The organism is Paenibacillus sp. MT86, from assembly GCF_058792535.1.
The window spans coordinates 6,347,501-6,405,171 of the sequence record NZ_CM179499.1 but is presented as its reverse complement, the minus strand read 5'-3'; the positions used below and the strand labels follow the sequence as shown (position 1 = coordinate 6,405,171).

Annotated in this window: 40 protein-coding genes (2 of these 40 running past the window's edge); 36 read left to right on the top strand and 4 right to left on the bottom strand. The window is 48.0% G+C overall.

Annotated features, from left to right (window positions below; all coding sequences use genetic code 11):
• From uvrA to AC3RCL_RS29255, 6 genes are all read left to right on the top strand, one after another.
• On the top strand, positions 1-1,771 hold the 3' portion of the coding sequence (gene uvrA / locus AC3RCL_RS29280) for an excinuclease ABC subunit UvrA (protein WP_492533451.1). It extends 1,097 nt beyond the left edge of the window; 1,771 of the gene's 2,868 nt are visible here — the last part of the coding sequence; the start codon falls outside the window, past its left edge; it ends in the stop codon at positions 1,769-1,771.
• A 332-nt stretch (positions 1,772-2,103) separates the two neighbouring features.
• Positions 2,104-3,699, top strand: coding sequence for an S-layer homology domain-containing protein (locus AC3RCL_RS29275; protein WP_492533449.1), 1,596 nt, complete (start codon positions 2,104-2,106; stop codon positions 3,697-3,699).
• 217 nt (positions 3,700-3,916) lie between these two features.
• Positions 3,917-4,126, top strand: a complete 210-nt coding sequence (locus AC3RCL_RS29270; RefSeq protein WP_009594213.1) for a hypothetical protein — start codon at positions 3,917-3,919, stop codon at positions 4,124-4,126.
• Positions 4,127-4,371: 245 nt separating this feature from the next.
• Positions 4,372-5,448, top strand: coding sequence for a S1C family serine protease (locus AC3RCL_RS29265; RefSeq protein ID WP_492533446.1), 1,077 nt, complete (start codon positions 4,372-4,374; stop codon positions 5,446-5,448).
• A complete protein-coding gene (locus AC3RCL_RS29260; RefSeq protein WP_492533444.1) occupies positions 5,448-7,382 on the top strand; it encodes a stalk domain-containing protein in 1,935 nt (644 codons plus the stop codon). Before AC3RCL_RS29265 ends, AC3RCL_RS29260 begins: the two co-directional genes overlap by 1 nt.
• Positions 7,383-7,627: 245 nt before the next feature.
• Positions 7,628-9,583, top strand: coding sequence for a GTP-binding protein (locus AC3RCL_RS29255; protein ID WP_492536493.1), 1,956 nt, complete (start codon positions 7,628-7,630; stop codon positions 9,581-9,583).
• Between the two features lie 224 nt (positions 9,584-9,807).
• Here AC3RCL_RS29255 and AC3RCL_RS29250 read toward each other — a convergent pair whose 3' ends face one another.
• Positions 9,808-11,016 (bottom strand): MFS transporter, encoded by a 1,209-nt coding sequence (locus AC3RCL_RS29250; RefSeq protein WP_090909955.1) that lies wholly within the window; start codon positions 11,014-11,016, stop codon positions 9,808-9,810.
• Positions 11,017-11,525: 509 nt separating this feature from the next.
• Here AC3RCL_RS29250 and AC3RCL_RS29245 point away from each other — a divergent pair.
• Positions 11,526-12,623 carry a DNA alkylation repair protein gene (locus AC3RCL_RS29245; RefSeq protein WP_492533441.1) on the top strand — a complete coding sequence of 366 codons (1,098 nt, stop codon included), beginning with the start codon at positions 11,526-11,528 and terminating at the stop codon, positions 12,621-12,623.
• 641 nt (positions 12,624-13,264) lie between these two features.
• Entirely contained in the window at positions 13,265-15,778 is a 2,514-nt protein-coding gene (locus AC3RCL_RS29240) for a U32 family peptidase (protein WP_090909957.1), read from the top strand.
• A 56-nt stretch (positions 15,779-15,834) separates the two neighbouring features.
• On the opposite strand, the gene AC3RCL_RS29235 is transcribed toward AC3RCL_RS29240, so the two are convergent.
• On the bottom strand, positions 15,835-16,881 hold the full coding sequence (locus AC3RCL_RS29235; protein WP_492533439.1) for an acyltransferase family protein: 1,047 nt from the start codon (positions 16,879-16,881) through the stop codon (positions 15,835-15,837).
• 513 nt (positions 16,882-17,394) lie between these two features.
• Here AC3RCL_RS29235 and galU point away from each other — a divergent pair.
• The gene (gene galU / locus AC3RCL_RS29230) at positions 17,395-18,267 is read left to right on the top strand and encodes a UTP--glucose-1-phosphate uridylyltransferase GalU (protein ID WP_492533437.1); all 873 of its coding nucleotides are present in this window, start codon (positions 17,395-17,397) and stop codon (positions 18,265-18,267) included.
• 78 nt (positions 18,268-18,345) lie between these two features.
• On the opposite strand, the gene AC3RCL_RS29225 is transcribed toward galU, so the two are convergent.
• Positions 18,346-20,805 carry an O-antigen ligase family protein gene (locus AC3RCL_RS29225; protein WP_492533435.1) on the bottom strand — a complete coding sequence of 820 codons (2,460 nt, stop codon included), beginning with the start codon at positions 20,803-20,805 and terminating at the stop codon, positions 18,346-18,348.
• A gap of 125 nt (positions 20,806-20,930) precedes the next feature.
• Between AC3RCL_RS29225 and rfbA the strand changes: the two genes are divergently transcribed.
• The 27 genes from rfbA (at position 20,931) to AC3RCL_RS29090 (ending at position 57,245) form a co-directional block, all read left to right on the top strand.
• Entirely contained in the window at positions 20,931-21,803 is an 873-nt protein-coding gene (gene rfbA, locus AC3RCL_RS29220) for a glucose-1-phosphate thymidylyltransferase RfbA (RefSeq protein WP_492533433.1), read from the top strand.
• A gap of 22 nt (positions 21,804-21,825) precedes the next feature.
• A complete protein-coding gene (rfbC, locus tag AC3RCL_RS29215; RefSeq protein ID WP_492533431.1) occupies positions 21,826-22,377 on the top strand; it encodes a dTDP-4-dehydrorhamnose 3,5-epimerase in 552 nt (183 codons plus the stop codon).
• A 31-nt stretch (positions 22,378-22,408) separates the two neighbouring features.
• Positions 22,409-23,446, top strand: a complete 1,038-nt coding sequence (gene rfbB / locus AC3RCL_RS29210) for a dTDP-glucose 4,6-dehydratase (RefSeq protein WP_492533429.1) — start codon at positions 22,409-22,411, stop codon at positions 23,444-23,446.
• A gap of 30 nt (positions 23,447-23,476) precedes the next feature.
• A complete protein-coding gene (gene rfbD, locus AC3RCL_RS29205) occupies positions 23,477-24,331 on the top strand; it encodes a dTDP-4-dehydrorhamnose reductase (protein WP_492533427.1) in 855 nt (284 codons plus the stop codon).
• A gap of 32 nt (positions 24,332-24,363) precedes the next feature.
• The gene (locus tag AC3RCL_RS29200; RefSeq protein ID WP_492533425.1) at positions 24,364-25,137 is read left to right on the top strand and encodes an ABC transporter permease; all 774 of its coding nucleotides are present in this window, start codon (positions 24,364-24,366) and stop codon (positions 25,135-25,137) included.
• Positions 25,138-25,165: 28 nt separating this feature from the next.
• Complete coding sequence (locus AC3RCL_RS29195; RefSeq protein WP_492533423.1) at positions 25,166-25,897, top strand: ABC transporter ATP-binding protein; 732 nt, start codon at positions 25,166-25,168, stop codon at positions 25,895-25,897.
• A gap of 43 nt (positions 25,898-25,940) precedes the next feature.
• Positions 25,941-26,801, top strand: a complete 861-nt coding sequence (locus AC3RCL_RS29190) for an NAD-dependent epimerase/dehydratase family protein (protein WP_492533421.1) — start codon at positions 25,941-25,943, stop codon at positions 26,799-26,801.
• A 24-nt stretch (positions 26,802-26,825) separates the two neighbouring features.
• Complete coding sequence (locus tag AC3RCL_RS29185) at positions 26,826-28,736, top strand: rhamnan synthesis F family protein (RefSeq protein WP_492533419.1); 1,911 nt, start codon at positions 26,826-26,828, stop codon at positions 28,734-28,736.
• Positions 28,737-28,781: 45 nt separating this feature from the next.
• Positions 28,782-30,200 carry an MBOAT family O-acyltransferase gene (locus AC3RCL_RS29180; RefSeq protein WP_492533418.1) on the top strand — a complete coding sequence of 473 codons (1,419 nt, stop codon included), beginning with the start codon at positions 28,782-28,784 and terminating at the stop codon, positions 30,198-30,200.
• 10 nt (positions 30,201-30,210) lie between these two features.
• The gene (locus tag AC3RCL_RS29175; RefSeq protein WP_492533416.1) at positions 30,211-31,746 is read left to right on the top strand and encodes an alginate O-acetyltransferase AlgX-related protein; all 1,536 of its coding nucleotides are present in this window, start codon (positions 30,211-30,213) and stop codon (positions 31,744-31,746) included.
• Positions 31,747-31,857: 111 nt separating this feature from the next.
• Complete coding sequence (rfbB, locus tag AC3RCL_RS29170) at positions 31,858-32,880, top strand: dTDP-glucose 4,6-dehydratase (RefSeq protein WP_492533414.1); 1,023 nt, start codon at positions 31,858-31,860, stop codon at positions 32,878-32,880.
• A complete protein-coding gene (gene rfbD, locus AC3RCL_RS29165) occupies positions 32,877-33,761 on the top strand; it encodes a dTDP-4-dehydrorhamnose reductase (RefSeq protein WP_492533412.1) in 885 nt (294 codons plus the stop codon). The genes rfbB (AC3RCL_RS29170) and rfbD (AC3RCL_RS29165) overlap by 4 nt, the downstream gene beginning before the upstream one ends.
• A gap of 129 nt (positions 33,762-33,890) precedes the next feature.
• On the top strand, positions 33,891-34,820 hold the full coding sequence (locus tag AC3RCL_RS29160; protein WP_492533410.1) for a glycosyltransferase family 2 protein: 930 nt from the start codon (positions 33,891-33,893) through the stop codon (positions 34,818-34,820).
• Between the two features lie 109 nt (positions 34,821-34,929).
• Entirely contained in the window at positions 34,930-35,841 is a 912-nt protein-coding gene (locus AC3RCL_RS29155; RefSeq protein WP_492533408.1) for a glycosyltransferase family 2 protein, read from the top strand.
• A complete protein-coding gene (locus tag AC3RCL_RS29150) occupies positions 35,838-37,238 on the top strand; it encodes an undecaprenyl-phosphate glucose phosphotransferase (protein WP_492533406.1) in 1,401 nt (466 codons plus the stop codon). The genes AC3RCL_RS29155 and AC3RCL_RS29150 overlap by 4 nt, the downstream gene beginning before the upstream one ends.
• 692 nt (positions 37,239-37,930) lie before the next feature.
• Positions 37,931-39,247, top strand: a complete 1,317-nt coding sequence (gene ltrA, locus AC3RCL_RS29145; RefSeq protein ID WP_492533404.1) for a group II intron reverse transcriptase/maturase — start codon at positions 37,931-37,933, stop codon at positions 39,245-39,247.
• A gap of 212 nt (positions 39,248-39,459) precedes the next feature.
• A complete protein-coding gene (locus AC3RCL_RS29140; protein WP_492533402.1) occupies positions 39,460-39,984 on the top strand; it encodes a hypothetical protein in 525 nt (174 codons plus the stop codon).
• A 19-nt stretch (positions 39,985-40,003) separates the two neighbouring features.
• A complete protein-coding gene (locus tag AC3RCL_RS29135; protein ID WP_492533400.1) occupies positions 40,004-42,004 on the top strand; it encodes a dynamin family protein in 2,001 nt (666 codons plus the stop codon).
• A complete protein-coding gene (locus AC3RCL_RS29130; RefSeq protein ID WP_492533398.1) occupies positions 41,979-43,784 on the top strand; it encodes a dynamin family protein in 1,806 nt (601 codons plus the stop codon). The genes AC3RCL_RS29135 and AC3RCL_RS29130 overlap by 26 nt, the downstream gene beginning before the upstream one ends.
• Complete coding sequence (locus AC3RCL_RS29125; protein WP_492533396.1) at positions 43,771-44,733, top strand: HNH endonuclease; 963 nt, start codon at positions 43,771-43,773, stop codon at positions 44,731-44,733. The genes AC3RCL_RS29130 and AC3RCL_RS29125 overlap by 14 nt, the downstream gene beginning before the upstream one ends.
• Positions 44,730-45,158 carry an SMI1/KNR4 family protein gene (locus tag AC3RCL_RS29120; RefSeq protein WP_492533394.1) on the top strand — a complete coding sequence of 143 codons (429 nt, stop codon included), beginning with the start codon at positions 44,730-44,732 and terminating at the stop codon, positions 45,156-45,158. The genes AC3RCL_RS29125 and AC3RCL_RS29120 overlap by 4 nt, the downstream gene beginning before the upstream one ends.
• A gap of 136 nt (positions 45,159-45,294) precedes the next feature.
• Positions 45,295-46,167, top strand: a complete 873-nt coding sequence (locus tag AC3RCL_RS29115) for a phosphatidylinositol-specific phospholipase C/glycerophosphodiester phosphodiesterase family protein (protein ID WP_492533392.1) — start codon at positions 45,295-45,297, stop codon at positions 46,165-46,167.
• Between the two features lie 428 nt (positions 46,168-46,595).
• Positions 46,596-47,285 carry a heptaprenylglyceryl phosphate synthase gene (gene pcrB / locus AC3RCL_RS29110; RefSeq protein WP_492533390.1) on the top strand — a complete coding sequence of 230 codons (690 nt, stop codon included), beginning with the start codon at positions 46,596-46,598 and terminating at the stop codon, positions 47,283-47,285.
• 314 nt (positions 47,286-47,599) lie between these two features.
• A complete protein-coding gene (gene pcrA / locus AC3RCL_RS29105) occupies positions 47,600-49,930 on the top strand; it encodes a DNA helicase PcrA (protein ID WP_492533388.1) in 2,331 nt (776 codons plus the stop codon).
• 79 nt (positions 49,931-50,009) lie between these two features.
• Positions 50,010-52,022 carry an NAD-dependent DNA ligase LigA gene (ligA, locus tag AC3RCL_RS29100; protein WP_192570465.1) on the top strand — a complete coding sequence of 671 codons (2,013 nt, stop codon included), beginning with the start codon at positions 50,010-50,012 and terminating at the stop codon, positions 52,020-52,022.
• 364 nt (positions 52,023-52,386) lie between these two features.
• On the top strand, positions 52,387-56,865 hold the full coding sequence (locus AC3RCL_RS29095) for a S8 family serine peptidase (RefSeq protein WP_492533386.1): 4,479 nt from the start codon (positions 52,387-52,389) through the stop codon (positions 56,863-56,865).
• Positions 56,866-57,053: 188 nt separating this feature from the next.
• Positions 57,054-57,245, top strand: coding sequence for a hypothetical protein (locus AC3RCL_RS29090; RefSeq protein WP_492533384.1), 192 nt, complete (start codon positions 57,054-57,056; stop codon positions 57,243-57,245).
• A gap of 59 nt (positions 57,246-57,304) precedes the next feature.
• Here AC3RCL_RS29090 and AC3RCL_RS29085 read toward each other — a convergent pair whose 3' ends face one another.
• A protein-coding gene (locus AC3RCL_RS29085) for an MFS transporter (RefSeq protein ID WP_492533382.1) crosses the window boundary here: on the bottom strand, positions 57,305-57,671 show its 3' portion. 890 nt of this gene lie beyond the right edge of the window; only the last 367 of its 1,257 coding nucleotides appear in the window; the start codon falls outside the window, past its right edge — the gene reads right to left on this strand; the stop codon is at positions 57,305-57,307.

Sequence of the window (57,671 nt, the reverse complement as noted above, 5' to 3'; positions counted from 1 at the left end):
GCGGAAGGAAGCGCACGTCACCTTCGAGGGCATCATTCCGAATCTGGAACGCCGCTACCGCGATACAAACTCCGAGGGTATCCGCGAATACATCGAAGGCTATATGAGCAGCAAGCCGTGCGATGTATGCAAAGGCCATCGTCTCCGTAAGGAAAGCTTGGCCGTTACGATCAATGATCGCAACATGGCCTATGTTACCAGCTTGTCGATCGGAGAGTCCCTGAAATTCTTCGATCATCTGGAGCTTAGCGAGAAAGAAAAACAGATTGCCAATCTCATCTTGAAAGAGATTCACAGTCGCTTGGGCTTCCTGGTTAATGTCGGGCTGGATTACCTGACCCTCAGCCGTTCGGCGGGAACGCTGTCCGGCGGAGAAGCGCAGCGGATCCGGTTAGCCACTCAGATCGGATCGAGCCTCATGGGCGTGCTGTACATTCTGGACGAGCCGAGCATCGGGCTGCATCAGCGGGATAACGACCGACTGATCTCCACGCTGGAGCATATGCGGAATTTGGGCAATACGCTGATTGTGGTCGAGCATGACGAAGACACGATGATGGCCGCGGACTATATCATCGACATCGGCCCGGGCGCAGGTATTCATGGCGGCCAAGTCATTGCGGAAGGAACGCCGAAGGAGATTATGAACGACCCCAACTCGCTGACGGGCCAATACCTGAGCGGGCGTAAGTTCATTCCGGTCAGCAGCAAGCGCCGCAAGACCGATGGACGCTGGCTGGAGATTAAGGGCGCGAAAGAGAACAATCTGAAAAATATTAACGTGAAGATTCCGATTGGCGTGTTTACGGCGGTAACGGGCGTATCCGGATCCGGCAAGTCGACGCTGGTCAACGAGATCCTGTACAAGACGCTCGCTCGGGATTTGAACAGGGCGAAGGTACGTCCGGGGCAATACCGTGAAATGAAAGGTCTGGAGCACATCGAGAAGGTCATCGACATCGACCAATCTCCGATCGGCCGTACGCCGCGTTCCAACCCGGCAACCTATACAGGCGTCTTCGACGATATCCGGGATATCTATTCCCAGACGAATGAAGCGAAGATTCGCGGATACAAGAAGGGCCGCTTCAGCTTTAACGTGAAGGGCGGACGCTGCGAGGCCTGCCGCGGAGACGGCATTATCAAGATTGAGATGCACTTCCTGCCGGATATCTACGTGCCTTGCGAAGTTTGCAAGGGCAAGCGTTACAACCGCGAAACGCTGGAAGTCAAATATAAAGGCAAGAACATCGCCGAAGTCCTGGAGATGACGGTGGAGAATGCAACGGATTTCTTCCAGAACATTCCGAAAATTCACCGTAAGATGCAAACGCTGATGGATGTGGGCCTGGGCTACATTACGCTGGGTCAGCCTGCCACCACGCTGTCCGGCGGCGAGGCGCAGCGCGTGAAGCTGGCTTCCGAGCTGTACCGCCGCAGCACAGGCAAAACGATGTATATCCTGGATGAGCCGACCACCGGCCTGCACGTGGACGATATCGATCGTCTGCTCGTCGTGCTTCACCGCCTGGTTGAATCCGGGGAGTCCGTCCTCGTCATCGAGCATAATCTCGATGTCATTAAGACCGCGGACTATCTGATCGACCTGGGTCCGGAGGGCGGCAGCGGCGGCGGTACCATTATCGCTACGGGAACGCCTGAGGATCTGGTCAAGGTGCCTGAGTCTTACACAGGCAAGTATCTGAAGCCGATTCTGGAACGCGATACGAAGCGAACCGAGGAATTGAACAAGGTGGAAGCAGCCCGCTAATAAATGTTAGTGGACGTAAAGTTGTTCTTTGTCGGCATGGGAATTGCCTAGCAATGGGAATGGCACATTGCCATTCTCAATGCCGGCATCGATAAGAAAATGAGAAGAGTCCCTGGTGGAATTGCCAGGGGCTCTTTTTTTGTGATGGTCGACAGCCATCGAAGCATGCCCCGGACCACGAACCGTGCGAGCAGGGAGCGGCGAGCAAGTCATTTAGAGAAAACTTCAAGGAATGCACTTATGTCCGGCGTTATTTTCATGCTATCCTCCAATATCTTCGTATTCCAAGATATGGTATGATCTTGGTGATTTCGTTAAAACGGAGGGATTGTATGAAGAGGATCACCTGTTCCATTCTGATCGTTTTGGCAGCAAGTGCTTTATACATAAACTCAACCGACGGCGTACAGGCAGAGGTAGGGGGACCCGTTACGGATCGCGTGCAGACAGAGATGGAGGTATCCGTTTCGGGTGTGAAACACTTCAATGCACAGGAAGCCCTTACCCGATTAAATAAAGGGTTCCTTCCCCTAGACGGGCAGGAGAAGTCTAGCTCGACGGAGGCTATAAGCCGGCAGGATTTTGTCATATTCATCGTCCATATGTTAAACCTGAATGCGGATAGTCCTCCGGAAGTCATTACCTTTAAGGATGTGCCTAAGGATCATTATGCCTTCACCGCGATCGAAGCTGCGGTTCAGGAAGGGCTGGTCAAAGGGGTCGGCAACGGGAGATTCGGGCTTGGATTGCCGCTGACGCGTCAGGATATGGCTATGCTGTATCAAAGAGCTCTGCGAGGGATATCCGATAAGATCGGATCCGGGGCGGAACCTTCACCTTCACAGCAGAACTTACAGGAAGGATCCTCCAGCAATGATGCCAAGGAAGCCATGGCACTGGCCTTGGAATTAGGACTGTTTCGGGAATCCGGCATTGACGGTTTGAACCCCAAGGGTACCGTTACTCGGGAAGAAGCTGTCAGGGCTACAGCCAAATGGCTGGAATCCGTGGAGTCAATCGATTTGAACGCTGCCGTGAGCGAAACGGAAACACCGCCGCCGAATAGCCCTCTTCCGGTCATTCATGGCGTCGTTGCTACTTCATCGGGAACAACCTCGGCAACTCCTGTTCATTCCAGACCAACGCAAGCTCCGACAGAGACGGGACCTTCAGCTACCGTATCGGAGGCTTTGCCGACAACGGCACCATCAGCTCCGAATGATCTGAGGTTCCACCATGTGAAGGGGCAGGCTCAATTAACCTGGACGCATCAGCAGGGCGTGACCTACAATATCTATTCCAGCGGACAATCGGGAGCGGGGTATGCCTTATTGGCTGAGGGATCGAATGTGGACGCAGGTTCTTATGCCATTACGGATGTACGTTTTCAAGAGCCCTCTTACTACGTGATCGAGGCTGTGAACAGCTTCGGCAAGAGCGGTTACTCTAACGAAGTTTCGAGCCGCCCGAATAAAGTGTCGGGCCTTCAGGCCATCCTAAATGAGGAAGATGAATCCATTGCTTTAACCTGGTCAGATGCACAGGAAGGCGTAACCTATCATGTATACTACACAGGACCTGACGGAACGGGGGCACGTTTGAACGATGAACCGTTAGAGAGCCCGGCCTATCTCATTCCGAATCTCCATATGCTGGCAGGTCTGCCCGGCCGGTATACAATTCATGTGGTCGCCGTGAACGAATGGCATATCCGCAGCGAACCGTCCAACGAGGTAACTTTGGATGTCAGAAAGGACCCCGTGGATCGGATCACGATCATGGATCCTTCCGTGGCTTTGCCAAGCGAGGATTTGGCGGAGGAGACGGTAACCGAGCAGGAGTCGGCTCCAGAGGAACAAAAGGATCAGGAGGATCAGGAGGAGTATGAGGATCCCATTCTCGATCCCACCCGGGTACCTCTTGGATAACGGAACAACCTGTGCAAGGTTCCATTTCGTTAGCTTGATCTAGTCCCTGCCATGATGAAAGTCATGCTAATGTCTGACAATTTGGTTAAAAATGAGAAATTTCTATGACTTTTTTTCATTTTTCGGGGCGGAGGGCTTGCATCTGGACGGGCACATGGATAACATAGAAGAAGATATGTAAATTTGCCCGAGAAGAAACCCACGAGGAGGTACGTTCATGATCCTTGCAGCAGCATCGGATGCGACCGCGACATTTAAGACATTTGATATTTTCATGATTTTGTTTACGATTCTGATCTTTGTTGGCGTGGTTCGCCTGTTGATGGCCCGTCAAAAAAATAAATTCGCAATCGCTTTCGGTCTCGTCAGCTTATTTGTGTTCTTGTATTCTGACTATGCCATGATTACAGGATGGTTTAACAATTAGGTTGGCGTGATGCACGCTATTAAAGCGGCTTCATGACGAATGGAATGAAATACATACAAACAAGACGCCCTTCTGCTACCCTGCAGTGTGAAGGCGTCTTTTTGTTTCTTCGAGGGCAAGTTACACGATCCGCAGGAAAAACGTAAAAGAAATAGGTCTATCAGCAATGGTTACAAATGGAAAAACATGATAAATTGAGGAGTACAAGTTGGGTAGAGGATGGAACCGGGGGAGGAACATACCAATTGAAAAACGTACAATGGCAAAAAAGATCCGCGGCCATGCTGCTGGGGACCGTCATTTTGGCAGGAAGCAGCGGCATGCTCACACAGGCAGAGGTTGCGGATGCAGCAAGCGCGAAGCCTAAGAATACATATGAGCAAAACGAGGTGCCTCAAGTCATCAGCCGGATGTCGCCGTCGGTGGTCGGCATTATCGGGAAGGCCGCTCAAGGAAGCGGCGAAGTGGACGACAGATACAATCTGGCGCATGGCACAGGAGTCATCTGGAAGTCGGACGGCTGGATCGTGACGAACGCCCATGTGGTGGACGGGCTTACCGGAATCACGGTCGTGACCGCAGACGGCAAATCCTATAAAGCCAAGGGCGTATACAGCGATCCCAAGAGCGATATTGCGTTGGTCAAAATCAATGCCAAGTCCCTGAAGCCGGCCAAATTTGCGGCAACAGCGCAGCATGCGCTAGTCGGGGAAACGGTTGTTGCCATTGGCACGCCGATCTCGTTCTCGCTGCGAAACTCGGCCTCGGTGGGCGTGGTTAGCGGGCTAAACCGGAGCGTAGACGGCTCTTATCGCCTGATTCAAACCGATACCGCCATTAACCCGGGCAACAGCGGGGGCCCGCTCGTCAACTTGAAGGGCGAGGTCATAGGAATCAACAGCAAGAAGTTCGCCGCCGTCGGCATTGAAAATATGGGCTTCTCCATACCTGCGGAAACGGTCCGCTACGTTGTTGGCCATTTATTGGAATTCGGCGAGGTGATTAGAGCCGGACTCGGATTGGAGCTGGAAGAGAGCTGGTCCGCCATCGTGGGTCTCCCTTCGGACGATCCGTTGACCGTTACGAAGGTGTTGTCCGAGCAGGCCAAGCAGGCCGGCATTCAAGAGGATGACGTATTATATGCGATTAACGGCAAGCGTATTTATTCCGTTGTTGATATCAACGAACGGTTAAAGCCCTATATGCCCGGTCAGCAGGTTCAGCTGCTGATGCAGCGGGATGGGGATATCGTGAACGTAAAACTGACGCTCAGCCAGGACGGTAACGGAGCTGCTTCGTCAAGCGTTGGGGAGGCCGAGTAATGGACAAGAGAGAAAGAACGGAAACTAGCCGTCGCCGCCTGCGGCAGGTGACAGCCGGAACCTTATCGGCGCTGATGTTATTTACGACGTTGTCTCTTCCCGCATGGGGAGATGAAGCGGTTGTGCCGGAGAAGCGTATACTGACCGTGCAAAACGGCAGCAGCACAGCCTCGGTCAATGGCACTTCCTACACGATTGCCAAGCCGCAGCTGAAGCATGGCGTATTGATGGTACCGCTGGGCGTATTCAAGAAAGCGTTTGGCAGCGAGATCAGGCTTGAGGGCGAGAACCGGATACGGCTGCTGCAAGGGCCGCATACGGTCGTGCTCGTCATGGACAATAAGACGGCATGGATCGACGGGAAAAAGGTGCAGCTGCCGGTGGAACCGACCATGGTGTCCGGTACGCTGATGGTGCCGCTGCGCCCGGTTGCGGCGGGAATCGGCGCCAAGGTAAGCTCCTCCCAGGGCAAGCTGGCCATCAGCCTCATGGTCACGGATAAGGAAGAGAAGCAGGACGAGGGCGAAATCAACAACACGACCGGGAAGACCCGAATCGGGAACAGCTATTATGAATGGAGTTTGAATTATCCCTCCTGGATGATGGTTGGAAGAGGCACGGACGATGAGAGCGGTTCGGCTTTCAATGATGCTACGGGCCGCTATTACCTGGAGGTGCACGCATCCTCCCACAAGGTGAAGCTGAGTCCCGATGATCTGCTGGAACGGCTCCTGAAGGAAGTGGGCGACTCCGGAGACGTTGTGCTGCACCAAGAGACGGTCACAAGCGCAGCGGTTCCGTATGCCAGAGTGGTCTCCCGCGATGTCGACGGCGTCTTGTGGGAAGGTCGGCAGTACTATGCCAACGACCGCGTTTATGAACTGTATTTTGCCGATGCCGAAGCGGTTCACTATAAAGATATGGACCAACACGCAGGCTTGCTGGGCTCTTTCCGAACGGCATATCGGGCAGAAGACAAATCGGTAAAAGACGTATCCTCCATCGTGGATGGGTTCCGCGAAGCAGGAAACGAAGAATACGGCATATGGTTCGGCATTCCGGCAGGCTGGGAAATCAACAACAAGGATATGTTATACGGCAGCGAAGGAGAGGGCTATCTGTCCGTCTCGGTGACATCCGCTCCGACGGGGGCCGATGGTACCCTCGCCGCTTGGGGGCAGCGCCTTAAAGACTGGCTGGCCGAATCCTTTGTCGAGGAATCGTACGAATACGTCGGACTTACGCCTGTGGAGATTTCCAGCGTCAAAGGGCAGGTTCAAGAGGTTCGGTACAACTTCGGGAATAAATGGATAACGGAATATGAGGTGATGGTCCAGAAGAACGGCTACCGTTATTATCTGGAGTATGCGATACCGGATGGGCAGGAACGGACGGCTTCCAACTGGAAAAAGGTTCTCGAATCAATCGAGATCGATTACGATGTGGTACCGGCAAATTTCGGCCGCATCGGCGAAGAGGGCTACCTGACCGATAAAACCAAGATGAGAAGCAAAAGTTCCGAGACGTACCGTTATCATATCGATATTCCGAGGTACTGGGAGCCGCTGAACGATCAGTTCGAGCAGGGAATCGTGGAGTATGGCTTTGCCGGGGGCGGCTTTGAAATTACCGCCCAAAAGGATACAACAGCTGAAGTCATCGTCAGCAATCTGAAACGGTATTATAACGAAGCCAGCGCGGCTTCGTCGGTGAAATTGCTGGGCGTCGATAAGATCACGTTTGCCGGCGTGCCTGCCGTGTCGTTCAAGGTGCATCAGGTGAAGAACGGCGTTGGTTATACGACCGAGGAAATCGTCTTTGAAAGCGGGGATATCGCGTACACGATCATGACAACGCTGAATGATGCCAATGCAACGGAAGTGCAGCAAGCGGCGCTGGCGCGTACGCTCGCCTCGTTTGAGCTCGTGAAATAACCCGCAGAATGGAATTATGAACTCACATCATATGGAATAAAGCGAATGTTTGATAACACCGATAGCTGTCCTGCTGCACTCATGGTGCGGATGGGCAGCTATTTTGGTTTAGGCAGCGGAATGACGGGCCCTCATCCGAATAATGTAGAACATATGTGCCGATCAGGGAGCCTGATATGTTAAAATTAAAAAGTGAGAGCAAATGGATCATTCATGAAACCGGCTTGCAGAAGAGGGATAAGCGGATGAAAAAAACGATAGGCATGTTCGCCCACGTGGATGCGGGCAAGACCACGCTGGCGGAGCAGTTGTTATATACGACCCATACGATTCAGGAGCGCGGCCGGGTGGATCACCAGAGCGCATATCTTGATCGTCATGACATTGAAAAAGAACGGGGCATTACCGTATTTGCCGATCAGGCCACCATGCATTTTAACGGTTCCACGTATTATTTAATCGATACGCCGGGTCACGTCGACTTCTCGCCGGAAATGGAGCGGGCCATACAAGTCATGGATGCCGCCGTTGTCGTCATCAGCGCCGTGGAAGGTGTCGAGGGGCATACGGAGACGGTATGGCAGTTACTGCGGAAGCATGGCGTGCCGACGTTCCTGTTTATCAATAAAATCGACCGGGTAGGCGCAGACGTGCCGCGCGTGCTGGCGGAGATTCGCAGCGAGCTTGCCGAAGACGTTTGTTTGGTCACCGAGGAGGATGTGCTGCAGGAAGGCCTGATGCTGTCTTCGCTCATTGAGTTTATTGCGGAGCGGGACGAGAAGCTGCTGGAGCTCTATATGGAAGAGGGATATGAGGATTCGCGTTGGCTGGATGCAATGATAGCAATGGTACGGAAGGGGGAGCTGTTTCCGTGCTTCAGCGGATCCGCCCTGCAGAACGTGGGCGTAACCCATTTCATGCATCAGTTGGATCTGCTGACGGTAACGGATTACGATCCCGAGGCGGCATTTGCCGGGAGGGCTTATAAGATTCGCCATGATGAACAGGGCGCCCGGCTGACCTATATCAAAGCCACTGGCGGCACGCTGCAGGTGCGGGATGAAATCACGTATGTCTCCGGAACGGAGACGATCACGGAGAAGGTGACGCATATCCGCTTGATCAATGGGGGGCGGGCAACCCCTGTCGACCGTGTGCATGCGGGCGACCTGTTTGCGGTTACCGGCATTTCCGCTGCTGCGGCAGGAGTCGGGATGGGGGCTCTTAGCGGCCGGACGGTGTACGAGCTGGTGCCGACGCTGAAGTCCAAGGTGCAATTCGAGTCCTCGATTCATCCCAAGGATATGCTGCGCTGCTTCCGGCTGCTGGATGCGGAGGATCCTTCCCTGTCCGTGCAGTGGGACGAGCCGGCACAGGCGATTCATATTCATGTGATGGGCGTCATTCAGCTTGAAGTGCTGGAACGAATCGTGTTTGAGCGGTTCGGTTACCGCATTGCGTTTGGCGAGCCGGAGATTTTATATAAAGAGACCATAACGGAGGCTGTTGTGGGAAGCGGCCATTTTGAACCGCTGAAGCATTACGCGGAGGTGCACCTCCGGCTGGAGCCGGGAGAGCGGAACAGCGGCATCGTGTTTGCCAATGCGTGCCATCCGGATATGCTGCCGGTTAATTATCAGCATCTGGTTGCCCAGCATGTTGGCGAGAGGGATCATCACGGGCTGCTTACAGGTTCGCCGGTCACTGATATGAAAATTACCCTGCTGAAGGGACGGGCGCACAACAAGCATACGCATGGCGGCGATTTCAGGGAAGCCACGTATCGCGCTTTGCGACAGGGGCTGGAGAAAACAACCAGTCTGCTGTTGGAGCCATACTATCATTTCAAGGTAAAGGTGGATGCCGAGTTTATCGGACGGTTAATGTCGGATTTGACCCAGGCCAAAGCAAGCTTCGATCCTCCGGAAACGGTGGGAGACAAGGTGACGGTCACGGGATCGGCACCCGTATCCACCATGATGAAATATGGAATGGAATTAGCGGCGTACACTAAAGGAAGAGGAACGATATCGCTGGTATACGGCGGATATGACCGGTGCCATAACGAGGCAGAGGTCATTGAACGCAAAGGATACGATAAGAACGCAGACCCGGAATACAGCTCCTCTTCGATATTCTGCGCCAAGGGCAGCGGTTATGCGGTGCCTTGGGATGAAGCGGATCGTCACATGCATGTGTGAAGCGGTGGAAGAGACTAAGTGGTTAGGCAAGAGGTTCGCGGTTGTAAGGGAGACGATGGATTCAATAAGGTGTGATTGAAGATAGCTGTGGGATTCGTGTATGTACATGCTGGTTCATGAAGAAGAGCTTCTCGGAAAGAACGTGGGAGAGGGTTTATTGATATCCGTAATGAATAAAGCACGCGTCATATCAAAACTTAACGCGTGCGCATACGGGAGACATTTTATGAAGAAAGAGAGCCTTTTTCTACAGGCTGCCCGCGAGACGGCCGCATCGTCCAATACGTAATGGCGGTCGTAATCAGCATTAAGACGCCTGTCATTAAGAATACCGAGTGAATGTTAAAGATGCCGCTGATCATGCCGCCCGCGAGCGGCCCGGCCATCCCGCCGATTTGGTTGGCGGTTTGGTTGAGGCTGAACGCGCGCCCGCGGAATTCGCTTGGAGTATGTTTGACCACAAGGCCGTTAAGCGCCGGGAACACGGCACAGAAGAACGCGCCGTAAGCAAAGCGGATGGCCGAGAATGCCCAAATGTTGCTGAACAGGATCTGGGCGAGCGATCCGATTCCGCTGGCGAGGAGGCCGATCAGCAGCACCTTTTGGAACCCGATTTTATCGGCCAGGCGTCCCCAGCGGGCCGCAAACAGGATGCTGGCGATCCCGACGATGGAGAACACAAAGCCGGCAATCATCGAGGTATGCGATGAAGAGCCGCCGATCTGAGCGATATACAGCGGCAGTACGGGCTCGATCGTCATGACGGAGAACTGCGTCAGTACCGTAAGCATGAGCACGGTCATCAGCGCCTTGTTGTGTCCGGCGACCTTAAACGTGTTCATGACGGAGACGCGCTCTTTGCTGGGTACGAATTTCTCTTCTTTGACCCAAAATATGACGAGCAGCGTGGCTGCGAAGCACAGCATCCCTGCCAATCCGAATGCCATCCGGTTGCTGAACAGGGAGGCCAGGGTGCCTCCGATCATCGGGCCCATGATGCCGCCGGTTGCGGTGGCCGTGGACATCATGGAGAGGGCGTAGCCGACTTTTTTCTCGGGGGTATTGGTGCCTACGATCGCGATCGCGCCCGGAATAAAGCCGGAGAGCAGGCCTTGCAGCAGGCGGAGAATCAGCACTTGATACTCGTTCGTGACGAATGCCATCAGTACATAGATGACAAAGAGCACTAAGCCCGCGCGGATAATCATCGGTTTGCGTCCATATTTATCGCCGACGGCTCCCCAGAAGGGAGAGGACAAGGCGCCCGCAAAAAAAGCGGAACTGAACAGCAGTCCCGACCACAATTCCGTATGCTTGGTAACGCCGAGCTCAATCAGAAAAAGCGGGAGAAATGGTATGACCATCGAGAAGCTTGATGAAACGATAAATGAGCCGAACCATAGTATCCATAAATTCTTTTTCCAACTTTCCATGTCTTCTTCATCTCCTGATGTGCGATTTGTTGTACTCCTTCGAGCTTCGCCTCCTGTCTTTTTAAATAAGTAATGGTGTATGTATTACATGTATCAGAAATAAGAAAGTGTAAGCTTCATGGGCTTAACAGCCTTATTTTTACATGTGGATCTTTCATTGGAGTAAGTACGTCGATAAACGTACGACTTTGCGGTCTCGATTGGTGTTCTGTCCATCCATGCATCGGTAGAGGTCCCAACAGGGCAATCCGGATGCGGATAAAGCAAAACGCCCCCCCAATTTGGTAAACTGGAATCAACCAGACTACCGCACTAAAGCGAAAGGCGTGCAACTTCATCCTACACCACATGTTTTGGATTGGGAAGAGGCGGGGAATGGGGTTAGAGCGGTAGGCGGCTCATTTGGGGATGAGGCGGAACCGCCGGTTTATCGCATGAATAAAGGGCTTTCAGGATTCCATGAGACGTGGATGCAAGATCGTAAAAATTATTTTTTGGGGAGATCTGATATGAGAGAAACACTGAAGGATCTATATTCGAATACGTTGTTCCAGCAAGTGACCGACCGGCTGAAGGAGGCTTATCCGGCATTCGATGCGGACCGGTTCATGAGGCTGATTCATAATGAAGCCTGGGAGCAGGAGGAGTTCAAGCAGCGCATCCGGCATATTACGCTGGCCTTAACGGACACGCTGCCTGCTTCTTACCCGGAAGCCGTCGGGATCCTGAAGCAGGTGGCTCCGCATTTCAGAGGCGTGGAATACGTGTTTTTTCCCGATTATGTCGAGGTGAACGGCATGGATGATCTGGAGACGTCGATGGAAGCTTTGGCGGTATTCACGCATTCTTCCACGGCGGAGTTTGCCGTCCGGCCTTTTATCATCCGGGACCAGGATCGGATGCTGGCCCAGATGATGACATGGGCGCAGTCCGATGACGAGCATCTGCGCCGATTGGCGAGCGAAGGCTGCAGACCGCGCCTGCCCTGGGCACCGCAGCTTCCGGCCCTGATCAAGGATCCGCGCCCGGCGCTGCCGATTCTGGAGCAGCTGAAAGAGGACTCCTCCTTGTATGTTAGAAAAAGCGTCGCCAATCACCTGAACGATATCTCCAAGGATCACCCGGAGCTTGTGCTGGAGATCGCCGCCAAATGGTATGGCAAGCATCCGCTAACGGATTGGATCGTACGTCATGCGCTGCGTTCGCTGCTGCGTAAAGGAGATATCCGGGCACTGGCTATTTTCGGATACGAGGAGCTTGAGAAGCTGGAAGGACTGGAGGTGCGGGAGCTGCGCATCAAACGTTCCGTGATTACGATGGGGGACGATTTGGAATTCGCTTTTCAGTTGGTCAACGAAACCGGCTATCCGATGGCGCTTCGCATCGATTACGAGATCGATTATATGAAGGCAAGCGGCAAGCTTGCGCCGAAACGCTATAAATGCTCGGACAAGATTTATGCGCCGGGATGCTGGAAGGTCGAGAAGAAGCAATCGTTTAAGCCGATTTCTACCCGCCGCTTCTATTCCGGCGATCACCGCCTTCACATCGTCGTGAACGGCAAGCGTTTGGCCAGCATGGATTTTGTGCTGGAGGGCGCGGAGTAAGAGTAGGGGCGTGGTGCAGGGGATGTACTGGCAAACCTAGGGGCAGGTCGTGCACAGATAAAACTGTAATGGAGGAATCCTGGAACCAGTTGAAGGATTGGGGCGATTCCTTTTTAAAGTTTTGTACATCGTGTGCACTGCTCCCTGTGTGCACGGTGCGTGGTCGTTGGGACATTCTTGGATGGCTACCGACCGCTGAGATGTTAAGGAGATTCTGACTACAGGATTTTGAAATCCCAATGCGGCATCCCTGGCATAAAGGTAAGGGAAAGTAATCTCCTTAGGCAGAGAAAAGAGAATTAAGAGCACTAGCCCCGCACGGTGATCATGCGCCAGTAACAGCCACAGAGGATCATGTGAGGCAAGCTTTCCGATGGGAGGGCTTGTTTTTGTTTTGCACAAAACCGAGTGCCATGCGGATTATGGCAACACTATCAAATGTGTGGAAATCAAGTTAGCAGGTAGAAGAGAAGCCGGACTTTTGGTACACTAGATAAGTTGAAAAGCTTTAAAATGGTTTACAAACAATTGATATAGATGTCGGATGCCCTGTTCTATGAACATAGAGTATGGCTAGCAGGTTTCAATGGAAGAATAGTAGTACACAGCACGCCGGCTTGGACCGGTCTGGGAGGATATAGATGGACACGAAAGCACTACGAAGAGAAGACGTGGAGCTGCTGGCGCCGGCAGGGGATTGGGATTGCATGCGAGCCGCGGTGGCGAACGGGGCGGACGCGATCTTTTTTGGGGTCGAAAAATTTAATGCGCGCGCACGGGCGAACAATTTCCGGATGGACGAGCTGTCCGAAATTATGGCCTTTCTGCACAGTTATGGGGTTAAGGGGTTCCTGACCTTCAATATTCTGGTGTTTGAGAACGAGTTGGAGGATGCCAAGGAGCTGATCGATGCGTGCGTGGATGCCGGCGTGGACGCGGTGATCGTGCAGGATCTGGGTTTGGTGAAAATGATTCGCGAGATTTCTCCGGATTTCCCGATCCACGGCTCAACGCAGATGACGATTACGTCGCCGGAGGCCGTCGAGTTTACGAAGCCGTTTAACATGGAACGCGTCGTGCTGGGACGCGAGAATAATTTGAAGCAAATCCAAAAGATCGGGGAGCAGGCGAAGCTGCCGATGGAAGTATTCGTGCATGGTGCGCTATGCGTATCCTACTCGGGCCAATGCCTGACTTCCGAAATGTGGGGCGGCCGGTCCGCCAACCGCGGAGAGTGCGCGCAGGCCTGCCGTCTGCCGTACGATCTGATCGTGGATGGCGAGCAGAAGCCGATGGGCGACGTTGCCTACCTGCTCTCGCCAAAAGATCTGGCCGCGATCGATCTCATGCCGGAGCTGATTGAAGCGGGCGTGACCTCGTTCAAGATCGAGGGCCGTTTGAAGAGCCCGGAATACGTGGCTAACGTCGTGAGCAAGTACCGGAAGGCGATCGATCGGTATTTTGACGGCGAGGATGCGAGACCGAGCAAGGAAGAGGTGCGTGAGCTGCAGCAGAGCTTCTCCCGCGGCTTCACCCATGGTTTCCTGGATGGAACGAACAACAAAAAGCTGGTCGAGGGCACGTTCCCGAAAAGCCGCGGCGTGTACCTCGGCCGGGTGGAGCAGATTCTGCGCGACGGGGTCGTCTGCAAGCTGGATGCGCCGCTGAAGCGCGGGGACGGCATCGTGTTTGATGCCGGGGACCCAACGAAAAAAGAAGAAGGCGGACGCGTCTACGACGTGCGCCGCAAAGGCGTCAAGCTGGAGGGCGAGGCGCAGGAAGGCTGGATCGTCGATATCGTTCCCGGACGGAGCGACGTGGACCTGCGCAAGCTGCATGTCGGCGATCGGATCTGGAAGACGAACGATCCGGCGCTGGATAAGCGCCTTCGTCAGACGTACGAGACGGAGAAGCCGTACCGGGTATTCCCGGTACATGTGCGCGTCAGCGGCCGTCCCGGACAGCCGCTGTCGACCTGGTGGACCGATGTGCAGAAGGGCACGACGGTCCAGGTGGATTCGGAGCTGGAACTGGAGATCGCCCAGAAGCGGCCGCTCAGCCAGGAAATCCTGGAGGAGCAGCTTGGCCGTCTGGGCGGAACGGTGTTCCAGCTTGAGGCACTCGACGTCGACCTGTACGGCGACGTCATCGTGCCGATTCGCGAGCTCAACAGCATCCGCCGCCGTGCGGTGGAGCTGCTCGCCGGCGAGCGGCCGAAGCCGCCCGTGTACGTGAAACGGGCGGTGTCGGTGTATGGCGATGCGGCTGCGCCCGCAGCGCCCGTGGCCCGCGGTGAGGCGAAGCTCACCGCGCTGTGCCGCAGCCTCCCGCAGGTTGAGGCTGCGCTTGAGGCCGGCGTCGAGATGATCTACGCCGACTTCGAGTTCATCAAGCAGTTCCCGGCAGCGGTGGAAGCCGTGCGTGCAGCCGGCAAGCAGATTGCGCTGGCAACGCCGCGCATTCACATGCCGGGCGAGAACGGCTACCACAACAACATCCTGCGCCTCCAGCCGGACGCCGTGCTGGTGCGCAACACCGGTGCGCTGTATTTCTACCTGCGCCACCGGATGGAGAACCCGGGGGCGAAGCATCCCCGGCTGATCGGCGACTTCTCCCTGAACATTGCCAACCACAAGGCGGTTGACCTGTTCGTCGAAGCCGGATGCGACGCCGTTACGCCTTCCTATGACCTGAACATCCAGCAGATGGTGGATCTTCTCGGGAAGGCCGACACGTCCAAGATGGAGATCGTCATCCATCAGCATCTGCCGATGTTCCATACGGAGCACTGCGTGTACTGTACCTTCCTCAGCGAAGGGACGGACTTCACGAACTGTGGACGTCCTTGTGAAGAGAGCCGCGTATCCCTGCAGGACCGGATCGGCATGTCCCATCCGGTACGGGTCGACGAAGGCTGCCGTAACACCGTGTACAATGCTATCGAGCAATCCGGCGCAGAGTACCTGGCGAACTTCATGGAGCTGGGTGTATCCAGCTACCGCGTAGAGTTCCTCGAGGAAACGCCGGAGCAAGTCCACGAGGTCATCGATCTCTACAACCGCGCCTTGCGCGGTGAGATCAGCGGCACCCAGGTGTGGAAGAAGCTGAAGGCGACCAACCAGCTTGGCGTTACGCGGGGGCAGTTGGTGAAGTAAGGAAGCAGCACGCGGATTGCGTTAATACCGAGATAATATGAAGGAGTGATGCCAAGTTAGGCATCACTCCTTTTTGCGTCGGAACGCTTCGTTTCTGCGCGTTCATGACGGTGCTTGGATCGATAATGGAAGAGAAACCCGACGTTCGGCTCGACGATCCACCCGAAGCCGCGTTTGATCCAGGACGAGGATAGCAGCCAGGTTATGAGGGCGCCGAGCAGAATCAGCAGCAGCTTGCCTCCCGTGGACCGGAACGCTTCGAACCAGCCCAGATGCTGCATCGTTTTGACGATGAACCCGTGAAGCAAAAAGACGTACATGGTATTAACCCCACGGTCCGTGAAGGGCGTATCCGACCTCGGAATGAGGGAGAGGACGCATAGTCCCATGATGACGGTGAAGGCGTAGGTGATCATACGGTAGAGGCCTGCATACCACGAGTCCAAGCCAAACTCCAGATAAGGCATCGCCCCGTAGAACCAATTAGTTGGCAGAATCGGCGATATGACGTACAGCAGGACAAATCCGGCGGAGAGCAGGATGATCGATAGCAGTTGAAATGGCCAGGCCTTGATGACCTCCAGCCATTCCCTTTTGAAAACATATCCGATGAGAAAAAAGGGCAGGAAGTACAGCGTGCGCGAAATGCTTGCGTAATAGTCGACATCGATCGAGTACCCGAGCATGATGGACATCGCAAAACAGACGACGAGCGGGTATTTGAGCATCAGCAGGTACGGCAGAAGCATTTTCCACAGGATCATGCTGAACAGGAACCACAGGATCCAATTGGGGTAAAAGTACGTGAAATCGAGCCGATCCAAGCCTTGCATGTAATAGTCGAACAGGGTATAGAGCGTCTCGAATATGAAATACGGCACGACCAGTCCCGACAGCAGGCCGACGTATTGTTTGGGGGATTGAATGCACTTGGCGAAATAACCGGCCGCAAAAATAAACAGCGGCATATGAAACGAGTAAATGAACTGATAGATCGTTCCCATCGCTGCTTCGCCGTTAAACGGCTCGATGAGATGCCCCACGACTACCAACAGGATCAGTATGAATTTGAGGTTATCGAAATAGGCGTCTCTCTCTTTCATCAGCAACCAGCTCCTTTGGCTTTTCGGTCCATCGAAGTTTCGTACTAGTATATCGGAGAGGTCTTGGTCATTTCCATGGATAAAAATGGATTTGGTTATATTAAGTTATCGGATTCAGCTTGTGAAAGCTGTGCCAGCAACCGATAAAAGACCGAGGGAGTCATTCTGCGCTGTTGGAAATAACGACTTAAGATGGGAGAGGAATTTAGCAGTACATAAGCGGCTGATGTCCGGCGGACCGCTGATTACCAAGGAGGATAAGGCCGATACTAATTCCAGATTCTCAATAGCGCCTTTTTCGCAGACGTTTGGCATCTCCTGTTCCAATAACCAATTTACCGACTGTAGTAACGTCAAACTTGGCGAAGAGAGGGGCAACGCGGCCAAAGCGGAAAAGTCACGAATCATAAGTCGTCTGATTTTGACAATAACCGATTTTAATCGAAGGTTGGTCGGACTCATGGTACAATGGCATCAATATATTGGGAGACTTATGGGAATGGAGAAGATAGGATGAACATTCGTAAAGCGATCATACCGGCTGCAGGGCTTGGTACGAGGTTCCTGCCGGCTACGAAAGCGATGCCCAAAGAAATGCTACCCATTGTGGATAAGCCGACCATACAATACATTATCGAAGAAGCGGTCGCTTCCGGTATCGAGGACATTATCATTGTAACGGGGAAGGGGAAGCGGGCGATTGAGGACCATTTTGATTCTTCCTTTGAGCTGGAACATAATTTAGCGGAGAAGGGTAAGTGGGGACTTCTCGAAGAGGTTCGGAAGGCGTCCAACATGGCGGATATCCACTATATTCGGCAAAAAGAGCCCAAGGGACTAGGCCATGCCATTTGGTGCGCACGCAAATTCATCGGGGACGAGCCGTTTGCGGTGCTGCTCGGCGACGACATCGTGGAGTCGGAAGTACCCTGCCTAAAACAGATGATGAAGGTCTACGACGCCTACCAATCTGCCATTGTGGGCGTTCAGCCCGTCGATTGGAATGAAGTCGATCGTTACGGGATCGTAGATGGACTTCAGAAATCAGACCGAATCTATGAAACATCGAGACTGGTAGAGAAGCCATCCCGTGCCGAGGCTCCTTCCAACCTAGCCATTATGGGCCGCTATATTTTGCCGCCGGATATCTTCGACTTACTGGAGAATCAAGAGGTTGGGAAGAACGGAGAAATTCAGCTGACTGATGCGCTTTCCACCTTAGCTCATCGGAGCCCCATCCACGCGTATCACTTTGATGGGATGCGCCATGATGTCGGCGAGAAGCTGGGTTTTATTGAAACCAGCATTCATTATGCATTGCAGCGTGAAGAGTTAAGAGATGATTTGATTGCTTATTTGAGTGGGGTTTTGGCGAAGGTTCAGTAGAGTAATCTAATAAGACTTAACATATGAAAAAAGGGACAGTTGGGTAGAGGTTTTCTACCACGAACTGTCCCTTTTTAATTAGAATTGAAGATTAGCAAGCTGTTGAACATTATCCTTCGCATTCGGATCAACTTGAGTTAATTTCTCCATAAGGGCATCATCGCTTAAGTTTTGCTTTTGCAATGCTGCCAGATACCAACGAACAATTTCTTGTTGGGTTGTTTGCGAGAGATCTTCTTGTATGCCAAGCTTAAGTGCTTCAGCTGCTTGCTCCGGTTGATTCATCATGAAGTACATTTTGCCTGCATGGAGAATCATGTCGGGTGTGTTTTCGAAAGGATTACCTTGTAGTTGCCCTTCCGGTAATGTAGCTAAATGCTTAATACCTTCTTGAACTTTAACAAAGGCCTCAGTTGCAAAATTAAAGTACTTCTCTTTTCCGGCAGTATCCCCTTCTCCTAAGGCTTTCATTCCCAGGTCATACCCTTTATTGATGATCTGCTCATACCAATTAATGTCCCATTTAAATTTATAGGCATTATTCACAAGAATCTCATAAGCTTGTTCTGGTTGTTGAATCATTTCGTAACTCTGTACCAATCGATTCAATATGGATTTATTATAGGGCTCGTCTTCAAGTGCCTGATTTAAGAGATTCGAAGATAGTTGAAAGAAACTTTCATCCTGAGTCTGCTGGTAAACGGATTGATATAATGAGTTTAGTAGCAGGACGGATTCCGTATGGCTAGGCCGAATGCTGAGATCTTTGTCCAGTGGAGCTTTAATCTCTTCAAACGATGTGCTAACCTGAACAATTCTGCGAGCTTCCATACCAGCTTCGGCAGCCTGTACATAACGTATGGAAGTGATCAGTACAATAATAGAAGCAAGGCCTATAACAGCTGTGTAGATATTTCTTGCTGTTGAATCTTGTACACTCCATTTTTTGATTGGTTTGCTGTCCATTACGGCAGCCATTCCGCCAAGCCCCAGGAATACAAGAATCCCCATGAACACATAACTCATATTAAAGTCCAAAATACTGTGAATCAAAATCGAAAGGACGATGATGAGATAAAGGAAATGACGATTGCGATCTTCTTCATTGCCTTTGATATAGCCGCGAATATATTTATAGAAAATATACAGGATAAACGACATGAAAATCACAAATCCAACAATTCCGACCTCGATCAAGTACTGTAAAAAGAAGTTATGCGCTTGACGACTTGTATATGGGTTGTTCTGATATTGCTCATAGAGTGATGCCCATGCTCCCCCGCCAGCACCGATGATAGGATAGTCTGCTAGCACCTTCATGGCATCTTTGTAGAAAGTAAATCGCTCCAAAACACTGTGCTGGTTAAAGTTAATGTTCTCAAGGCGGACACTAATATTTTGTGGTAAAACAATCTTCAGACTGGTGCCGATGAATAGGAAGATCAGCAGTCCCCCAATAACTATGGAGCCGATGGGAATCCACATGTTGGAGGCCTTTTTAGTGGACCAATTGCTTAATGCTTTATCCAGTTTTGGGGCGATAAAACTTTGAATGACCCATCCTAGAAGGCCTACAACAGCAGACGCACCAAGTAAGATACCCCAACCTTTAAGGGCTCCACTGCTGCTGAAAGCTTCATTTAAACTCAAGCCCAGCTCTGTTACCGGTTTGGAAATGATCAGCGAAGCCACACCCGCTATACCGCAGTACAGGATCCACAATATTTGTTTAGCTGGCTTCAAGAATAGGAGCAGCAGAACAAATACTACGGGCAGCATGACCAGACCACCACGAGACAATGTTAACAACAGCGATACAATGATGGGTACCAACATAAAGCTGTGGAAGGCTTGGCCGTACCATTTTTTTGATTTCGTAGCGAAAAAGACTGCTGCAAATAAGAAAGCCATGAGAAAAGCAGCATAAGTATTCGCGTATTGGAACACCGAGGTCAGACGGAGACCGTTAGAGTCAGTCATTACAGCATGAGTATATGTACCGTTTAGGACCGTGTTAGAAAACCATTTTGCAATGGCCCCTGCAGTCTTGCCCTGGCCAAACCAATGCAGTAGACCGAAACCAACAATAAGATATGCTATGGCCATAATTGTATTTTGAATGATTCGGTTCCCTAACTTGTCACGGAGTACGTACAAGCCAATGATGAACATAATAGCATAAATACAATTGATGATGATCATATTCATGGCAAGACTATGGGAAGCTGCGCTGATGAGAGAAAGTATGTAAGTTAAAGGTAGTAAAAGCACACCCACAGCTAGCCAATCTCTTTCATCCTTGAGTTGGATGCTTTTATAAAATTGTGCGATCCAAAGAAATAATAGTAGAGTTGCTAATATAGCAGCCCAGAAAATTGGTTTCTCGAATTGTAGCTCTTGACCGTTGAATAGAGCTGTCTGGAAAGGTGTCCATGTCAGAAACAAGATGATTCCTGATATTAACACCCAAAACAAAGCCGGCTTCTTTCCTTCTATCCTCGACTCAGCGGCTTTTTTACCGTATACTGGATTCGACAACGTAATTAGCTCCTTTTCTTGTAGATACGACAATATTCTAGCATATCACAATTAAGGAATGTAAAGTTTCTTGGTTCTTTTTTGATTTTCAAACTATTTTACTGCTGTTGAAGGGAGATTTAACATTGAAAGGCATAATCTTAGCAGGCGGGTCAGGAACTAGACTGTATCCAATAACAAAGGGGATTTCCAAACAGATAATTCCCGTTTACGATAAACCTATGATTTACTACCCATTGTCAGTTTTAATGCTGGCTGGTATTAAAGAGATATTAATCATTTCTACCCCAAGAGACATTAAACCGTTTGAAGAATTGTTTGGTAATGGTAGCCATCTTGGACTCAATCTTTCATATGCTATTCAAGAAGCCCCCAGAGGTTTGGCAGAAGCGTTCATCATCGGTGAATCATTCATCGGAGATGATTCTGTTGCCTTAATTCTTGGAGATAACATTTTTTATGGACAGAGCTTCGGAAAAATTTTAGAGGAAGCTGCAGAGTTAAAAGAAGGAGCGACCATTTTTGGCTATTTTGTGAAAAACCCGGAAGTCTATGGAGTTATTGATTGTGATGATAAAGGAAGGGTACTTTCTATCGAAGAAAAGCCTTTGGTTCCAAAATCTAATTATGCTGTACCAGGGCTTTATTTTTATGATAATCGCGTGGTAAATATCGCCAAAGGGATAAAACCATCCGAAAGAGGAGAATTAGAGATTACAGAAGTGAATAATGAATATCTTAAATTAGAGTCATTAAATGTAAAACTTCTGGGAAGAGGTATGGCTTGGATGGATACGGGGACACATGATGCAATGTTGGAAGCAGGTAATTTTGTGGAAGCCGTACAAAAACGACAAGGATTATACATAGCTTGTATCGAAGAGATTGCTTTTAAAAAGAACTATATTTCAAAAGAACAGCTTATAGAGTTGGCACAGCCACTTCTTAAAACAGATTACGGCAGGTACTTACTTCAGGTCGCTGAAGGATTCATTTGATTATTATAAGGAGGTAGAAATCGTGGGACAATTTGATTTTATAGAGACACCTATTTCAGGTCTGACCATAATAGAGCCAAGAGTCTTTGGTGATGATCGTGGTTATTTTATGGAAACATATAACTTTAATGATTTTAAAAAAGCTGGTTTAGGAATGACTTTTGTTCAAGACAATCAGTCTAAGTCTAGAAAAGGGGTACTTCGAGGATTGCATTTCCAAACCAAATTTCCACAAGGAAAGTTAGTGAGGGTGTTGTCTGGAGAGGTCTTTGATGTTGCAGTTGATTTAAGAAAGGACTCCCCGACATTCAAACAATGGTATGGCGTAGTTCTTTCTGGGGAGAATCGGAAACAATTTTTTGTTCCAGAGGGATTCGCACATGGTTTCTTAGTGTTAAGCGAAGAAGCAGAGTTTGTGTATAAATGTACCGATTTTTATTATCCTGAATTTGAATCTGGTATAGCATGGAATGATCCTGAGTTAAAAATTGAGTGGCCCCAAGTGGATAGTCAGGAAATACTATTATCAGATAAAGATAAGAAACTAAAAACATTAGCGCAATTAAATTTATAATCTTACTTGTTGTATTTCAGGAGGGATTCGTATGGTTGAACTAAGTAACACTTCTAATAAAACATTATTAGTGACTGGCGGAGCAGGCTTTATAGGGAGTAATTTTATTCATTATATCTTAAATAAATACCCGGGGTATCGAATTATAAATTTAGATTCCCTTACCTACGCAGGGAATCTACACAATCTCACAAATGTAGAGAACAATGAAAATTATGAATTTATCCACGGTGATATATGTAGTACTGAATTAGTAGAAAGGATTTTTAGAGAGCATAACCCCGATTTTGTTTTGAATTTCGCTGCAGAATCACACGTGGATAGAAGTATTAATGATCCCTCAATTTTCTTGAGATCAAATATATTAGGTACACAGGTTTTGTTAAATGTTTGCAAAAACATTTGGGTGGGTACCGAAAAACAGTATTCAAACAAATTCCTACAAGTTTCAACTGATGAAGTGTATGGTTCTCTTGGAGAGGAAGGTTTATTTAAGGAGGAGACTCCTCTTGCTCCAAATAGTCCATATTCAGCCAGTAAAGCTTCAGCTGACATGTTTGTAAGAGCATATCATGAGACATTCGGTTTAAATATTAACATTACTCGGTGCTCTAACAATTACGGACCATTTCAGTTTCCAGAAAAATTGATACCTTTAATGATATCTAATGCTGTAGAGGGAATAGAACTCCCAATATACGGAGATGGTTTGAACATTAGGGATTGGCTTTATGTTGAAGACCATTGTAAAGCAATAGACCTTGTACTTCATCGAGGGGTATCTGGTGAAGTTTATAATGTAGGTGGACATAACGAAAAGACAAATGTTGAAATTGTGAACATAATATTAGATGTACTAAATAAGCCGAGCTCTTTGATGAAATATGTTGAGGATAGACTTGGTCATGATAGAAGGTATGCAATAGATGCAAGTAAAATCAAGCGGGAACTAGGCTGGGAGCCAACTGTGATGTTTGAAGAGGGGATTAGGAAAACAATACGTTGGTATTTAGACAACAACGACTGGCTAACTTGTATCAAGAATGGGACTTACAAAGAGAAAAAGTAGGGCTAATACTTATCTCTAGGAGAAATGAAAATGAGAGTGTTGGTTACTGGGGCGAAAGGCCAACTTGGACATGATGTTGTTCAATGTTTGGAAGCGGCTGGTGTAGGTCGATATTCAATAATAATTGTCGACTTTGACTTGTCGGAAATAGATTATACTGTTGAATACATTCGTAGTCATACACCTGATATTGTAATACACTGTGCTGCCTATACTGATGTCGATGCTGCTGAGGAAGATTATGAAAAATGTTGGACTATAAATGTTGAAGTAACAGCTGCGATTGCTTCAATCTGCAAAGAGTTAAACAGCAAAATGATATATATAAGTACGGATTATGTATTTTCAGGTGAAGAGGACACACCTTATGAAATTAATTCAAAGCCTTGTCCTTTATCAGTGTATGGTCAGACAAAGCTACAAGGAGAGCGTGAAGTTATTAGATTAGTCGATTCGCATTTTATAGTGAGAACATCATGGGCGTATGGATTGAACGGGAATAATTTTGTTCAATCCATGCTTCATATTGGTAAAGAACAAAGCTTTGTCAGTGTAGTTGCTGATCAGTGTGGATCTCCGACTTTTACTGAGGACTTGGCTGTTTTTATTATGGAACTCGTAAATTCCGAGAAATATGGAGTGTATCATGCAACTAATGAAGGTTATTGCAGTTGGGCAGAATTTGCGCAGGAAATTTTTAAAGAGTCTGGGTACCCAACAAAAGTGAACTTTATTAGATCGGATGAGTATAGAACCAAGGCAAAAAGACCAAGAAACTCTCGTCTATCTAAAAAAAGTCTAGATGATAATGGTTTTGCTCGTTTACCAGAGTGGAAAGATGCTTTAAAACGTTATTTAATCAAAAGCGGAATTACTTTCTCTTAGCGAGGAAAATATAAAATTAGGGACAGATTTATATGAGATATATTAATAATTTTTGGCGTTATAAAGGATTGCTTAAAGAATTCGTTGTTAGAGACTTGAAAATAAAATACCGACGTTCTGTATTGGGGTATTTATGGAGTTTGCTTAATCCCTTGTTAATGATGATAGTTTTAACTGCTGTTTTTTCTAACTTTTTCAGATTTGATATTCCTAACTTTCCAGTGTATTTATTATCAGGTCAAATTATCTTTAGTTTTTTTTCTGAGTCTACCACAATGTCAATGAATTCTATACTTGGAGCGGGATCAATAATTAAAAAAGTTTATGTTCCCAAATATATTTTCCCTGTATCGAAAATATTATCCTCTTTTAGTACGCTTCTATTCTCGTTGCTTGCGTTGCTACTGGTAATCTTAGCGACAAATGTTACAGTAACGCCGATTATATTGATGTTTCCATTACCACTAATATATATCTTAATTTTCTCAATAGGGATTGGGCTTATTATGTCCGTTTTAGCTGTCTATTTTAGAGATACACTGCACCTATATACGGTTTTATTGACTGCCTGGACATATTTAACACCTATATTTTACCCTGTTAGTATTGTCCCTGATTATGTTAAATCTATTATTTATTCAAATCCAATGTATTATTTCGTAGAGGCTTTCCGAGATATTGTTCTTTATCATCGATTTCCCAGTCTTTATGTGAATGTAATGTGTATTGCTTTTGCACTGATTTCATTGCTTTTTGGTTTATTTGTTTTTTACAAAAATCAGCATAAATTTGTATTACACATATGATTACTCCTGATATGGAAGGACGTTAAGCATGTCAGAATATGCGGTGGAAGTTAAGAATGTCAATATGAAGTTTAATCTTGAAAGAGAAAAAACAAGCAGCTTGAAGGAATATTTTATTAAACTGCTTAAAAAAGATTTAGAGTATAATGAGTTTCATGCTCTTAAAAATGTTTCATTTCAAATCAAGAAAGGTGAATCGTTTGCTATTGTAGGCAGCAATGGTTCAGGCAAGAGTACTATATTAAAGATAATATCGGGTATATTTAAACCGACGTCTGGAGAGGTCGTTGTTAATGGTTCAGTAGCCCCATTAATTGAGTTGGGTACAGGGTTTGATATGGAACTAACTGCAAGGGAGAATATATTCCTTAATGGAGCTGTACTAGGATACTCCAGAAGATTCATGAGTGATAATTTTGATGAGATTATTAGTTTCGCAGAAATTGAGGAGTTCGTTGATGTACCATTGAAGAATTTCTCGTCTGGTATGATAGCAAGACTTGGTTTTGCAATAGCCACATTGGTTAGACCCGATATCTTAATAGTTGATGAAATATTGTCAGTAGGGGATCAAGCTTTTCAAAGCAAGTGTGAGAAACGAATGGATGAGATGACTGCTAATGGGACCACTTTAATATTAGTTTCCCATTCCATCGAACAAGTAAAAAAAGTGTGTACAAAAGGCGTCTGGATTAACAAGGGGAATGTTGAGGCAACAGGGTTAATTGATGATATATATGCAGCGTATAGTAGTGTGTAAAAGATATATTGATATTTAATAGCAGGGGATCTAGGAGGGGCAAATGACTAACATTAAATCGATTTTGGTAACTGGAGCAGGTGGTTATATTGGTCGACATGTTGTTGAAAAGTTGTTGGATCTTGGAATAGAAGTGACTTCAGTAGATAATAACGCTGAACTCATAGATGTTCGAGCTAATAGAATCGAATACGATATATTCTCTAATAAAGAGAATATATACGAAGATTTAGGTCGGCCTGATGTTTGTTTACACATGGCCTGGAGAGATGGATTTGTTCATAACTCGGAGTCACATCTGTTTAATTTATATTCTCATTATAATTTTATTAAAAATATGGTAGATGGCGGGTTAAGGCATGTGGTTGTCATGGGGACTATGCATGAGATTGGATATTTTGAAGGTGAAATAAATGAAAGCACTCCTACCAATCCAAATTCATTGTACGGAATCGCCAAAAACAGTCTTAGACAGTCGCTTGAGGTGCTCTTAAAAGACAAGGAGGTTATTCTACAGTGGCTGCGAGCTTTTTACATTTATGGAGATGATCAAAAAAGTAAATCGATTTTTTCGAAAATAATTCAAGCAGAAAAAGAGGGGAGGGAAAAATTCCCTTTTACTTCTGGTGTGAACAAATATGATTTTATTCAGGTGGATGAATTGGCGAAACAGATTGCGCTATGTGCAACACAAACAGAGATCACGGGGATAATTAATTGTTGTTCTGGGGTACCAGTTTCACTTGGGGAAGTAGTTGAAAATTTCATATTAAAAAATAATTATCAAATTCGTTTGGATTATGGAGCATTTCCAGATCGTCCATATGATTCTCCAGCAATATGGGGGAATAATGAAAAGATAATGAAAATATTAAATAATAACAGTGTTAATTCGGGTATATAAATCATAACAACGGGAGCAGAGGAAATGAAGCTGATAGAAAAAAATGGGATTAGAAGATTAGGAATATTCTTCTTTTACGATGCACAAGGAATTGTTGATGATTATGTAACTTATTTTTTAAATGATTTAACAGATAGTCTAAATGAGTTACTAGTTGTTTGCAATGGTGTTTTAACTCCTGAATCCAGAGAGAAATTAATGAAAATTACTGATAAAGTAGTTGTTAGAGAAAATAAAGGGTTTGATGTATGGGCATACAAAGAGGGTATGGAGTATTTTGGATGGGATATTCTTTCTGGGTATGACGAAGTTGTTCTATTAAATTTCACTATGTACGGACCATTATATCCGTTTAGTGAAATGTTTGATGAAATGAATAACAGGGATTTGGATTTCTGGGGAATTACTAAGCATCATGGTTATGATTTCGACCCGTTTGGGACTATTAAGTACGGATATATTCCAGAGCATGTGCAGTCAAGTTTTATTTGTATTAGAAAAAACATGTTACAAAGTTTCGAGTTTCAAAAATATTGGGATACTATGCGTCCTGTAACTTCGTACGGTGAAGCTGTTGGTTTTCATGAAGCGATATTTACTAAAGAATTTGCTGAAAAGGGTTTTAAGTGGGATGTTTACGTTGATACGGATGATTTAAAGAAACATACGCACTATCCATTAATGTTAATGCCTCTAGAGTTGGTGAAAAACAGAAAATGCCCGGTTATCAAGAGAAAGGGTTTCTTTAATGAATATAATGAATTCTTGGGTTGTACTACAGGAGAGCCGGCTGTTGAAGTTTACAATTATATAATTAAGTATTTAAAATACGACACCAATTTAATATGGGACAATCTTTTACGTCTAGAAAACATGGCAGATATTAAAAATCGAATGCATTTTAACTACATACTACCGACTGAATATACTAAACCTATCAGTTCAAAAAAAACACATAGAATAGCTTTAATAATGCATATATACTATGAAGATTTAATTGATTATTGTTATGAATATGCTAAGTCAATGCCAAATGAAGCGGATATATATGTGACTACTCATAGTACGAAAAACAAAGCCCTGATTGAAGCGAAGTTTGCTGAACTTAGCTGTAATAAATTAGATGTGATAATAATTGAAAATAGAGGTAGAGATGTAAGTTCACTTTTAGTTGCAACAAAGGATTTCATTTTTAATTATGACTATGTTTGTTTTGCACATGATAAAAAGACAAAACAATTTGAGCCTTACAGTATAGGGGAATCTTTTTCATATAAGTGTTTCGAAAATGTGCTAGGGTCTGATTTTTTCGTGAAAAATGTTATTCAAACTTTTGAAGATAACCCACGTCTAGGTCTACTAACTCCTCCGCCACCTAATCATGCAGCTTTCTATGGAGTTTTGGGTACCGAGTGGGGCGCTAATTTTGAAATTACAAAGCAACTATCTGACAAACTCAATCTGAACGTAAACATGGATAACCATAAAGAACCAATATCTCCCCTAGGAACTATGTTCTGGTTTAGACCGCAAGCATTAAAGACATTGTTTGATTACGGCTGGGAGTTTAAGGATTTCCCTGAGGAACCAAATGCTAACGATGGCACCCTACTTCATGGAATAGAAAGATTATATAGTTTCGTTGTTCAACATGAAGGATACTATCCTGCATGGTTAATGACAGACTCATTTGCAAGGATAGAAGTAACCAATTTGCATTATATGCTAAGGGAAATGAATTTAGCGTTATTTAACAATTTGGGGCATCACTACGGTCATATTCAATTAGTCAATACTGTGTGGGGACAGACATCCATAAAGGCTATTCTTAAGCAAAAGCTTAAACAAAAGCTTAAGAAATGGCTTCCTACATTCATGTTTAATTGGCTGAAGTCAGCTAGAAATAAAATTAAATATAGTTACGCAAAATCCTAACAATAAGTATTCTTATAGCCACGTATTGAAATGAGGGTTTAAAGAATGGTTTTTAGTTCTTCAGTTTTTTTGTTTGTTTTTCTCCCATTAGTTCTACTCATTTATTATTTGTTGAAGGTTGAATATCGAAACTTTTTTTTGCTTGCTTCTAGCTTGTTATTTTATGCTTGGGGTGAGCCGAGATTTGTATTTGTCATAATATTATCAATCTTAATAAATTATCTATTTGGTATAATAGTACATTACTTACAAGATCGATCTTCATTGTGGACAAACCGAATCGTTCTACTAATTGGCGTTGCAGCTAACTGCGGATTATTATTTTATTTTAAATATTTTGACTTTTTCATTTCTAGTTTTAATTCTGTTACAGGATTCAATTTGCCATTGCAACAAATTATATTGCCAATTGGGATTTCATTTTTTACATTTCAGGGACTTTCCTATGTAATTGATATATACACTAAAAAGATTACTGTTCAAACCAATCTTTTAAAATTTGCATTATTCAAATCATTTTTTCCTCAGATGATTGCAGGACCAATCGTTAGATATGTAGATGTGAAAGATCAAATTGATAATCGAAATACTACAATTGACGATTTTGCTTATGGTATACGACGTTTTGTTATTGGACTAGGGAAGAAGGTTATTATTGCTAACACATTAGGCGAAGTTGCTGATAATATCTTTAACCTTCCTTATTATGAAAATACAATGGCTACCGCGTGGGTAGGAGCATTGTGTTATGCCTTCCAAATTTATTTTGATTTTTCCGGATATTCTGATATGGCTATAGGGCTAGCAAGGATGTTTGGGTTTAAATTTCGTGAGAATTTTGATTTTCCATATATTTCACGCAGCATAACGGAATTTTGGCGTAGATGGCACATTTCCCTGTCCTCATGGTTTAGAGACTATTTGTACATACCTCTTGGTGGCAATAGAAGGGGGAATGTATACGTAAACTTGTTTATAGTCTTTTTAGTGACAGGACTATGGCATGGTGCAGCTTGGAATTTTGTTATTTGGGGATTATGGCATGGCTTGTTTATCTTGATTGAACGCGTTATGAGAAATTCAAAGTGGACAATAAAGATGCCAAGCTATATTGGTTGGTTGTACACTTCTCTAGTTGTAATAATTGGCTGGGTATTTTTTAGAGCGTCTGATCTGGGGCATGCAGTTAATTATCTTGGGATTATGTTCGGTTTCAGGTCACCGTATAATGTTGGCTTCAGCGTCTGGTATTACCTCGACCCAATGGTTATTACGATTCTAATTATTGCATTTATAGCTTCAATACCCATTACCAAATATATTCGAGATAACGTGGGGCATTACGAGGAACATAGTGGATTGAGTCTATTCATCCAAAATGCTTTTGTTGGTCTTCTTCTTGTACTGTGTATGATGTTTCTGGCAACAAATACTTACAATCCATTTATTTATTTTAGATTTTGAGGAGTAAAGGATGAAGACACACAAAATTTATAGCTTTTTTTTAATTGTGTTTTTTATTATCGCTATCTCATTCCCTTTGTTAGGAGTCAATATATGGCCAGGACAAGTTTCAAAAGCAGAAAATAGAGTATTAACAAGTTTTCCTGATATTAGGAATAGTGAAGGTGTTATTAACAGCCACTTTATAAGAGACTTTGAGATGTGGTTTAACGATAACATGGGATTAAGGGACAAATTGGTGATTTCTAATACAAAATTGCAATATAATATTTTTGGAAGATTAACCAAAAAAGACACTCTTATCGGGAAAGATAATTGGCTTTTTTATGTTACTCCAGAAATTTTAAGGGATTATCAACATTTAAATCTACCGACAGACAGTCAACTTTTAAAATGGAAGTCATCACTAGAAAAAGTAGATTCTTATCTCAAAGCAAAAGAAATTCCTTTTATAACGATGTTGGTTCCGGATAAAAAGACAATTTATCCGGAATTCTATCCCGAAACAATTAATAAAATTGGAGATCAGTCTAGAACAGATTCTGTAAGCAATTATCTTACCAATAACTCAGATATTAATTTTTTCACTCCTATCGATGCACTTAATAATACAAAGTCAGAATTAACTTTGTATTCACCACGGTATGATAATGCTCATTGGAATAATAATGGAGCATTTGTGGGTTATACAGAGCTAATGAAAAGAGTGAAAGAGTATCTCCCTGATATTAAAATATACGAGCGGGATGATTTTGAAATTATCCCGTATGAGAGAGAGTTTAAATTATATAACGCTATATCGTTTGGGGAAACTGATTACTCATTTAAACTAAAGAAATCCAAAGCAGTAAAGAAGAATGAGGTTTTAAAAACTTTAAATTTGATTCATAGTGATTTAAGTGTTCATTACGAAAATGAAAATAAAGAGTTACCCAAAGCTCTAATTCTAGGAGACAGTTACTTATTTGAATTTATGACACCGTATCTTGCAGAGAGTTTCTCTGAGTTTACATTTATTTATACCGATAATATTAATCGAATGGAGAGTTTTATTAATTTATTTGATCCTGATATCGTGATTTATGAAAATGTGGAGAGAATGTTTGAAGGTACAATGAACACTTTATGGAGCAGCACTGAATCATTTAAAGATTATAAAGTATATCATGATTTACCGGTTAAAGAGGGACCTTTAATGTGGCTTGATTTTGTTAACGGTGAGTTTACTACCAGTCAAGAAATTATTAAGATTGATCCTTCACAAGAAATTGTTAGTCTGTCAGGGTGGGCAGTCGATTCATTCGCCGAGAATGTAGCGAGTCACATATATCTAAAAGTAGGGGATAATTATTACGCTGGTGAGTACGGTGTTCCTCGGCCTAGTGTTTCTGAAACTTTCAATAATCAAGATTTATTGAATTCTGGTTTTATATTTAACGTAAAAACAGAGGACATCTTAAAGCATGAGAAAGTGAGCATGTATATAATTTCTAAGGATAAGACCTATCAGTATTCACCTTTAGTATTTAAAATACAAAGAAAATAATAAGGTGCTTTTATAGAGGCTTCGGTGACTTTCACCGAAGTTTTTTTTTGAACATTTTTTAAGACAGTGAATAACCTAATCTAAACAGTGTCCCATATGGAGGAAGTGAGGATGAAACTTCTTATTACCGGTGGCGCCGGTTTTATCGGCAGTAACTTTATTTTATATATGATTCAGCAGCATCCGAATTACCAGATCATCAACATGGATGCACTTACGTATGCAGGCAACCTTGAAAACTTAAAATCCGTTCAAGACCACCCTAACTATTCTTTCGTGCAAGCAGATATAGCTGACAAACCAGCGGTGGACGCGATTTTCCAACAGGGTATCGATGTGGTTGTTAATTTCGCGGCAGAATCACACGTAGATCGCAGTATTCTGGAACCGGAAATTTTCGTAAACACCAATGTCATGGGTACACAGGTTCTTCTGGATGCGGCCAAAAAATATGGAGTGACTAAGTTCGTCCAAGTATCCACGGATGAAGTATATGGATCCTTGGGCGAAACCGGTTTGTTTTCTGAAACGACGCCACTTGCACCGAATAGCCCATATTCTGCCAGCAAAGCAGGCGGGGATCTGCTCGTAAGAGCATACCATGAGACCTTTGGTCTCCCGGTTAACATTACCCGCTGCTCGAACAATTACGGTCCATACCAATTCCCTGAGAAGCTGATCCCCCTGATTATTTCTCGTGCCCTAAATGATAAATCCCTGCCGGTCTACGGCGATGGCCTCAATATTCGTGATTGGCTGTATGTCGAGGATCATTGCAGTGCGATCGATCTGGTTATTCATCAGGGGAAACTAGGTGAGGTTTATAATATTGGGGGCAACAACGAACGTACCAATGTTCATATCGTCAAAACCATTTTGAACGAGCTGGGTAAGCCGGAGTCACTGATTACTTACGTGACAGACCGTCCAGGCCACGACCGACGTTATGGCATTGATCCTACAAAAATCATGAACGAGCTGGGCTGGAAGCCAAAGCACAACTTCGAGACAGGCATTAAGGAAACGATTCAGTGGTATTTGAGCAACAAAGAGTGGTGGACGAGAATTCAATCCGGCGCATATCGTGATTATATAACCCAGCAGTATGGCAGCCGTTTGGGTGGGAACGGATGAAGGTATTAATCACAGGAGCACATGGTCAGCTAGGGCAGGATATTGCGCGGATATTAAACCTAGCTGGTCATGAGGTTTTTAGCTGCGGAAGAGAAGAACTAAACATAACGGACTTAGATCAATGCTTCCAAGTAAGTTCAACCCGCCGACCGGACTGGATCATTCATTGTGCGGCATATGCCGCGGTTGATGCTGCAGAGACGGATGTGGACGGTGCTTATCTCGTGAATGCAGTAGGTACTAGAAACATGGCTCTCGCTGCTGAAAAAATCGATGCCAAGATCGTATTTATTAGCACGGACTACGTTTTTAGTGGTACGAGTGAAAGGCCATATAACGAGTATGATTCTCCCGACCCGCAAAGCGTTTATGGAAAGTCCAAGCTTGCAGGGGAACAGATGGTTCAACATTTTTGCTCTCGTTGGTTTATTGTGCGAACTTCATGGTTGTTCGGTTTGCGTGGCAACAACTTTGTAAAAACGATGCTTCGTCTAGGACAAGAAAAACCGCTGTTAAAGGTGGTTAACGACCAAAAAGGTTCGCCCACCTACACGGTAGATCTGGCGCAGTTCTTGATAAACTTAATTTCCACTGAAAAATACGGTATATATCATGCCTCCAACAATGGTTCTTGTACTTGGTATGAGTTTACTAGCGCCATTTTTGAAGAGGCTCGTGAACAATTGGGACTTACCATAACCGCTGAATTGCAGCCTTGTACTACTGAAGAGTTTCCAAGACCCGCTCCACGTCCGGCCAATTCAGTCATGGATCATTTAGCTATCCGACTAAACCAATTTGAGGATTTGCCACATTGGCGTGAAGGGCTGAAGCAGTTTATGCTGGATATGAAGCAGCACCCTGAACTATACTTAAAATGAATACAGCGACTCGAAAGGCCTGATCTGTATGATCTGGCCTTTTTTAGCTAGCTTCTTTCTCTATAGACCTCTCAGCTGTATTGGGTCTACGAGATTATTGATTTCAAGTGTTTTTTCGGAGGTTCCCGTATGAAAAAAGTGCAAGTATTGTTATCCGCCTACAACGGCGAACAATATATATCCGAGCAAATCCAGAGTATTCTCCATCAGACGCATGCTGCTGTCTCCATCCTGATAAGAGACGATGGATCGACTGATAAAACGATACAGCTTCTCGACCAATGGGTGACAACACACCCCGATAAGATCAAGCTCACAAAAGGAACGAATGTTGGCGTTGTGTCCAGTTTCTTTGAACTTCTGCGTGCTGCAGATGCTGAGGCTGATTATTACTGTTTTTGCGACCAGGATGACGTGTGGCTTGATCATAAGGTAGAGCATGCTATAGCCCGCCTAGACTCCGCTATATATACGGAAGTGCCGGCGATGGTATTTACATCAACCTACCTTACGGATGATAAGTTAAACAGGAAAGGTGCATGGCCAAAGCCTCCTGCTCAGGAGCCCTCTTTCTTCAATGCGTTATACGAAAATATTGCCATTGGCGCGACTATCACGATGAATCGATCGGCGAGAAACCTGTTTATCAATAGTCAATCGGTGGACAGTCAAAAGGTTCTTATGCATGATTGGTGGTTCTACCTGCTCGTTTCCGCATTTGGAACCGTAATCTACGATAACAAGCCATCCATGTTATACCGTCAGCACAATAATAATGTGGTAGGGGGCAGCAACTCGATCGTAGGTAAATTGAAGAGCAAATGGGCCAGTTTTAAAAGACATACAGGCAAAGACTTGCTGCATAAACAAGCGAGCGAGTTTGATCGAATCTATGGATCGCGATTGACTGGCGAACAGAAAGAGCAGCTGGATTTATTTCTTGCAACTCGCACAAGATTCATGGACAGGTTACGTTATGCACGCAAGAGCAAGTTGTACAGGCAATCCAAGGCAGAGAGTTTGTTGTTTAAGTTTTTTATTTTGATCGGGTTTATATGAGGTTGAATGAAATAGGGCCGAGCAAACTTATTCCTTGATATTCCTTCTTTCCCTACGAACTATGCTATAATGTCGATAGATTACTATATTTGTCAGGAGACGTTATGCAATGGATTTAAGCATTTTAATCGTGAACTACAATACCTGTCAGCTGACGGTGGACTGTTTGCGATCCGTGTTTGCATCGGAGACGGAATATACATATGAAGTGATTCTGATAGATAACAACTCGAAGGATGAGTCCGTTCAAACCATTCGGGAGTTATTCCCGCAGGTCAAGCTGATCGAGAACACGGAAAATACCGGCTTTGCCAAAGCCAACAATCAGGGGATGGAAGTGGCGGAAGGCCGCTATATGCTGCTGCTAAATTCCGACACGATTATCCAGCAGGATACGATCCAGACGATGGTCGCTTTTATGGACTATAACCCGATTATAGGCGCTTCCGGCTGCAAAATCGTCCTCCCAGACGGCTCGCTGGATAAGGCCTGCAAAAGAGGGTTCCCGACGCCTTCGGCGTCCTTCTATTATGCTTTTGGGCTCAGCAAGCTGTTCCCAAACAAGCCGGAGTTTAACCAGTATCAGCTGGGGTATTTGAATCCGGACGTAGAGTATCCGGTGGATTGTTTGGTCGGTGCGTTCATGCTGGTACGCCGCGAGACGATTGAGCAGGTGGGCGGGCTGGACGAGACCTTTTTTATGTACGGGGAGGATATCGACTGGTGCTATCGCATCAAGCAGGCGGGATGGGGCATTCACTATTATCCTCGTACGACGATCATCCATTATAAAGGCGGCAGCGCCCGGCGCCGGCCGTTCAAGATCATTTATGAGTTCCATCGGGCGATGATTCTTTTTCATCGGAAGCATTACCGGCAGAAATACAACATATTCGTTAATGGAGCCGTATATGCGGGCGTTGGTCTGAAATTGCTCTTATCCCTGCTCACGAACCGGCTTAAGCCCATTCGTCCAGCAACGATGACGCAATCTTCAGGTGGAGTGGAGGTGAAATCATGATCCGCCAGAATCAGGGCTTTCTGACCAAATTGTATATGTTGACCGACTTTGCCTTTATCCAATTGGCGTTTCTGCTCGCATGGTGGGTGAAATTCGAGAGCGGTTGGTTTCCGTACGAAAAACCGCTGCCCATCGAATCTTACGGAATGTGGAGCTTGATATACGGCGGGGTTGCCTTGGCTGTCGGCATCATGATTTCCTTATATTCACCAAAGCGGAAAAAGCGCTTTGCCGACGAGTTCATGAAGATCTTCCAGATGCATTTCATCGGAATGTTCATTCTCCTCAGTATTATGTTTTTTGTTAAAGAGGTGAATATCTCCCGTTGGTATCTTGCGATATACATGATTCTCAATGTAGCATTCATCATTTTGTACCGTTATTTCTTAAAGACGTCCCTGAAGCATTTTCGGGAAAAAGGCTACAATCGCCAATTTGTACTCATCGTGGGTGCAGGTACGCTGGGCAAGCAATTCTTCAAAAATCTGAAGCAATACCCGGAGCTTGGATATGAAGTTGTCGGTTTTCTGGATGATTACCAGCAGTGGGACGACATCGAAGCCAGACGGCTTAAACCCATTTTGGGGTCGGTCGGTGATCTACATAAGGTGTTAAACGAAAAGCTCGTCGACGAGGTCGTACTAGCCCTTCCGCTAAATGCGCACCACAAATACCCGGAGATCATCGCCGCTTGTGAAAAGGCCGGTGTCCGAACGCTGATTATCCCGGACTTTTTCGATTACCTCCCGGCACGGCCGGTGTTTGATAATTTTGCTGGTATGCCGATGATCAACGTGCGAGATATTCCACTGGACCTTGCGGCAAACCGCCTGTTCAAGCGAGCGTTTGATATCGTATTCTCCTTAGTCGCGATTATCCTGACCCTGCCGGTGATGATCGGAATTTACCTCGGTGTCCGATTGACCTCCCGGGGCCCTGTCATTTTCAAGCAGGAGCGGGTCGGGCTGAACCGCCGAAACTTTTATATGTATAAATTCCGGTCGATGAAGCCGCTGCCGGAAGGGGCGCCGGATACGGGCTGGACGGTGGAGAATGATCCGCGCCGCACCAAGTTCGGCTCATTTCTCCGGAAGACCAGTCTGGATGAGCTGCCGCAGTTCTTTAATGTCCTGTTCGGACATATGAGCGTGGTGGGCCCAAGACCGGAACGACCTTATTACGTTGAACAGTTCAAAGAGGAGATTCCGAAGTACATGGTGAAACACCACGTACGCCCGGGCATCACGGGGTGGGCGCAGAGCAACGGCCTGCGGGGGGATACCTCGATTGAGGAACGGATCAAGCATGATATTTTCTATATCGAGAACTGGTCGATTCTGTTTGATATCAAAATCATCCTGCGTACCATTCGCAACGGGTTTAAGAATGCTTACTAGAGTGGAGGCTGCCGCTGCTTGCCGATTGGGAGAGTAATCTGCCTTCCGGGTCAGGCTGCTGCAATCAGTCGGCCTTAAAGGCAGGCTCGCCGACACTTTACCATGAAGAATAACTCAAATAAAGGATCAGGCATCCGTAAGGGGATTGCCTGATTTTTTTCATTTGTAGCGTGCCCAGCTAAGCACGCATCCTCTAGCCGGTTGAAAGTCCGGTCACGGGAGGGGCCAAGCCCCCGTGTAGCTAGGATACCTGTGCATGGCGAGATCTGTGCGTAGAAGCGTATCGACGAAAGTGCCTGTCGGAGATAGGGCGAGCAACATACCAGGCCGTAACATAAAGTGAATCCTGCCGCGTCGTCAAAGAGGCCTCCCAAGAGGGAAGAGAGGAAGCCGAATCTCGTGCAAATAGATGAAGGCCACGGAAGCTGTTTAGAACTTGGAGCGGCAGCGAAGAATCCTCTGGCGTAAAGGGAGCGGCATGGTATGAAAGAGGATGCAGTGAACTGGGGAGACCCTCCCCTGCACGAAAAAAAATCGTAAAAGGATGCTCTATAAGCCGAACAGGTGAAATGGGTCATCTGCAGGAAGGGAGTCCGAGGGGCTCATATTACCGAGGAACCGCAGGACAACATAACCGGCGGGAGGGAAGGAGCCCTGCTTTGTTCATGTTTTTTTTTAGGAGGTACGAGTCAGTGAATGCCAACCGGCTAACAACACCAAAGGAAAACGTTCAACAACTCCAAAAGAAACTAGGTCATGCGGCCAAAGAAAACAAAAAGCGCAGATTCCACGCGCTGTACGACAAAGTCTATCGAATGGACATCTTAGAGGAAGCTTGGCGAAGGGTACGAGCAAACAAAGGGTCGGCTGGAATCGATGGAGAAACATTCTCGGATATCGAGAAGCAGGGAGAAACATATTTTCTCCAAGAGTGCCAGCGATACCTAAAGGAAGGCAAGTATCACCCACGGCCCGTCCGCCGGCACTACATTCCGAAGAAAGACGGGAAACAAAGACCGCTGGGCATCCCTACTGTCCGAGACCGTGTCATACAGATGGCAGCGAAACTGGTCATGGAACCGATCTTCGAAGCGGACTTTCAGGTCTCTTCATTTGGATTTCGTCCGAAACGAAGTGCAAAAGGGGCGCTGGACCGAATCCGGAAAGCCTGCAACCGAAAAGGGAACTGGGTGGTCGACGTCGACATCCAAGGCTATTTTGATAACATCAACCAAGAGAAGCTCATGAAGCTAGTGGGCATGCGAATCAGCGACAGACGTATGCTTAAGTTGATATGGAAGTGGTTGAAGGCGGGAGTAATGGAAGAAGGAAAGGTCAGGCGCTCAGACCTGGGCACACCGCAAGGCGGAGTGATCTCTCCGCTGCTCGCGAACATTTATCTGAACTATTTCGATATCCTATGGGAACGACATGGAAGTGGAATCCGGGAGCTTACGCGCTACGCAGATGACCTGGTGGTCGTCTGCAAAACGAAGAAAGACGCAGACAGGGCATACGAACTGATTCGTGCCATCATGGAGCGGCTGGAACTAGCGCTACACCCCGTCAAAACGCGCATCGTCGGACTATGGACAGGGGAAGAAGGATTCGATTTTCTAGGTATGCATCATCGCAAGACCAAAGCCGAGACGTCTCAAGGCAAAGTGTACTACACAACCCAACAATGGCTGAGCCGGAAAGCGGAGGAACGCATCCGGGAAGTAGTAAAAGAACGTCTGGCTCCACCGAATATGCGGCATAAGTCACTCCTGGAACATGTGGAGTGGCTGAACCCGAAGATTCAGGGGTGGCGCAACTACTACTATACGGCCTACAGTCAACGAAAGATGGCAAAGATGGCAAAGTTGGATTGGTACATCGTACAACGTTTTGCGAGATGGTATGTAAAGAAGAGGCAACGTTCGCGGTGGCAGAGCACGGTCAAGGAGATAAGGTACATGACGAGTCAATGTGGACTCAAATCGCTTTTGCAATCTGCATGCACATGAATGACGAACATCGGAAAGCCGTATGAGGGAAAACCTAACGTACGGTTTGATGAGGAGGGGCAGAATTTCTCTGCCCTTTACTCTAGTAACAAAAACGGAGGCAATTAGGTTGAATTGAAGGAATTCGCAAGACTAGCGTAGAACTTATTGCCTAGAACTATTGAACCAATCAATACATAATGAGAACAGTGTGTACGAGGAAGGGAATGTCCATGAAATCAACAACTACCTTAGCTGATGAATTCAAATCTCTGATTCATGACTTAACGACGGAAGTATCCGGTCATACGGTCATTCAGGAGATGAAGAGCAGTGAACGAATATTACAGACGGCAAGTACCCATCTGCCCGAGGTATCTGAGAAACTGCAAGCAGCGGCAACACAGCTGCAATCCATGATAACAGGTCTCGAAGCCGGCCTACAGTCGGTTGAGGAGCGTGTCGAGCAAGTCGACAAAGAATTGACGCATACCACCAGACAACTGCTATCCAGCTTTAAGGATTCCCATAAAGAATATATGGAACAGCTCCATGAAGCGCAATCCGCTTTATCGGAGAAGGTGGATAGGGAAATCGTGATGCTTGAATTGTCGCTTAAAAATGAGATGAACGCCTTGAAGACGATGCAACAGGAACACACTGAGAACCACAAAGGGTTCCGCAGGACGGTGTATTGGCTGCTCGGCATTCAACTGGTTCTGATTATCGGCGGAATAGCCGCGGGATACATTCTTTAGTGGAGGCGCGCGCATTAAGATGAGGTTATCACTTGACGATCGGGCCCGGATGCTGTTTGAGGTAGTCCAGGAGGAATATTTTGCACGAGCCAAGCCTGCCCTGAAATCCGCAATAGAAGATAATACCCGGCTGCTCGAGCAGACCCTGGGTCAGATGAAGCAAATTCCCCATTATGAGAACAGTGCATTGCTTAAGCCGTTTTGCGAGACGGGGGACACAACAGCAGTTGAAATCCGGCAGCTTGGCGAAGCGATGGAGCAGCCGTTTATGCTGTTTATCATGGGTATGGGGAAGTACGGTAAATCGACGCTGATCAATGCCCTTCTTCGGCAAAAGGTTGCAGAGATGGACTTTCTCCCGAAGACCTGGAAGATCGATGTTTTTGAAAGTAATGAAGTCTCGGATTTGGCACGAATCAAGCGTAAAGACGGAATTGTGCAGCAACTTGGCGTTGAGGAATGCAAGGCCCTGCTGAGGGCGGAGGAAGACAAGCAGGCGGCTTCTTCTAGAGAAGCCAGTGAGGCATTTCGCACGCAAAGTGTGGCTTATCGTACCATTGAAGAGAAGGAAGAATTGAAAAAGCTGATCTATGACAAAATGCTGTATAAATCGGATATTGTCGAAGTGAGATGGCCGGTTCAGGTGAACGCGCTATTGAGGAATTTCCGCCTGGTGGATACGCCTGGATTGGTTCAGAATCTTCTTGGAGAAGTGAAGGTAAGCATTCATGAATATTATCATAAAGCAGACGGTGTCATCTGGATGCTGGATGCTACGACGATCTCGGGGAGACAATCACGCGAGATGCTGGATGAACTGGAGCAGGCTTTAACCAACGTCGGAGGGCGTACGGATAACATGATTGCCGTGCTGAATTCGATGGACAAGGTACGGAAGAATGGCGGGGAAGAAGCGGTGCGGTCAGTCACCGAACAGGCCAACCGTTTATTCGGAGATATTTTTAAGCAGATTGTACCGTTGTCCGCTAAAGAAGCGCTGGAGGGTCTTCTCATCGGCGACCGGGAAATCATTGAGCGCAGCGGGATTATTGAATTGCACCAAGTCATTCATTCCACCTTCTTGCCTGAGGCGCAGAAGATTCAGCTGATGAGCAAGCAGGCAGGTCTGCGAAATGTCTGTTATCAACTTGAAGAGGAAGCACTGGAGTATCAAGCCAGACTGGAGCAGGATTTGGACCAGTTCAATAGAGGCAGCGACACGTTTGAGGAGGACTTTAACAAGCTCGTTCAGAAAATCGAGAAAGGCAACCAGCATTTATTTGAGAAATACATATCGAAGGTAGGCCGTAATATCGAGGCGAAGGCCGAGCTCTTGTTTGATTACAGTGATGCGGCTCAACAGCAGAGCTATTTGGAAACCAGCATATTTCAACTGGGCTGGCTGAAAAGCGAAGTCGGGAAGCTTCACAAGAAGTATGCCGGCATGCTGCAGGATTTCTACGATTATCACGCCCCCAAGGCCGTGTTCAAGGAGTATGAATATCTGTCAGTTGACAAGCTGCCCACGCAGCTGCGCCAGGAGGTTCAATTGCGGGTGGACAGTCAGAGCTTCGACTTTGATGCTTCCGGTCTCAGTTTCTTGTCCGGCGCAGGCATGTTCATGGCCGGGGGACTTGTGCTTGGCCCCTTGGGTCTTGTCTTGGCGGGGATCGCGAGTGTGCTGGGCCTGGCCAAGTGGCTGGCTGTCAAAATGAAGCTGTCCGGTCTGAAGCAGGAGCTGCATCAGACATTGGCTAAGGTTGTTGAGAAGATGGAGGCCGAAATGATAGACAGCCTTGATTCGCAGCTGGAGGACATATCTACCCGCATACAAGAGATCCGTCAAACAACCTTTGCTGAGCTGCATGGGGACAGACAGGATGCGGAGAAGCAGATTGAGCTGCTGGATGAGCTAAGGGACCGAATGTCCTCGCCCGATGGCAATTTACATGTTAAGCAATTGTTAATTGATCTGTTTCAGGAGGGGAAACAAGTTGAACATTCATTCATTACTCGATGAAAGCTCGGTCTTTTTAAGAAAATCACCAATATCGCTGCATAAAGAGTCAGGAAAGGCACTCCCTGTTCAGGCCTTGACCGCTGAGCTTGATGATCTAAACGAGGATGCTGCGGTGATCGCCAGGAAGCTGGTTCAACCGCTGAAGCTTGTTGTCATGGGGGAAGTAAAGGCAGGGAAGTCAACACTGATCAACATTTTGGCAGGTACCACAGTATCCCCTGTAAAAGTAGAAGAGGCTACAGCCTCGATTATCGTCATTGAGCACAGCGACCGGAGCGAAGGGGTTATTTTTTGGGAAGATGGTACTTGCAGGGAAGGTACGCCCACTGAGATTTACAATCTGTTGGAGGAGCATCATGGTGATCTGGACTTCTTCGCTAAATGCCAATATATCCAGTTAAAGTTTGGCTTGCCGAAGCTGCAGCGGCTTCATATTGTGGATACCCCCGGACTTGGGACCATTACAGATCAGAATCAAGAGGTTGCCTTGCGTTATATGCAGGAGGCTGATGTGATCCTGTGGGTCCTCAATGGGAACCATTTGGGACAGTCGGATATGGAGGAGTCGATCGCGATTGCAGCTAGGATGGGCAAGCCCATCCTTGTGGTCGTGAACCGAATAGATGAGGTGGATGGAGATCCCGAGCGTCTGCAACAGTATGTGCTGGACCAGCTGTCCGTGTACACGGATCAGGTATTTACGATGTCCGCTTATGAAGCATTTGAAGCGATGAAGAGCGGGGATGAAGATCGCTTGTCCCGATCGGGTTATCCTGATTTATTGGAGTATCTCGAACGGAAGATTGAGGAAAAGGCGGACAAGGTGCAATTGGACAGCATCTATTCGTCGATTGAGGCTCTCCTTCGTAAAAATCTTTTTTTTCATGAATCCTATGCCAGGTCTCTGCAATTCTTGAAGAATCAGACCCGGGATTATGAACGCGATCTTGACTACCATAATGGACGAATCAAGCAGGAGCTTGAAGACAAGCTGCGTCAATGGGGCGATGTCGATTTTTTGACAAAAGAAAAACAGGAAATTATCCGTATGATCGAGAATTTGAAGATGCTTTCAGGCAAGGATGAGAAGAACGACATTGATCATAAGCTGCGTCGCTACTTCTCACAAGAGAAAATCACGCTCGAGCTGAGCGGAATTACCCGGGAGCTCGGCGAACAGATGCGGGAATCATGGATGCAATCCCTGAAGCAAATTCAGGATAAGCAAACCTTGCAGCTGCAAAGCTTTATACGGGAGGAGCAGATACAGCTGGATGTTTCGCTTCTGGATTCTCTTTCGACAGGCCAGGAAATGGCGGCGGATGGTGCCAAGAAGGGAGCGGCTATTGCCGGAGCATGGGGGACGGCTGCCGCGGCATATACGGCTTGGCTGGGTCCTTACGCATCGGGTATAACGCTAGGTGCTGCTGCCGGTGCGATTCTGCCTCCGTTATTGATCGCAGGTGCGATCACAGGAGCTGTTGCCAAGCTGGTCAGCTTCAGACAACAGAAGAATCGCTTCAAGAATGATCTGGACGCCGCATTCCGGCATGCGAAGCAGGAAATTATGAACCGTGTCATTCCCGGCTTGATCTCGAGCCTGCGTAAACATAATGATGAGTATGCAGAGCAGATGTTCATTAAATATGTTGAACTTACCAGCAACGGGAACGATCCACTGGCAATCGAGAAGCTGGAGCAATCCCTTAACCGGTATATTGAGGAAAATAAGATGTTGCTGAATCAGATCGTGGCAGGTGCTGAACATGGATTTTGCTAAGAAGGCAGGGACGATGACCGGAAAGATTGCCGGAAGACTCATCGGCGGTAGTGTTCGTGTGGTGGGCGAGCTTGCCGGAAGCAACTATGTGAAGGAGATTGGCGATAGTATTGAGACGACGACGGCTAGAACCGGTCATATCGTCGGTAATTTGACCAGCGGCATCGTGGATATAGGAGTCGGTGCGCTGAAGCAGGACAAGGAGTCTATCGACCATGGCCTCCAGGATGCCAAAGGCGCCGTCTCGCAAACCATAAACGGACTCGGGCAAGGGATATCTTCGGTGATCGAGAGCAGTATGGATATCGGGAGCGGAATCATGCACGGAGAAGGGGAGCGGGTTGGGCAGGGGCTCAAGCAGCTGGGAAAGGTTGCAGCTGTAGGCACACTGGCTATCGGGCTGGTGGATCTTGCTGGGGGATTTGACGGAACAGCAGAAGCATCACCCGGCGAACTGGATCCGGGTCTGGCAGTCGAGGATTCGGCTGAATCGGTTGATCGGGGGGGAAGTGTTGAACATCTGGACGCCCAGAGTATTGTCACCATTAATGACAGCCTTGAAGGCGGGCTTCATCCGGTCACGGAAGTTCCCTATGACAGCAAGGTGATCACAACGCCGGAAGGCGGCACGGTAGAAGGAGTCTTTCCGGACTTCGAGGAAGCTTATTATGGAGATTTGCCGGAATCGATGTACTTAGAGACGGATGCCGTACAATTCACCTATATGAATCATGAGCTAAACGCCGCTGTCGTGGAAAATCCTGAGCTGGCTTCGAGCTTTACCGAGGAACAGCTGGCACAGATCAGAGCCGGCGAGACACCGGACGGTTATGTCTGGCATCATACGGAGGAACCCGGTCGCATGGAGCTTGTGGATGAACAGACGCACGCCGCAAGCGCACATACCGGAGGACGATTTATATGGGGAGGAGGGTCTGATAACCGATGAGTGTATTTGCGCATTTGGCCTGGCGTTTTGTGAAGGGCAAGGTCGGGTATGAGGATATCATGCGGTTGGAAGGACTCTTCCAAGTCAAATTTCCCGAACTCTATACAGCTATGGTTCTCGCCTGTCATGGGGGGAGACCCCAGCCGAACCGGTTTGATACGGAGCATGCCAAGGGTTATGTATTTAAAAGTCTGCTGCCAATCACAAACCGTTATGCTTCGAACATGATGGATGTACACGCATGGATCGGCGATCGTTTGCCGGCAGGCTGCATTCCATTTGCCAGCGACCCTTCCGGGAACTATATTTGTTTTGATTTTATGGCTAGTTCCCGGGAGCCCCTGGTGGTATTGTGGAACCATGAAACCGGTAAATGTGAAGGCACTGCAAAGTCAATAGAACAGTTTATGTTACATCTATATTGACCCAAGAATGCTTACTAAGCATATTCGAAAAAAAACGTCATTTGGCAGCCGCCAAGTGGCGTTTTTTGTTTGGCCGACCCTTCAACCGGGTATTTACCTAGCAACAGCGATGAACGAAACAAAGGGTGGGGATACCATGAAACGGATCGCAGCTGTCCTTCTATTATGTTCCGCCATTATGATACTGCTTCTGAATCATCTGGAGTTAGAAGAGGAAGCGCCGCAAGGATTCACGGCCTATCGGCTGATCGCCCATGCCATGGGGAGCATAGGGGAACAGTCCTACACGAACGCCTATGAAGCCATGGTCATTAACTACGAGAAAGGCACCCGGGTATTCGAGATTGATTTGATGCTGACGGAGGACCGCAAAGTCGTGGCCAGACACGAGTGGACAAAGAGCATGACACAGCAGCTGGGTCAGAAGGAGAAACTCCCGGACGATAAGCAGGCAGCGCGCCTGAGTCATGAGGAATTCATTAATACGCCGATTTTGGAGTTATACCAACCGATGGATATTGAGGGGATTATGGATATGATGGAGCGTCATCCCGATATCTACATCGTGACGGATACGAAGGAGCAGGAGGATCAGGATATTTGGCACCTGTTCACGGAGATTGTAAGTGCTGCTAATGAGAGGAACCCGGGACTTCTGGATCGGGTGGTCATTCAAATTTATAATGAGCCGATGCTCGATATGGTCAGGGACATCTATCCGTTTAAGTCGATTATCTATACGCTGTATGCCACGCAGGATTCCCCTGCCGAGATCACGGCCTTCGTACAGGAGAACAACATTGACGCCGTTACCATGCCGGAGTACAAGGTCAGCCCGAATTTCGTAGCCAAGCTGAAGCAAGCGGGTGCCGTGACCTATGTTCACACCATTAACGACACCACGACCGTGAACAATTATGAAAAATGGGGCGTGTACGGCGTTTACTCGGACCTGCTGACAGAGCCGGAGCTGGAGCAGAACAGCCTGAGATATACCATGAAAAAGTGACTGGCATAGAGGGTGCTTTGCATAGCTTTATTCCATGTTGCACTGCCTGTCTATGGCATAGGCTAATTTCATATACAGTGATGCTGAACATCGAAGTCCGTTGTCTCCCAAAGAGACGCGGGCTTTTTCTTGATATCAGAAGATATAAATTCGAAGCATGGACTACTTGATATCACAAAAAACCACCATCTATATGTCCGGGATTGTGCGTCATGCGGTCCGGGATTATACGTCGATAGACGTTTTTCTTAGCGAAGTATCAGCCCCAATCCCTTTCCAGCGGCCCGGTTCGGATATCGACTGAACGGATAAATGACAATTACCAAAAAAATGTTCGTATTTTATGCGAACATAAATTGACTTGCTTACCGTGCTAGCATAGACTTATTTTAGTATAATAGTAACCCGTGAACGTGGAGGAATGACGCTTGAAAGAGATGATACAATCCTGGAGGCATGTGTTTAAGCTGGACCCCGACAAGGAGATCGATGACGAGACCCTTGATGCGGTATGTTTGTCAGGAACCGATGCCATTATGGTCGGAGGCTCAACCGGAGTCACTTATGAAAATACCGTGGATCTGCTGTCCCGAGTTCGGCGTTACGAGCTGCCGTGCGTGCAGGAAGTATCCGATCTGGAAGCCGTTGTACCCGGATTTGATCTATATATGGTCCCGATGGTTTTGAATACGCAGGATCCGACCTGGATTATGGGCCGGCATCGCGAAGGAATCGAACGCTACGGGTACATGATCCCGTGGGATCTGGTTGTGACCGAGGGGTATATCGTGTTGAACGAGAATGCCGCGGTGGCGAAGCTGACTGGAGCTGAGACTTCAATTGAAGCGAGCGCTGCCGCCGCTTATGCCCAGATTGCGGACAAGCTGATGAATCTGCCGATTGTGTATTTGGAATACAGCGGCGTTTATGGGGATATGGAGACCGTCCGTACGGTTCGAAGATCGCTGGATAACGCCCGTTTGTTCTACGGTGGCGGAATTACGAGCGCCCAGCAAGCGTTGGAGGCAGCAGCTATCTCGGATACGATCGTTGTTGGCAACGTTGTGTATGATCATCTGGAGCAGGCGCTAGAAACGGTCAAGGCCGTGAAGGGCTGACTTGTCTCTGTTATAAGATATTAATAAGATTTGCCCAAAAATATAGAGGCGCGTTAAGCCAGTTCAGGCTCTATAATAATGTGTTTTCTCCATCCGCCTTGTGACGGTTAAGTATACATTTATATAATAATTAATTTTATAATCCATTTAACCAAGCTAGCAGAACGCACCGTGTCTTAGACAGACAGTATTCTATATTCATATTCATTCACTTTGAATTTTATCTATCTGCCAGACCCTATCCCATTTTTCCGCTTTTCATCGTTAACTAAGTTTCTCCCTTATCAAATCTACACTTATTAGGAGGCAATACTATGCATTCCATTGACATACACGACGCCGTCAGACGGCTGAATCCACAGCAGCGCCAGGCCGTTGAAGCAACCGACGGACCGCTGCTCATTATGGCGGGTGCCGGCTCCGGCAAGACGCGGGTGCTGACGCATCGGATCGCGTACCTGATCGCCACGCGCAAAGCTGCACCATGGAGCATCCTGGCGATTACGTTTACGAATAAAGCAGCCCGCGAGATGCAGGAGCGGGTATCCAAGCTGGTCGGCCGGGAAGGCCAGGACATCTGGGTATCGACGTTCCACTCGATGTGCGTGCGGATTTTGCGTAAAGACATTGAACGGATCGGCTTCACCTCGAATTTCAGTATTCTAGACTCGACGGATCAGTTGTCCGTTATCCGAAACGTGATGAAGCAGCACAACATCGATCCGAAGAAATTCGAGCCGAAGGCAATTCAAGCAGCTATGAGCGCCGCTAAAAATGAACTGATTTCTCCGCAGCAGTATGAACAGAAAGCCGGAGATTATTTTGAATCCCTTGTTGCCAAGGTATATACGGAATACCAGAAGCGCTTGAAGAGCAACAACTCGCTCGATTTTGACGATCTGATCATGACCACGATCCAGCTGTTTAAGGAAGTGCCGGAGGTTCTCGACTTCTACCAGCGCAAGTTCCAGTACATTCACGTGGATGAGTATCAGGATACCAACCGGGCGCAGTACATGCTCTGCCGCATGTTGGCGGACAGCCATCACCGCATCTGCGTTGTCGGGGACAGCGACCAGTCGATCTATCGCTGGCGCGGCGCGGATATCACGAACATCCTGAATTTTGAGCAGGATTACCCGGAGGCGCGCACGATTCTGCTGGAGCAGAATTACCGTTCGACAGCGAACATTTTGAACGCTGCCAACAATGTTATTGGCCTGAACACGGGCCGCAAGCCGAAGAATCTGTGGACCGAGCAAGGCGAAGGACCGAAGATCAAAGTGTTCCGTGGGGATACGGAGCATGATGAAGGGTATTTTGTCACCTCGGAAATAAGCAAGAACATCAAGGACGGCAAGAGCTATCAGGACCACGCGATTCTGTATCGGACCAACGCGCAGTCCCGGGTGATCGAGGAAATTCTGATCAAGTCGGATATTCCGTACCAGATCGTCGGCGGCATCAAGTTCTATGATCGCAAAGAGATCAAGGACATGCTTGCTTATCTGCGCCTGATTTCCAACCCGGACGACGATATCAGCTTGACGCGGATCATTAACGTGCCCAAAAGAAGCATTGGCGACACAACCGTCGCGAAGCTGGCTGCAGCTGCCGGAGAGCGGGGCATCTCGATCTTCCGCGTGCTGGAAATCGTGGACGACCTCGGTTTTGCCGGACGGACGCGCAATGCGCTGGTTGGCTTCTACGACATGATTGCCGCGCTCAGCCGGATGGTCGAGTTTCTGTCGGTGACAGAGCTTACGGAAAAAATTCTCGAGATGTCCGAGTACCGCCTCGAGCTCCAGAACGAGAATACGATCGAATCCAGATCACGCCTCGAAAATATCGACGAGTTCCTGTCGGTTACGCAAGAGTTCGAGAAGAACAACGAGGATAAGTCGCTCGTCTCCTTCCTCACGGATCTTGCGCTGATCGCGGACATCGATTCGATGAACGATGACGAGGAAGATCGCGACGATGCTGTCGTGCTCATGACCATGCACAGCGCCAAAGGCCTGGAGTTCCCGGTGGTATTCATCATCGGCATGGAGGAAGGGGTATTCCCGCACAGCCGTGCCTTTATGGATAACGAGGAGCTGGAAGAAGAACGACGACTTGCTTATGTAGGCATCACGCGCGCCGAGAAGCAGTTGTTCTTATCCTGTGCGCGCATGCGTACCTTATTTGGCCGCACGACGGCGAACATGCCATCGCGATTCCTGGAGGAAATCCCGGAAGAGCTGAAGGAAGACACCCAGATGGCGCATGACCGCTACCGCCGAGGCGGCGGAAGCAATGTGGGCGGATCCTATGCGGGACGCGGCTTCGGCGGCGGTGGAGGCAGCAACTTTGGCGGAAGCCGCAGCGTAGACCTCTCCCTCAGCGGATCGACGGCTTCCGCGCAAGCCGCGCCGAAGAGCCGGGTGACGATGACAACCGGTGGGTCATCCCGTCCAGCGACTGCCTCGGGCAGCGGCGATTTTAAGGCCGGCGACAAAGTCGCCCATGGCAAATGGGGGACGGGTACGATCGTAGCGGTGAAGGGCAGCGGCAACGACATGGAATTGCAGATTGCATTCCCGGCGCCTGTGGGCGTTAAACGTCTGCTTGCCGGCTTTGCGCCGATTACGAAGGTGGAATAAGGGATAGAACTAGGTAAATATGATCTAAAGCAACGTAACCCATGATGGCCTTATTATATTGAAGGAGGATTGCCCCTGCATGGATTTCAAGGAAAAGATGGAGAAGCTCATTGCGGAGCTGAACAATTACAATTACCATTACTACACGCTGGATCAGCCGCTTGTAAGCGACAAGGAGTATGACGCCCTGTACGACCAGCTGGTAGCGTTGGAGGCAGAGACCGGAGTGACGCTCCCGGATTCTCCGACCCAGCGGGTGGGCGGGGAGATTCTGAAAGGTTTTGCCCCACACCGCCATTTGGCTCCGTTATGGAGTCTCGATAAAGCCCAGAACATCGAGCAGCTCCGTACCTGGCATGATCGCGTGGTCAGGCTGGTCAATGACTATAATACGAAGAATCCCGGCAATCCTCTGCCGAAGCCTTGTTATGCATTGGAGCTGAAGTTTGACGGGCTGACGCTGAATCTGACCTATCAGGACGGCAAGCTGGTTCAAGCATCGACTCGGGGGAACGGAACGGTAGGCGAAGGCATTTTGGCTCAGGTAAAGACCATCAAGTCGGTGCCAATGACGATCCCGTACGCGGAAGGCACGATCGAAGTGCAGGGCGAGGGCATCATGAACCTGTCCGTGCTGGAACAATACAATCAAACCGCGGCCGAGCCGCTCAAGAACGCGCGCAATGCTGCCGCAGGAGCGCTTCGCAATCTGAATCCGAAGGTGACGGCCGAGCGTAAGCTGAACGCGTACTTCTACAATGTCGGCTACTCGGATGGAATCACCTTTGCCGACCACAAGGAAATGATGGATTTCCTGCGCGAGAATCGGCTCAAGGTCAACCCGTACATCTTCTATTTCGAGCAGTTTGATGATGTGATGGAGCAGCTGGCCGATATCGAAAAACGCCGCTCCGAGCTCGATTACCTCATTGACGGGGCGGTTGTGAAGGTGACCGATTTCCGCATCCGCGATGTGCTCGGATATACCGACAAGTTCCCGCGCTGGGCGGTCGCTTACAAATTCGAAGCGGAAGAAACCACGACCGTGCTGCAATCGGTTACCTGGAATGTGGGACGGACCGGAAAAATCACGCCACTAGCCCGTGTAGAGCCCGTTGAGCTTGCCGGAGTTACGGTGCAAAATTGTACGCTGAATAATATCGGGGATATTGAGCGCAAGAATCTCAAGTTCGCGCTCGGCTCGCGGGTCTTCATTCGCCGTTCGAATGACGTTATTCCCGAGATCCTCGGCAAAGTAACGGAGGAGCAGGATGGCGAAGAGATCCTGTATCCGGAACAGTGTCCATCCTGCGGATTTCCGCTGGAACAGCGCGGCGCCCACCTCTTCTGCAACAACAAGACGGGATGCAAGCCGCAAATCGTAGCCCGGATCACGCATTTTGCCTCCAGGGACGCCATGGACATTGAGACGTTCAGCGATAAAACCGCGATCCAGTTATATGATGAACTGGGTGTAAGAGAACCGGCTGATCTTTATACGCTGTCGTTTGACAGTTTGCTGAAGCTGGAGCGCTTCGGCGAGAAAAAAGCCCAGAATCTGCTGGATGCCATCGAGAAGAGCAAGGAGCGGGATCTTGCATCCTTCCTCTTTGCGCTGGGTATACCGAATACCGGCAAATCCACTACCAAAATGCTGGCAGATCACTACCGTGATCTGAATCGCGTGATGGCGGCGACCGCGGAAGAATTGGTGGAGCTGCCGGACGTGGGCGGCATCGTGGCCGAAAGCATCGCGGGATACTTCGCGGACCCGTTTGCCCAAGCGAGCATCCAGAAGATGCTCTCGCTGGGCGTCCAAGCGAAAGCGCCGGAAGCGCCGAAGCCGGTCAGCACGGATTCCTACTTCAGCGGCAAAACGGTTGTGCTGACAGGCACCCTCCATCTGCTGACCCGCGAAGAGGCAACCGAACGCTTGGAAGCGCTCGGCGCCAAAGTCACCGGCAGCGTGTCCAAGAAAACCGACCTCCTCATTGCAGGCGAAAAAGCCGGCAGCAAGCTGGCCAAAGCCCAGCAGCTCGGCATCGACATCCTGGAGGACGAAGAAGAGTTCGTGCGGTTGCTGAACGAATAACAGCATACCCTGGATATATTTTGCAATATCAGTTGCAACTCCCTAAGAACCGAGGCTATCGATAGCCTCGGTTTTTTCTTTTTCCCGAATTCCTTTCTCCTCCCTTACTTGCGATGTAAGCCATATTTTCCTTGAAACTATGACGTTTTCGATCATTCGTCAAAAGCTCCTAAACTTTCGACTCAATTTAACAAAAACATACAGAAAAGGATGAAGGAATCTAATTTTGGATTCTAGAATAATTTACCACGGGTCAGTCTTATGCGGAAAGGAGTGGATACCATCGTAAGGCAGCGCAGATATGCTGATGACATCCCGGACCCTAATTTGAATGGGAATTCTATCTTATGGGAGGGGTAAAGCCTTGAGTAAAAAGTTATGGTCTGCACTACTAAGTTTTGTATTAACGCTATCATTGGTTGCGCCAGCGGCCGGGGCGGCTCCATCCGAACGGCAGATCGAGCTGGACAATCCGCTCAGTGCCGAAGAAGCTAGGCAGATAAAGGATATGCTGAAACAGCGAGCGAAGCTTGCGGAGTTTCCTGCGCTTGATCAAAGCCTGCAAAGATCGGCCGGGGGTCCTACAAGGGTTATCGTAGAATTGTCTACCGAACCAGTGGCTCTGGCCAAAGGGCTTTCCTCTATTCAGGGTCAATCTTTTAGTTCTTCCGCGGAGGCGAAGGTCGAGGCACAGGTACAATTGGAGCAGCAGACTTTTATACGCAGCCTGAACACGAAGAACATCACGCATGAAATCTCCGATCAATATAGCTACGCATTCAACGGGGTGTCTATGGAGATCGATGGCAGCAAGGTTGAAGCGCTGCTGGATATCCCTGGCGTTCTAGGCGTTTATCCCGATCTGGAGGTAACGGTTGGACCGAAGGGCGAAGTAAATCCATACATGAAAGACACGGGGCCGTTCATCGGTGCTCCGGATGTCTGGGATCTCGGATATACGGGCAAAGGCATTAAAGTCGGCGTTATTGATACAGGTATCGATTACGCACACCCGGTTTTGAAGGATGCTTATAAGGGCGGATACGACTTCGTTGACAATGATAATGATCCTTATGAGACAACTCCGCTCGATTGGGAGAATGATCCTTCCAATCCCCCGCAGGTCGATGACAGGGGAAGCACGTACTGGACCGATCATGGAACGCACGTAGCGGGTACCATCGGAGCCCGCGATGCCGGCGAATATGGAGTCGTGGGCATTGCACCCGAAGCGGATATCTATGCTTACCGGGTTCTTGGCCCGTACGGCAGCGGCTATTCCAGCTGGGTGCTGGGAGGTATTGACCGTTCCGTTCAGGACGGAATGGATGTAATCAACCTCTCCCTGGGCAATTCCCGGAATGATCCGGACTATGTAACGTCCGTAGCACTTAACAATGCTGCACTGGCTGGTGTCACGCCAGTCGTTGCAAGCGGCAATACAGGGCCAAACCGCTGGACGGTTGGATCGCCGGGGGCGGCGGCTTTTCCGATTACGGTAGGAAACTCAACAGGGCCAAGCGACGAAATGGCGGCAACATCGCACTTTTTCACGGACGCGGAATTGCCGGGTGAGCCCATTGAAAACAATGAAGGCACGGTTGAGCTTGGAGAAGGATCAGCACCATCTGTCACGCCTGACGAGCAGGCAGAAGCACAGATTGATGAAGCTGCCCAGGCATCATCGACCGATGACACGGCGACTTCCGTTAATCCGGAGCAGGATTCAAACTTAGTTCAATCGGGTGACGGCGCAGCAGAGGAGCCAGCCACTGATGAAGTGCCTGTTGAATCTGCCGACGATGAAGTAGCCCCTCAGGCTGACGATGCCGCTCCGGTTACGGTAGTAGATGCTACGTATAAGCTTGAATTAATGGCGTGGAATCTCGCCGAGGACCCAGAAGTCGTCCTGGATAGAGATTTCGGACTGATTTATGCGGATCTGGGCAAACCAGAGGATTTCGCTGACAAAGACGTAGCGGGCAAAATCGCATTGATTAAACGCGGCGAACTCGCCTTCGTTGAAAAAATTGCGAATGCTAAGGCAGCAGGCGCGACGGGTGCCATCGTATTCAACCAGAACCCTGGCCCGATCGGCGTCTTGCTCGGAGACAGCTTTGCCTTCATTCCAACCTTTAGTATGAGTAAAGAAGACGGCGATTATATCAAATCGCTGCTCGATGCCAACCCGGATCTGAAAGTGAATTTCACCGATTTTATTAAAAACCGAACGGCAGGCGATGAGATTAATGATTCCAGCTCGAGAGGCCCGGCCAAGAAGACGCTGGATATCAAGCCTGACGTGGTAGCGCCGGGAACGAGCATTTTGTCATCCGTTCCGGCATACGGTAAGGACATTGCAGGTGCGGATTACAGTCAGTCCTATGACCGCTTAACAGGCACAAGTATGGCGTCCCCGCATGTGGCAGGGCTTGCGGCTATCATCCTGGAGAAGCACAACGACTGGACCCCGTTCGATGTCAAAGTCGCCTTGATGAATAACGCCAAAGTGCTGAATACCGAATCCTACGATGTGACGGATCAAGGGGCCGGACGCGTACAGGCGCTCCAGACCATCCAGGCAGAGGCGCTGGTCAAGGTCTTGGACAAGACTTCGTATCAAGAGAACGGAACTTCCAACCAAAAGGAAAACATCACTGGAAGCATAAATTTCGGCAACTTTACCGGCAAGTCTGCCAAGACCGTTCAGAAAAAAATAAAGGTAGAGAGCATTGGAAACGCGGGCGGCACGTTTAATGTGCAAATCAATAACACGCAGGTCACGCCGGGAGTAAGTGTTACAACCGATAAAAGCACCTTCACCCTCAACGGTCAAGAGGAGATTATCGTAACGCTTCAAGTGCCGGAAGGGATAGACGGGATATCGGAACAGCAAGGCTACATCACGTTTTCGAATGGAACTCATACCTATTCTGTTCCTTACGTAGCGTACTTTAATCTTGAAATCACGGGCGTGAAATATACAAAAGCCTATAGTGACACCGAAACCTACTTGCCGCATGTTCCGTTAACCGAGACCGGTGAGCTCGGCAAGCTCAACCTGGCTTTCGAATTCTACAATCCGATGCAGATCGTCATCGTGGACTTGTATGATAGCCTTAATCCGGAAGCAGGCGTTGACGGTGACGGGATTATCGGTCAAATATTCGGGGGAGAAGCCTATTTTGATGCCAACACCTCGTTTACGATCGGTTGGAACGGGAAGTATGCCGACTATGAAACCGAGGAAGAGGTAGAGGTTCGGGATGGATTATATTCGATCGAGCTTCTTTCCTTGGATACGAATTTCGTGGTTCACTCGGATTATGCCACGATTCCTTTCTTTGTGAAGCGATCAGCACCTTCGATTCAAACGAATACAGATGTCAAAATCTCCGGCAAGAACAATCCTGCACTAAGCGGTACGATCGAAGATCTCTACGTAACGGCTGTTCCGGCTTTGTGGGATGAATGGGCCATTGATTTTGACGTCAGCGAATGGTTGGATGCCACTTATGTGATTAAAAGAGCCAATAAAACGGTGGCGAAGGAAGGCAGCTTTGATGTGGAGCAAGATGGTGCATTTAACATTGCCTTAGACGGATTGTCTTCAGGCAACTATACCGTTGAGCTTTCCGTCAAAGACCGTCAAGGACTCCAAGGAACGGCTTCCGTATCCTTGCAGCTGACAGGCGCGCCTGGACCAGGGAACCCGGATCCAGGTAACCCAGGTGGCGGATCCGGCGGAGGAGGCGGTGGCGGCTCGTCCTCCGGCGGCGGTTCCACGGGAACACCGTCCACTCCGGCTCCTGAAGTATCAGGGGATGCCAAAGTAACGACGAAGAAAAATGCGGATGGCACCGAGTCCGCAACGGCAGCTCTGTCTGAAGCAGTGGTTACGGCAGGAATTACTAGTGACAGTAAGGAAGTGAAGCTGGACGTATCGAAGCTGGATTTCAGCAAATACAGCGACGTAGCTCTTACCCTCGGCAAGACGACTGTCGATAAACTGAAAGCATCCGGCAAACCGCTTGTTATTACGGGTAACGGATTTACTCTGACGGTGCCTGCCGATGCATTGGATGATTTCACGACGAACAGCGGATTCAGTTTGACGGTTTCCGTAGCTGCAAGCAAAGCGGGATCCGGGAACACCTTGAACGCTGTATCCTCGATCGTTTCGGTCAAACACGGGGACAAATTCAAACATCCGCTTTTACTGACATTGAACTACGACCCGGCCAAAGTGAAGGATGCCCGCAAGGTGGGGGCCTACGTTCAGTCGGAAAAAGGCGACCTGCAATCCGCAGGATTGCTGCAATCGGCTGCACGCGGATCGATCACGTTCCGTATCAACGGACCGGGTTCTTATGTGGCCGCCGAGAATAACGTGACCTTTAACGACATCGTCAGCCACTGGGCTAAGGATGAGATTGAGGTTGCTGCCTCGCAGCATATCACGAACGGTACCGGTGCAGGACGGTTCTCGCCGAACAATGCGGTAACCCGTGCCGAATTTGCGACGCTCCTTGATCGTATTTTCGAGACAGGCATCGATTGGGAAACACGCAGCAAAGAAGCGGGGGCGAAGCATCCGCTGACCCGCGAGGACATGGTAGTCATGATTGCGGAAGCGTTGAAGATGGATTCCAAAACGGCATCCTTGTCATTTAGCGACACGAATCTGATTTCGGAGGATGCACGAGCGGCCGTAGCTTTTGCCGTAAACGAAGGTCTGGTGAAGGGAGTGAGCGGGAACCGCTTCGCACCGGGCGAGACTTCCACTCGGGCACAGGTATCCGTCATTGTGTACCGTTTGCTGGATTATCTGAACAAAATTTAATGAAGGCTAAGCTGCTTCAATACAATTCTGATTGAGCTAAAGAGGAGCTGCTCCATGTCATCGACGTGACGGGGCGCATCTCCTCTTTTTAATGCGCTCGCTGCTTGTTACATTCAACAAATAGGTTGATTCGACATTCTGGGGTGTTAATATTTTGGTAACGACTGAATTCGATGAAGGGGGAGGACATGAGATATAGAACAGTGTTCTATGCAGCCATTGCCATCGTGCTATTTTTCGTTATGGTTCCTGTACTGGGGAATCTGGTTGAGGGATCAGATGCCGGAGCTATTCAGTTGGGCTTCGAGTGGGTGACTAAATACGTGCTCCCATGGATATTCCTATACTGGTTCATAAAACTCGTCAAAAAAATGAAATAAAAAGACACTCACCAACGCACCATTGTGCAGCCCGATGAGTGTCTTTTTCCATAGTACGACTATTCCCTTGACCACTGATCCAGCTTGTCATCACCCGGAAGAAGCAGGGCAAGCAGACCTAGCAGCGGCAAGAAGCCGATGGCGATCATCACATTGCCGATTCCCCAAGCATCCCCGAGATTACCGAGCACAAGCGAACCGACCCCGCCCATGCCAAAAGCAAACCCGGTGATCAGCCCGGATACCGTACCGATATTCCCCGGATGCAGCATTTGAGCATACACAACGGTGACCGAGAAACTGGACAATAGAACAAACCCGCCGATCAGCAGCAATACAGCCGCCCAGAATGGGGAGGCGAACGGTAGAATTAACGCAATGGGCGCCGTACCGATCATGGAGAGCATGATCATATTGCGACGGCCA

Excerpts from the sequence above, each read along its gene's own strand:
- AC3RCL_RS29255 (WP_492536493.1), top strand. The coding sequence starts at position 7,628 with ATGAAAAAAACGATAGGCATGTTCGCCCACGTGGATGCGGGCAAGACC.
- rfbD (WP_492533412.1), top strand. The coding sequence starts at position 32,877 with ATGAAGGTATTAATCACAGGAGCACATGGTCAGCTAGGGCAGGATATT.
- AC3RCL_RS29185 (WP_492533419.1), top strand. The coding sequence starts at position 26,826 with ATGAAGCTGATAGAAAAAAATGGGATTAGAAGATTAGGAATATTCTTC.
- AC3RCL_RS29270 (WP_009594213.1), top strand. The coding sequence starts at position 3,917 with ATGATCCTTGCAGCAGCATCGGATGCGACCGCGACATTTAAGACATTT.
- AC3RCL_RS29200 (WP_492533425.1), top strand. The coding sequence starts at position 24,364 with ATGAGATATATTAATAATTTTTGGCGTTATAAAGGATTGCTTAAAGAA.
- ligA (WP_192570465.1), top strand. The coding sequence starts at position 50,010 with ATGGATTTCAAGGAAAAGATGGAGAAGCTCATTGCGGAGCTGAACAAT.
- AC3RCL_RS29245 (WP_492533441.1), top strand. The coding sequence starts at position 11,526 with ATGAGAGAAACACTGAAGGATCTATATTCGAATACGTTGTTCCAGCAA.
- AC3RCL_RS29195 (WP_492533423.1), top strand. The coding sequence starts at position 25,166 with ATGTCAGAATATGCGGTGGAAGTTAAGAATGTCAATATGAAGTTTAAT.
- galU (WP_492533437.1), top strand. The coding sequence starts at position 17,395 with ATGAACATTCGTAAAGCGATCATACCGGCTGCAGGGCTTGGTACGAGG.
- AC3RCL_RS29160 (WP_492533410.1), top strand. The coding sequence starts at position 33,891 with ATGAAAAAAGTGCAAGTATTGTTATCCGCCTACAACGGCGAACAATAT.
- rfbD (WP_492533427.1), top strand. The coding sequence starts at position 23,477 with ATGAGAGTGTTGGTTACTGGGGCGAAAGGCCAACTTGGACATGATGTT.
- AC3RCL_RS29155 (WP_492533408.1), top strand. The coding sequence starts at position 34,930 with ATGGATTTAAGCATTTTAATCGTGAACTACAATACCTGTCAGCTGACG.
- AC3RCL_RS29140 (WP_492533402.1), top strand. The coding sequence starts at position 39,460 with ATGAAATCAACAACTACCTTAGCTGATGAATTCAAATCTCTGATTCAT.
- AC3RCL_RS29120 (WP_492533394.1), top strand. The coding sequence starts at position 44,730 with ATGAGTGTATTTGCGCATTTGGCCTGGCGTTTTGTGAAGGGCAAGGTC.
- AC3RCL_RS29260 (WP_492533444.1), top strand. The coding sequence starts at position 5,448 with ATGGACAAGAGAGAAAGAACGGAAACTAGCCGTCGCCGCCTGCGGCAG.
- AC3RCL_RS29235 (WP_492533439.1), bottom strand. The coding sequence starts at position 16,881 with ATGAAAGAGAGAGACGCCTATTTCGATAACCTCAAATTCATACTGATC.
- AC3RCL_RS29190 (WP_492533421.1), top strand. The coding sequence starts at position 25,941 with ATGACTAACATTAAATCGATTTTGGTAACTGGAGCAGGTGGTTATATT.
- AC3RCL_RS29135 (WP_492533400.1), top strand. The coding sequence starts at position 40,004 with ATGAGGTTATCACTTGACGATCGGGCCCGGATGCTGTTTGAGGTAGTC.
- AC3RCL_RS29115 (WP_492533392.1), top strand. The coding sequence starts at position 45,295 with ATGAAACGGATCGCAGCTGTCCTTCTATTATGTTCCGCCATTATGATA.
- rfbB (WP_492533414.1), top strand. The coding sequence starts at position 31,858 with ATGAAACTTCTTATTACCGGTGGCGCCGGTTTTATCGGCAGTAACTTT.
- AC3RCL_RS29125 (WP_492533396.1), top strand. The coding sequence starts at position 43,771 with ATGGATTTTGCTAAGAAGGCAGGGACGATGACCGGAAAGATTGCCGGA.
- AC3RCL_RS29150 (WP_492533406.1), top strand. The coding sequence starts at position 35,838 with ATGATCCGCCAGAATCAGGGCTTTCTGACCAAATTGTATATGTTGACC.
- AC3RCL_RS29250 (WP_090909955.1), bottom strand. The coding sequence starts at position 11,016 with ATGGAAAGTTGGAAAAAGAATTTATGGATACTATGGTTCGGCTCATTT.
- rfbB (WP_492533429.1), top strand. The coding sequence starts at position 22,409 with ATGGTTGAACTAAGTAACACTTCTAATAAAACATTATTAGTGACTGGC.
- AC3RCL_RS29180 (WP_492533418.1), top strand. The coding sequence starts at position 28,782 with ATGGTTTTTAGTTCTTCAGTTTTTTTGTTTGTTTTTCTCCCATTAGTT.
- AC3RCL_RS29175 (WP_492533416.1), top strand. The coding sequence starts at position 30,211 with ATGAAGACACACAAAATTTATAGCTTTTTTTTAATTGTGTTTTTTATT.
- AC3RCL_RS29275 (WP_492533449.1), top strand. The coding sequence starts at position 2,104 with ATGAAGAGGATCACCTGTTCCATTCTGATCGTTTTGGCAGCAAGTGCT.
- AC3RCL_RS29240 (WP_090909957.1), top strand. The coding sequence starts at position 13,265 with ATGGACACGAAAGCACTACGAAGAGAAGACGTGGAGCTGCTGGCGCCG.
- AC3RCL_RS29090 (WP_492533384.1), top strand. The coding sequence starts at position 57,054 with ATGAGATATAGAACAGTGTTCTATGCAGCCATTGCCATCGTGCTATTT.
- pcrA (WP_492533388.1), top strand. The coding sequence starts at position 47,600 with ATGCATTCCATTGACATACACGACGCCGTCAGACGGCTGAATCCACAG.